The 43164-nt window shown below is 41.1% G+C and carries 43 protein-coding genes; 32 read left to right on the plus strand and 11 right to left on the minus strand.

All coding sequences use genetic code 11. The annotated features are described in order from the left end of the window. From KUG63_RS06325 to KUG63_RS06335, 3 genes are all read right to left on the minus strand, one after another. Positions 1–425, minus strand: a 425-nt coding sequence (locus KUG63_RS06325) for a KdsC family phosphatase (RefSeq protein ID WP_287554448.1), incomplete at its 3' end; no start/stop codon positions are given. After that, entirely contained in the window at positions 422–1402 is a 981-nt protein-coding gene (locus KUG63_RS06330; protein WP_020932199.1) for a KpsF/GutQ family sugar-phosphate isomerase, read from the minus strand. The genes KUG63_RS06330 and KUG63_RS06325, both read right to left, overlap by 4 nt. A 20-nt stretch (positions 1403–1422) precedes the next feature. Further along, entirely contained in the window at positions 1423–2400 is a 978-nt protein-coding gene (locus KUG63_RS06335; protein WP_020162496.1) for a calcium/sodium antiporter, read from the minus strand. 298 nt (positions 2401–2698) lie between these two features. On the opposite strand from KUG63_RS06335, the gene KUG63_RS06340 reads away from it, so the two are divergent. From KUG63_RS06340 to KUG63_RS06420, 17 genes are all read left to right on the plus strand, one after another. Next, entirely contained in the window at positions 2699–3427 is a 729-nt protein-coding gene (locus KUG63_RS06340) for an ABC transporter ATP-binding protein (RefSeq protein ID WP_015006443.1), read from the plus strand. 19 nt (positions 3428–3446) lie between these two features. Beyond that, positions 3447–4229, plus strand: a complete 783-nt coding sequence (mlaE, locus tag KUG63_RS06345; RefSeq protein ID WP_015006442.1) for a lipid asymmetry maintenance ABC transporter permease subunit MlaE — start codon at positions 3447–3449, stop codon at positions 4227–4229. A 2-nt stretch (positions 4230–4231) separates the two neighbouring features. Continuing rightward, positions 4232–4696: an outer membrane lipid asymmetry maintenance protein MlaD gene (mlaD, locus tag KUG63_RS06350; RefSeq protein ID WP_015006441.1), complete on the plus strand. Its 465-nt coding sequence runs from the start codon at positions 4232–4234 to the stop codon at positions 4694–4696. A 27-nt stretch (positions 4697–4723) separates the two neighbouring features. After that, entirely contained in the window at positions 4724–5023 is a 300-nt protein-coding gene (locus KUG63_RS06355) for a lipid asymmetry maintenance protein MlaB (protein ID WP_020932201.1), read from the plus strand. Positions 5024–5055: 32 nt separating this feature from the next. Then, positions 5056–6321, plus strand: coding sequence for a UDP-N-acetylglucosamine 1-carboxyvinyltransferase (gene murA, locus KUG63_RS06360; RefSeq protein WP_016389959.1), 1266 nt, complete (start codon positions 5056–5058; stop codon positions 6319–6321). Between the two features lie 4 nt (positions 6322–6325). Continuing rightward, on the plus strand, positions 6326–6955 hold the full coding sequence (gene hisG, locus KUG63_RS06365) for an ATP phosphoribosyltransferase (RefSeq protein WP_016389960.1): 630 nt from the start codon (positions 6326–6328) through the stop codon (positions 6953–6955). Positions 6956–6958: 3 nt separating this feature from the next. Beyond that, on the plus strand, positions 6959–8257 hold the full coding sequence (gene hisD / locus KUG63_RS06370; protein ID WP_020162495.1) for a histidinol dehydrogenase: 1299 nt from the start codon (positions 6959–6961) through the stop codon (positions 8255–8257). Positions 8258–8261: 4 nt separating this feature from the next. Beyond that, positions 8262–9347: a histidinol-phosphate transaminase gene (gene hisC / locus KUG63_RS06375; RefSeq protein WP_287554452.1), complete on the plus strand. Its 1086-nt coding sequence runs from the start codon at positions 8262–8264 to the stop codon at positions 9345–9347. A gap of 145 nt (positions 9348–9492) precedes the next feature. After that, on the plus strand, positions 9493–10086 hold the full coding sequence (petA, locus tag KUG63_RS06380; RefSeq protein ID WP_015006435.1) for a ubiquinol-cytochrome c reductase iron-sulfur subunit: 594 nt from the start codon (positions 9493–9495) through the stop codon (positions 10084–10086). An 8-nt stretch (positions 10087–10094) separates the two neighbouring features. Continuing rightward, positions 10095–11312, plus strand: a complete 1218-nt coding sequence (locus tag KUG63_RS06385) for a cytochrome b (RefSeq protein WP_016389963.1) — start codon at positions 10095–10097, stop codon at positions 11310–11312. Further along, on the plus strand, positions 11309–12046 hold the full coding sequence (locus KUG63_RS06390; RefSeq protein WP_016389964.1) for a cytochrome c1: 738 nt from the start codon (positions 11309–11311) through the stop codon (positions 12044–12046). The genes KUG63_RS06385 and KUG63_RS06390 overlap by 4 nt, the downstream gene beginning before the upstream one ends. Before the next feature lie 79 nt (positions 12047–12125). Beyond that, positions 12126–12773 carry a glutathione S-transferase N-terminal domain-containing protein gene (locus KUG63_RS06395; RefSeq protein WP_015006432.1) on the plus strand — a complete coding sequence of 216 codons (648 nt, stop codon included), beginning with the start codon at positions 12126–12128 and terminating at the stop codon, positions 12771–12773. A 6-nt stretch (positions 12774–12779) separates the two neighbouring features. After that, positions 12780–13169: a ClpXP protease specificity-enhancing factor gene (locus KUG63_RS06400; RefSeq protein WP_015006431.1), complete on the plus strand. Its 390-nt coding sequence runs from the start codon at positions 12780–12782 to the stop codon at positions 13167–13169. Between the two features lie 531 nt (positions 13170–13700). Further along, positions 13701–15242: a long-chain-fatty-acid--CoA ligase gene (locus KUG63_RS06405; protein WP_015006430.1), complete on the plus strand. Its 1542-nt coding sequence runs from the start codon at positions 13701–13703 to the stop codon at positions 15240–15242. A 163-nt stretch (positions 15243–15405) separates the two neighbouring features. Continuing rightward, positions 15406–15849 carry an acyl-CoA thioesterase gene (locus KUG63_RS06410; protein ID WP_015006429.1) on the plus strand — a complete coding sequence of 148 codons (444 nt, stop codon included), beginning with the start codon at positions 15406–15408 and terminating at the stop codon, positions 15847–15849. Continuing rightward, positions 15846–16526, plus strand: coding sequence for an ATPase (locus KUG63_RS06415; protein ID WP_015006428.1), 681 nt, complete (start codon positions 15846–15848; stop codon positions 16524–16526). Before KUG63_RS06410 ends, KUG63_RS06415 begins: the two co-directional genes overlap by 4 nt. Beyond that, positions 16523–18112: a protein adenylyltransferase SelO gene (locus tag KUG63_RS06420; RefSeq protein ID WP_287554456.1), complete on the plus strand. Its 1590-nt coding sequence runs from the start codon at positions 16523–16525 to the stop codon at positions 18110–18112. Before KUG63_RS06415 ends, KUG63_RS06420 begins: the two co-directional genes overlap by 4 nt. On the opposite strand, the gene KUG63_RS06425 is transcribed toward KUG63_RS06420, so the two are convergent. Continuing rightward, positions 18113–19426 carry an APC family permease gene (locus tag KUG63_RS06425; RefSeq protein WP_287554458.1) on the minus strand — a complete coding sequence of 438 codons (1314 nt, stop codon included), beginning with the start codon at positions 19424–19426 and terminating at the stop codon, positions 18113–18115. Between the two features lie 184 nt (positions 19427–19610). Between KUG63_RS06425 and KUG63_RS06430 the strand changes: the two genes are divergently transcribed. The 4 genes from KUG63_RS06430 to KUG63_RS06445 all read left to right on the plus strand — a co-directional run bounded on the left by KUG63_RS06430 (position 19611) and on the right by KUG63_RS06445 (position 24755). After that, on the plus strand, positions 19611–20135 hold the full coding sequence (locus KUG63_RS06430) for a YaeQ family protein (protein ID WP_287554459.1): 525 nt from the start codon (positions 19611–19613) through the stop codon (positions 20133–20135). 104 nt (positions 20136–20239) lie between these two features. Further along, on the plus strand, positions 20240–21235 hold the full coding sequence (locus KUG63_RS06435; RefSeq protein ID WP_015006424.1) for a rhodanese-related sulfurtransferase: 996 nt from the start codon (positions 20240–20242) through the stop codon (positions 21233–21235). A 23-nt stretch (positions 21236–21258) separates the two neighbouring features. Further along, positions 21259–21984: a class I SAM-dependent methyltransferase gene (locus KUG63_RS06440; protein ID WP_015006423.1), complete on the plus strand. Its 726-nt coding sequence runs from the start codon at positions 21259–21261 to the stop codon at positions 21982–21984. An 83-nt stretch (positions 21985–22067) separates the two neighbouring features. Further along, on the plus strand, positions 22068–24755 hold the full coding sequence (locus tag KUG63_RS06445) for a cation-translocating P-type ATPase (RefSeq protein WP_287554461.1): 2688 nt from the start codon (positions 22068–22070) through the stop codon (positions 24753–24755). 357 nt (positions 24756–25112) lie between these two features. On the opposite strand, the gene KUG63_RS06450 is transcribed toward KUG63_RS06445, so the two are convergent. Then, a complete protein-coding gene (locus KUG63_RS06450) occupies positions 25113–26219 on the minus strand; it encodes a hypothetical protein (RefSeq protein ID WP_287554463.1) in 1107 nt (368 codons plus the stop codon). A gap of 415 nt (positions 26220–26634) precedes the next feature. On the opposite strand from KUG63_RS06450, the gene KUG63_RS06455 reads away from it, so the two are divergent. The 4 genes from KUG63_RS06455 to KUG63_RS06470 all read left to right on the plus strand — a co-directional run bounded on the left by KUG63_RS06455 (position 26635) and on the right by KUG63_RS06470 (position 31923). Continuing rightward, a complete protein-coding gene (locus KUG63_RS06455; protein WP_016389977.1) occupies positions 26635–28077 on the plus strand; it encodes a pyridoxal phosphate-dependent decarboxylase family protein in 1443 nt (480 codons plus the stop codon). 36 nt (positions 28078–28113) lie between these two features. Next, a complete protein-coding gene (gene cysK, locus KUG63_RS06460; RefSeq protein WP_016389978.1) occupies positions 28114–29142 on the plus strand; it encodes a cysteine synthase A in 1029 nt (342 codons plus the stop codon). A 125-nt stretch (positions 29143–29267) separates the two neighbouring features. Further along, on the plus strand, positions 29268–31547 hold the full coding sequence (locus tag KUG63_RS06465; RefSeq protein WP_287554465.1) for a peptidase U32 family protein: 2280 nt from the start codon (positions 29268–29270) through the stop codon (positions 31545–31547). A gap of 181 nt (positions 31548–31728) precedes the next feature. Next, a complete protein-coding gene (locus KUG63_RS06470) occupies positions 31729–31923 on the plus strand; it encodes a hypothetical protein (RefSeq protein ID WP_020162487.1) in 195 nt (64 codons plus the stop codon). Between the two features lie 212 nt (positions 31924–32135). Here the strand turns inward: KUG63_RS06470 and KUG63_RS06475 are convergent, their stop codons facing one another. Both KUG63_RS06475 and KUG63_RS06480 read right to left on the minus strand, forming a co-directional pair. After that, positions 32136–32606: a VF530 family DNA-binding protein gene (locus KUG63_RS06475; RefSeq protein WP_020162486.1), complete on the minus strand. Its 471-nt coding sequence runs from the start codon at positions 32604–32606 to the stop codon at positions 32136–32138. A 235-nt stretch (positions 32607–32841) separates the two neighbouring features. Next, positions 32842–33120, minus strand: coding sequence for a hypothetical protein (locus KUG63_RS06480; protein ID WP_015006415.1), 279 nt, complete (start codon positions 33118–33120; stop codon positions 32842–32844). A gap of 218 nt (positions 33121–33338) precedes the next feature. Here KUG63_RS06480 and KUG63_RS06485 point away from each other — a divergent pair, with 218 nt between their 5' ends. The 5 genes from KUG63_RS06485 to KUG63_RS06505 are packed head-to-tail and all read left to right on the plus strand — an operon-like array spanning position 33339 to position 36395. Then, positions 33339–34193, plus strand: coding sequence for a DUF6662 family protein (locus KUG63_RS06485; protein ID WP_287554467.1), 855 nt, complete (start codon positions 33339–33341; stop codon positions 34191–34193). Next, positions 34193–34723, plus strand: coding sequence for an FMN-binding protein (locus KUG63_RS06490; protein ID WP_041932892.1), 531 nt, complete (start codon positions 34193–34195; stop codon positions 34721–34723). The genes KUG63_RS06485 and KUG63_RS06490 overlap by 1 nt, the downstream gene beginning before the upstream one ends. Before the next feature lie 51 nt (positions 34724–34774). After that, a complete protein-coding gene (locus tag KUG63_RS06495; RefSeq protein ID WP_020932214.1) occupies positions 34775–35245 on the plus strand; it encodes a hypothetical protein in 471 nt (156 codons plus the stop codon). Continuing rightward, positions 35220–35750, plus strand: coding sequence for a PepSY domain-containing protein (locus KUG63_RS06500; RefSeq protein ID WP_287554470.1), 531 nt, complete (start codon positions 35220–35222; stop codon positions 35748–35750). Before KUG63_RS06495 ends, KUG63_RS06500 begins: the two co-directional genes overlap by 26 nt. Before the next feature lie 45 nt (positions 35751–35795). After that, positions 35796–36395 (plus strand): DUF2490 domain-containing protein, encoded by a 600-nt coding sequence (locus tag KUG63_RS06505; protein WP_020932216.1) that lies wholly within the window; start codon positions 35796–35798, stop codon positions 36393–36395. A 9-nt stretch (positions 36396–36404) separates the two neighbouring features. Here the strand turns inward: KUG63_RS06505 and KUG63_RS06510 are convergent, their stop codons facing one another. From KUG63_RS06510 to ppk1, 4 genes are all read right to left on the minus strand, one after another. Next, on the minus strand, positions 36405–36833 hold the full coding sequence (locus tag KUG63_RS06510) for a ubiquinol-cytochrome c reductase iron-sulfur subunit (protein WP_020932217.1): 429 nt from the start codon (positions 36831–36833) through the stop codon (positions 36405–36407). A 55-nt stretch (positions 36834–36888) separates the two neighbouring features. Then, positions 36889–37761 carry a protease HtpX gene (gene htpX, locus KUG63_RS06515; protein WP_015006408.1) on the minus strand — a complete coding sequence of 291 codons (873 nt, stop codon included), beginning with the start codon at positions 37759–37761 and terminating at the stop codon, positions 36889–36891. Between the two features lie 316 nt (positions 37762–38077). After that, positions 38078–39586 (minus strand): Ppx/GppA family phosphatase, encoded by a 1509-nt coding sequence (locus tag KUG63_RS06520; protein WP_287554471.1) that lies wholly within the window; start codon positions 39584–39586, stop codon positions 38078–38080. Next, the gene (ppk1, locus tag KUG63_RS06525) at positions 39583–41652 is read right to left on the minus strand and encodes a polyphosphate kinase 1 (RefSeq protein WP_277642065.1); all 2070 of its coding nucleotides are present in this window, start codon (positions 41650–41652) and stop codon (positions 39583–39585) included. Before ppk1 ends, KUG63_RS06520 begins: the two co-directional genes overlap by 4 nt. A gap of 221 nt (positions 41653–41873) precedes the next feature. Between ppk1 and KUG63_RS06530 the strand changes: the two genes are divergently transcribed. Together KUG63_RS06530 and KUG63_RS06535 are read left to right on the plus strand one after the other, a co-directional pair. After that, a complete protein-coding gene (locus KUG63_RS06530) occupies positions 41874–42833 on the plus strand; it encodes an SdiA-regulated domain-containing protein (RefSeq protein ID WP_020932219.1) in 960 nt (319 codons plus the stop codon). A gap of 35 nt (positions 42834–42868) precedes the next feature. Further along, positions 42869–43162, plus strand: a complete 294-nt coding sequence (locus KUG63_RS06535; RefSeq protein ID WP_287554472.1) for a hypothetical protein — start codon at positions 42869–42871, stop codon at positions 43160–43162. Positions 43163–43164 lie beyond the last annotated feature (2 nt).

Genomic DNA, 43164 nt, shown 5'->3' on the forward strand with positions numbered 1-43164 from the left:
CAGTATCCAAGTATAGATGGGTTTGCGTCTTTAACGGCAATGGCTAAGCGAGTTCGTGTCATTAGCGCTAAGTCGGGTAAGTCGTCACCAACGTGCGCCACTTGATTTGGGGTAATGTTAAGTTTTTTTAGTAAATGGTTAAACGCGGCGGTTTTGTTTTCTTGGCCTTGGTAAATATTTGTCACGCCAAGGTTTTTCATTCTTTGCTCGACAAGGGGGGATGAGCGGCCAGAAATAACGGCAACATCGATACCATTTTGCTGGAGTAGTTTTAAGCCTTGTCCATCTTGTGCATGAAAAGATTTGTACTCATTGCCTTTTAGGTCAAAAAACAATTTTCCGTCTGTTAACACTCCATCGACATCAAAAATAACGCATCGGATATCTTGTGCCCGTTGCTGAAAATCATCAGTTAGCTCAATCATGATAGCCCTGCTTTTAGCATATCGTGCATATTAAGAGCACCAACCAGTTGGTTGTTATCGGTGACCAATAATGCGTTAATTTTTTTATCTTGCATCAGTTGTAAGGCCTCGACGGCCAGTTGTGTTGAGCTAATAGTCGCGCCTCCACGGGTCATCACTTGTTTGATTTCAGTGCCGTGGATGTCAATATTATTTTCAAGCATGCGTCGTAAATCGCCATCGGTGAAAATACCGGTTAAATCACCTTGTTGGTTTGTAATAGCCGTCATTCCTAATTTTTTTTCTGTCATTTCAAGCAAGGCGGCGCTTACCGGCGCTGTTTCTTCAGTGATTGGAATATCATCACCCTGATGCATAATGTCACTAACATGAAGTAATAGACGCCTTCCTAGGCTGCCGCCTGGGTGTGAAAGAGCGAAGTCCGCTTCGGTAAAGCCGCGTGCCTCAAGTAACGCAATGGCCAAGGCGTCGCCCATAACCAACGCAGCTGTGGTGCTGGAGGTAGGCGCAAGGCCCAATGGGCAAGCTTCTTTAGCAACACTGGCATTAATGGGTGCATCAGAAAGGCTTGCTAGGGTTGAACTTGGATTGCCTGTGATAGAAATGAGTGGAACGCCTAAACGTTTAAGAATGGGTAAAATGGTGAGCACTTCTCCGGTTTCGCCTGAATTTGAAAGCGCTAAAGCGACATCGTTTTTAGTGATCATGCCAAGATCGCCATGGCTGGCTTCCCCTGGGTGAATAAAAAAAGCTGGTGTTCCGGTGCTGGCTAGCGTGGCGGCAATTTTATTACCAATATGGCCTGATTTTCCCATACCGATGACGACAACTTTGCCGTCACATTTAAGCATCAGTTCACACGCATCGATAAATTGTTCGTCAATGTGTCCGGCGAGATTAGCAATAGCGTCTGCTTCGGTTTGTACAACGGCCAAGCCTAGTTGCTTAAGTTGAGTTCGATGATGGTTATCAGGCATTTGATCGGTGTTGAGTTAAGTTAAATTCCAAGAGTATCTAAGTATACTTTGCTTAGGTAGGCGACGAAAAATAGCATAAAAACCCCACCTTTAAAACGGTTGATCTTAGGTTGCCCATTAAAGCTATATGAAAAAATGAATAGGCATAAAGTAAAGCCAAGCATAATGGGGAGGTCGCGTGAAACGAGCTGTGGATCTACATTGCCAGGGTGAAGAAGCCCAGGTAAACATAAGACAGCTAATAAGTTGAAGGCATTCGACCCAATAATGTTTCCTACAGCAAGATCAGGCTCTTTTTTAATAACGCTCATAATAGAAGCTGCTAATTCTGGCAAGCTAGTTCCTATGGCGATAATGGTTAATCCAATGACTAAATCACTAACACCAAAGAGGATGGCAATATTGACGGCTGCCCAAACTAGTAGTTTTGAACTAATAATGAGGATAGTAAGACCGATGATGACATAAAAAGAGGCAGTCTTTGTACTTAGGTCGCTTGGGATTTCGTCATCAAACTCGGCTGCTAAGATGTCTTTTTTTTGCTGCTTGTTCTGTTGAGCGCTGCGTAATAACCAGTAAAGGAAAGCAATGAGCCCAGCAATTAAAATAAGTCCGTCAAATCTTGATAGGTGGCCATCAACGAGTAAAAGGTAACTGATTATAGAGATGACCAATAAAATAGGTAGTTCGCGTTTAAGTAAAGATGACTTTATCAAAATGGGGCTGATTAACGCGGTAACACCGAGTACTAGACCAATATTAGCGATATTTGAGCCAACGGCATTGCCTGTTGCAAGACCAGTGTTGCCTTGAACAGAGGCTATTCCAGCAACCAACATTTCAGGGGCCGAAGTGCCCAAGCCAATGATGGTGAGACCAATAATTAACGGCGATATTCCAATATTTCGCGCAATAGCGGAAGTGCCCTTAACAAAATAATCAGCAGAAAAAATTAAAAAGAAAAAGCCTGCAAGCAGCGCAACAGAAAATACAAGCATAAGATTAAGGTAAGGAGAATAGGTTAAGTTAACGCGAAATTTATTGTCGCATAAAAAGTGGATAGTTTAAGCGAAAAAAACAATTGGGTTTTAAAAGATTGCGCCATAAATAGTGAAAGTTCGGATTGACGTGCATTGATAAGGTAGGGACAATGCCTGATTTATTTTATCTTCAATAACGCTGATAATAGTGTTGAAAGAAACTAGGGAAACGTCATTGACGGAAACGACTTCATTAATAAAAGTTAGAGATGTCCATTTTTCTCGCGGATCAAAGCTTATCTTTGATGGCGTGGATATGGATATTCAGCGTGGAAAAGTCACGGCCATTATGGGGCCTAGTGGGACAGGAAAGACTACCTTGTTGAAGTTAATCGGTGGTCAGTTGAAACCTTCATCTGGTTCTATTGAAGTAGATGGGCAGAATGTTCATCAGCTAAAACATAAGCACCTTTATCAACTGCGTAAAAAAATGGGAATGCTCTTTCAAAGTGGTGCATTGCTAACGGATATTTCGGTGTTTGACAATGTGGCGTTTCCGCTACGTGAACACACTCAGCTTCCCGAGTCGTTAATTCGCCATTTAGTATTAATGAAGTTAAATGCGGTTGGTTTGCGCGGCGCAAGGGATATGATGCCGGCCGAGTTGTCCGGTGGTATGGCACGACGTGTTGCATTGGCTCGAGCTATTGCACTAGACCCAATGATGATTATGTACGATGAGCCATTTACTGGGCAAGACCCCATTTCGATGGGTGTGTTGGTGCAGTTAATTCGCTTGTTGAATAATGCATTAGGCCTATCGAGTATTGTGGTGTCACATGATGTGAAAGAAACCTGTGCCATTGCAGACTATGTTTATCTGGTATCAAAGGGCAAAGTGGTTGAGCACGGCTCGCCGGAGCAATTAGCACAATCAGACTCTGAATGGACGCAACAGTTTATGCAGGGAATGGCTGATGGGCCTGTTCCTTTTCATTATGCAGCCAAAGAGTATGCAAAAGATTTAATGGGAATAGAGACGTGAGAATGAAGGTGACTTTAGCATGCTAGATTATTTGCAACGCTTAGGGGCTGCATCATTGAGTATGCTTGAGCGTTTGGGTCGAGGATCTGTTTTTTTTGTTAACATTTTGCTGAGCATCCCAAGTGTTTTGATGCGGCCGCGATTGTTAATTGCACAGATGTATTCGGTTGGTGTGCTGAGTTTTTCTTTGATTATTATTTCAGGGGTTTTTGTCGGTATGGTGCTGGCATTACAAGGGTTTTATACGCTGTCAGACTTTGGCGCAGAAGGCATGCTGGGCGTCATGGTTGCCGCGTCACTGGTTAGAGAGTTAGGCCCAGTGGTAACGGCATTGTTATTTGCTGGTCGTGCGGGGTCAGCACTAACCGCAGAAATTGGTTTAATGAAAGCCACTGAGCAATTGTCTGGAATGGAGATGATGGCTGTTGACCCGGTCAAAAGGGTTATGGCGCCACGTTTCTTGGCAGGTTTGCTTTCAATGCCTATTTTAGCGACATTGTTTAGTGCGGTTGGTGTTTTAGGTGGATACTTTATCGGCGTTGGCTTGCTTGGCATTGACGAAGGTGGTTTTTGGTCTCAAATGCAGGCTAAGATTGATTTCAACGAAGACATTATTAATGGCTTAATTAAAAGTGTAGTGTTTGGTTGGGTAGTCACATGGATTGCTATTTTTGAAGGTTATGATGCGGTGCCTACTTCTGAAGGAGTGGGGAGAGCAACAACGAGAACGGTTGTTCACTCTGCATTTGCTATTTTATTGTTAGATTTTATTTTAACTGCATTGATGTTTGGAGATATCTAGGTATGCACATATCAAGATCGATTGAGATTTTAGTAGGTTTTTTTGTAGCCATTGGCTTTGTTGCGATGTTTTTCTTGTCTATGGAAGTGAGCAATTTAAGCAATGCAAATAGTGACGAAGGTTACGATGTTATTGCTAACTTTGAAAATATTGGTAGCCTAAAAGTGCGTGCGCCAGTATCAATGGCTGGCGTCAACATAGGCCGAGTAAAGGCGATTGATTTTGACCCAGACTCATTTGAGGCTGTTGTCACGATGAAGATCGATGCAAAGTACAATCAATTACCTTCTGACAGTAATGCGAGTATTTTAACAGCAGGCTTGTTGGGTGAGCAGTTTGTTGGGCTTGAGCCTGGTGGTGAAGAAGAAGTACTTGTTCACGGCAGTCAACTTGAGATGACGCAATCAGCGTTAGTGCTTGAACAGATTATTGGTCAATTTTTGTTTAGCAGTAGCTCCGAAGAATAATAAGTTTTCAGCAGGCTGGATTTATCAATGAGTAATGCAATACTAGAGCAAAATGATGAAGGTGTAATATGTGTTTCAGGTACCTTAGGGTTTGATCATGTTGCGGCGTTGTTATTAGCGTCTGAGCCGTTTTTTGCCGGTCAGGCTGACCTAGCGTTTAACTTAAACTCAGTTGAAAAAACAGACAGCGCAGGCTTGGCTTTATTGGTTGAGTGGATGGCCATGGCGCAGAGGTCTGGTCAGGGTATTTGTTTTCAAGAAATACCTGAGCAAATGTTAGAAATCGCCCGAGTTAGTGGTCTTGATGGAATTCTGCCAATCGTTTAGTGGCGTTAGTAAATATAATAGGTAGGTAGAAAATGGATAAGTTGATTATTCAAGGCAGTGGGCCGCTCTCAGGAGAAATACGTATTTCAGGTGCAAAAAATGCGGCCTTGCCAATTTTGGCAGGTGCGTTGCTTGCCGAAAACCCAGTTATTATTGGGAATGTTCCTCATCTGCATGATATTACAACCACAATGAGTCTGCTAGGACAGATGGGTGTTACCTTATCGGTCGATGAAAAAGTAAGAATTGAAGTAGATTCATCTACGATCTCCACCTTTAAAGCACCTTATGAGCTGGTAAAAACAATGCGGGCATCAATTATTGTTTTAGGCCCATTATTAGCACGTTTTGGTAAAGCAGAAGTTTCCTTGCCAGGTGGTTGCGCAATTGGTTCACGACCGGTGAATATTCACTTAAAGGGCTTGGAGGCAATGGGCGCTGATATTCGAGTTGAGAATGGGTATATTCATGCGTCATGCGATCGGCTTAAAGGTGCAAGGCTTGTGTTAGATATGGTGACAGTGACAGGGACTGAAAACTTGATGATGGCTGCGACGTTAGCAGAAGGAACAACCATTATAGAAAATGCTGCACGTGAACCTGAAGTGAGTGATTTAGCTAACTTTCTAAATAAATTAGGTGCAAAAATATCAGGTATTGGAACAGACACCTTGACCATCGAAGGTGTTGAATCGCTAGCAACTAAAAATTTAGTGTATGACATTCTTCCAGATAGGATTGAAGCGGGCACCTATTTGGTGGCGGCTGCAACAACCGGGGGGAAGATTAAAATCAAAGACGTTGACCCTGGTACCTTAGATATGGTGTTGTCAAAATTGCAAGAAGCCGGTGCAGAATTGACCATAGGCGACGATTGGATTGAGTTGGATATGAAGGGGCAACGTGCTAAAGCTGTGTCTTTTAAAACAGCGCCATACCCAGGTTTTCCAACAGATATGCAAGCACAATTTATGGTGCTTAATACACTGGCTGAAGGGACATCGGTTATTACAGAAACGATTTTTGAAAATCGCTTTATGCATGTTCATGAGTTACAGCGTTTAGGTGCTGATATTAAATTAGAAGGTAATACAGCTATTTGTGTCGGTAAAGAAATGCTGGAAGGCGCAACAGTGATGGCAACAGATTTAAGAGCATCTGCAAGTCTGGTTATTGCTGGTTTAGTCTCTAAAGGCGAAACAATTATTGAGCGGATTTACCATATCGACCGTGGTTATGAATGTATTGAAGAAAAAACCGCTTTATTAGGCGGTCAAATACGCCGAGTACCTAGCTAGTTCAATGTTAACAATAGCAATTTCAAAAGGCCGGATTTTAAAAGATACGCTCCCGTTGTTGGCTGAGGCGGGCATCGAGCCATCTGAGGATTTATCTAAAACACGGAAACTGATTGTGCCAAGTGTTTGTGGTAAGGTTAATTTAGTCATCATAAGGGCTACTGATGTGCCAACCTTCGTAGAGTATGGCGCAGCAGATGTCGGCGTGACGGGTAAGGATACGCTGGTTGAACATGGTAGCGATAACCTTTATGAGCCGTTAGACTTAAATATTGCAAAATGTCGTTTAATGACGGCGATTGTAACGGGTAAAAAACTACCAACCGGTAAAATTCGAGTAGCGTCTAAATACGTGTCGTTAACGGAACAATATTTTGCTAAAAAAGGCCAACAAGTAGAAATTATTAAGTTATATGGCTCTATGGAGTTGGCACCTATTGTAGGCTTGGCCGATTGTATTGTGGATTTAGTCGATACTGGTAATACATTAAAAGCTAATGGTATGGAGCCACTAGACTTTATTATGGACATTAGCTCTAGGCTGGTCATTAATAAAGCCTCAATGAAAATGAAGTATCAACAAATTAAGACGCTGATTAAGACATTAGAAGTGGCTGTTGATAACAGGCGTTAATAAATGAATATACAAACGTTGAACGCATCGAGTACTGATTTTGATCAATCACTTGCTGATTTGTTGGCTTGGGATGATGTAGAAGATAGCTCGGTTAATCAAACCGTCAGTGAAATAATACAGGCTGTCCGCCAGCATGGTGATGCAGCGCTATTGTCATATACACAAGAGTTTGATCAATGGGAAGCCAGCGCCGATAACCTTGTCGTTGATCAAGAGCAGCTCGCTAGTGCTTGGGATCAATTGCCGGATGAGCACTCAAAGGCACTTAAAGTCGCCGCTGATAGGATTCGTCACTATGCCGAACAGCAAAAAGCACAATCATGGGATTTTGTCGATGAGATGGGTAATACGCTCGGTCAGAAAGTAACCCCACTTGAGCGTGTTGGTGTATATGTGCCGGGCGGTAAAGCGGCATACCCATCTTCAGTGTTGATGAATATTATTCCTGCGAAAGTAGCGGGGGTATCACAGATTGTAATGGTTACCCCGACTCCTAAGGGCGAACTAAACGCATTAGTTCTTGCGGCTGCCTGGCTTGCGGGCGTAGATAAGGTGATTAAAGTGGGTGGGGCGCAAGCCGTGGCAGCGCTTGCTTATGGAACAGAAACCGTGCCGAGAGTTGATAAGATTGTTGGGCCGGGCAATATTTTTGTCGCGACAGCAAAAAAGATGGTTTTCGGCCAAGTAGGTATAGACATGATTGCTGGTCCGTCTGAAATTCTTATTGTTTGTGATGGAAAAACCAATCCAGATTGGATAGCGATGGATCTTTTTTCGCAAGCAGAACATGACGAAAAAGCGCAGTCGATACTCGTTTCACTAGATGAAGGGTTCATTGAAGCGGTTAAGGCGAGCATAAAAAAATTACTTCCTACGCTTGAGCGTTCACAAGTCATAAAAGCCTCATTAGAAGGTAGGGGTGGGTTTATTTATGCAGAAACAAAAGAACAAGCGATAAGCATTGCTAATAAAATAGCGCCAGAGCATCTTGAGTTATCAGTAGATAATGCTGAGCAGTGGGCTGAAGAGATTAAACACGCGGGTGCAATATTTATAGGTAGATATACGCCGGAAGCACTGGGCGATTATTGCGCTGGACCTAACCATGTCTTACCGACATCTGGCACAGCGAGATTCTCATCACCACTGGGCGTTTATGATTTTCAAAAGCGCACTAGCATGATTAATTGCAGTAAAGCTGGGGCCTCAGCACTCTCTGATACAGCGTCTATTTTGGCGCGCGGTGAGGCTTTAACAGCCCATGCAAAATCTGCAGAATACCGTAAAATAAACGGCTAGTAGGATGTCAAAAAAAAACAAAATAGTTGAAGACTTAATTCGCCCAGAAATACAGAAAATGGCGGCTTATCATGTGCCAGAAGCAACAGGGCTGATTAAGTTGGATGCGATGGAAAACCCATTTCCGTGGCCTAAGGTAATGAAAGACGAGTGGTTACAACTACTTTCAAATGTTGAGCCTAATAGATATCCAGATCCATCAGCTAGGGAATTGATAACTGGGTTGCGTGATTGCTTTGATGTGCCAGCAGAATTAGGGGTAGTGCTTGGTAATGGCTCTGATGAGCTGATACAACTTATTTTAATGGCGATGAAGGATCGAAGTGCTGTCATAGCGCCAACACCAAGTTTTGTTATGTACCAGCACATTGCAAATTCTCTCGGTTTGCCTTTCACCGGTGTGCCGCTTAACGAAGACTTTAGCTTGAATATGTCGGCTATGAAGACTGCAATTAAACAAGAAGACCCGGCTGTTATATTTTTATCATACCCAAATAACCCGACGGCAAACTTATTTGATGATGATGATTTAATTCAAATTTTAGAATTGGCTAATGGCATAGTCGTGATTGATGAGGCGTATCAGCCTTTCGCATGCAAAACGTTTATGAATCAAACGCCAGATTTTAAAAATTTATTAGTGATGCGGACAGTGTCTAAATTAGGTTTGGCAGGGTTGAGGCTTGGTTTTGTAGTGGGCCACCCATGTCTGACAGACGAGCTTGAAAAAATACGCCTGCCATACAATATTAATGTTTTTACACAATTAACGGCTACATTTGCATTTAAACACATTGATACTCTAAATCAGCAAGCCGCCGTTATTCGCGAACAACGCGAACGGTTACTGAGCGGCTTAACGTCATTTACTGGAGTGAAAGTTTTCCCGAGTGATGCCAACTTTATATTATTCTCATTGTTATCCGATTCTGCGGAGCGTGTTTTTGAGCAATTAAAGCAAGCCGGTGTGTTAATTAAAAAAATGGCTAGTAATCCCGGTTTGCCGGCGGAATGCCTTCGCGTCACAGTAGGCACACGTTCGGAAAATGATTTATTTATTGAAAAATTTGCTTCAATACTAAAGCAGTAAATCAAAAAAGAGTTGTATATGGGATACAATTTCTCTTCTAGGCTTTGTTAGCTGACCCTAAAAAAATAAAATATGCTAAAATCCTGCGAATAAGTGCCGTGCAAAATGTGCATGTGTAATTTACGATGATTTTATGGAGATTTAGATGAGCGAACAAGTAGTAGATAAGCGCAGGCGTCTTTTTTTAACCGCTGCAGCTACTGCGGTAACGGGAGTGGGTGCGGCTTATGTGGCGGTTCCATTTATAGCGTCAATGAACCCAAGTGACCGTGCAAAAGCGGCGGGTGCTCCAGTTGAGGCTGATATTGGTAAGTTAGAACCCGGGCAGCTGATTCGTGTTGAATGGCGTGGGAAACCGGTTTGGGTGTTGAAACGTAGTCAAGAAGCACTCGCTGAGATGGCTGAAATGACCGATATATTAAGGGATCCAGATTCAAATGAATCTGAGCAACCAGAGTCTTGTAAAAATGTATCGCGCTCTATTAAGCCAGAAGTTTTTATTGCAGTTGGTATTTGTACACATTTGGGTTGCTCTCCAACCTATAGACCCGAAGTGGCTCCAGAAGACTTAGGTCCTCAGTGGAAGGGTGGGTTTTTCTGCCCATGTCACGGTTCGTTGTTTGATTTGTCCGGTCGAGTTTACGCGGGCGTACCTGCACCATTAAATCTTGTGGTGCCGCCTCATGAATATATAACAGACACCAGAATATTAATTGGTTCATCAGGAGGGCAAGCATAATGAGTGGCATGTTAAAAAATGCGTTAGGGTGGGTGGATGAACGATTCCCACTAAGCAAAGTGTGGAATGAGCATCTTGCAGAATATTATGCACCTAAAAACTTCAACTGGATGTACTACTTTGGTTCGTTAGCGATATTGGTGCTAATTAATCAATTTATTACCGGTATTTTCTTAACAATTAACTACAAGCCAGATGCAAAGTTAGCGTTTGACTCTGTTGAGTACATCATGCGTGATGTCGAATGGGGTTGGTTGATTCGCTATATGCACTCAACAGGCGCATCTGCTTTTTTCATCGTTGTGTATTTACACATGTTCCGTGGTTTGATTTATGGCTCATTTAAAAAACCTCGTGAATTAGTCTGGGTATTCGGCATGATTATTTATGTCGCTCTTATGGCTGAAGCTTTTATGGGGTATTTATTACCATGGGGCCAAATGTCATATTGGGGAGCACAAGTGATTGTGTCTTTGTTTGGAGCGATTCCTTATGTTGGTGAAGATTTAGCACTATGGTTACGTGGTGACTATGTTATTTCTGATGCAACACTTAACCGCTTTTTTGCTTTTCATGTGATTGCGATTCCATTAGTACTGGTTATTTTGGTGTTTATGCACATTGTGGCATTGCATGCAGTGGGTTCTAACAACCCAGAAGGTATCGAGATTAAAAAGCACAAGGATGATAAAGGTGTACCGTTAGACGGAATACCATTCCACCCATACTATTCAGTCAAAGACTTAGTAGGTGTCGCGGTGTTCATGTTTGTCTTCGCATTAATTATTTTCTATATGCCGGAGATGGGAGGCTACTTCCTTGAGCACGCAAACTTTATACCAGCGGACCCATTGAAGACACCTGAGCATATTGCCCCGGTATGGTACTTCACACCGTTTTACGCAATCTTAAGAGCGGTGCCTGATAAGTTCCTAGGCGTTGTTGCAATGGGTGGTGCAATTTTTGTTTTATTCCTATTGCCTTGGTTAGATAGGGGTGTGAATAAATCAATACGTTATAGAGGCCCTATATTTAAAGCGGCGATAGTTGCATTTTGTGTTAGTTTCATTGGCTTAGGTTACTTTGGAATGCAGCCTGTAACAGAAATAGGCACCATAGCTTCTAGGCTCTTCTCGATTGTTTATTTTGCTTTTTTCTTATTAATGCCATTTTATTCAAACCTTGGCCAAGATAAATATGTTCCAGAGAGGGTAGAAGAGAAATGAAAAAACTAAGTTTGGCTTTATTAGTACTATTTTCATCACAATTGTTTGCTGCAGGTGGGGCAATTGAACTTGAGTCGGCGAGGATAGATTTAGATAACAAGGCGTCTTTACAACGGGGTGCTAAGTATTTTGTTAACTATTGTTTAAGTTGTCATTCAGCTAAGCAACTTAGATACTCAAGAATGGCGAAGGATTTAGAAATCCCGCCTGAATTAGTTGAGCTTAATCTAATGTTCACGGGTGAAAAAATATTTGATGGTATGACCATTTCAATGCGTCCAGAAGATGCAGTAAAGTGGTTTGGTGTTAACCCACCAGACTTATCATTGATTGCTAGGTCTCGTGGCTCTGACTGGTTATACACCTACCTAAAAAGCTTCTATGTAGATGCATCGCGCCCGTTTGGAGTGGACAATGCGTTGTTTCCAAAAGTAGGGATGCCACATGTATTGGCAGACTTACAAGGTATGCAGCAAGCAGTCTATAAAGATGTTGAGCTTGAAGATGGTTCTATTCGTAAAGTGATAGATCGATTAGAAATCGTTGAGCCTGGTCGAATGACTGAAAAAGAATTTGATAAGGCGATGAATGACCTTGTTAATTTTATGACCTACATGGGCGAGCCAGCAAAACTTGAACGTCAACGCCTTGGTTGGAAAGTCTTGATGTTTATCTTCTTGATGATTGTCGTGTTCTATTTCTTAAAGAAAGAATATTGGAAAGACGTTCACTAAAAATATAATAAGCGGTACTAGTTGAGGAGCTTTGTATTTAACACAAAGCTCTTTCACATATAATAAAACGGACAAAATAATGATAAATGCACTGAATAGAAAATCCATCATGACGCTTTTTGCAGACCCTGTGTGTCACTATAGTCACCGTGCTCGTTTTATATTGTGCGAAAAAAGTGCATCAGCTGAAGTTGAATTTGTAGATAGCAAGGAGTTTCCAGAAGACTTACAAGAGTTGAACCCGTATGGAACCTTACCTATTTTAATTGACAGGGATTTAGCCTTATTTAATTCAAGAATTATTATGGAATATTTGGATGAACGCTTTCCGCATCCACCGTTATATCCTATTGACCCTGTATCCCGTGCACGTTCTCGTCTGTTAATACATAGAATTGATCAAGACTGGTATACCCTACTTGATGATATTGTTAACGCAGGTGAGAAAAAAGCGGCAAAAGCAAAGAAACTACTTAGAGAAAACTTAATCGCTTCTATTCCATTGTTTGAATCAAATAAATACTTTTTAAGTGATGAGTTTACATTGGTAGATGGTGTATTGGCTCCTTTACTTTGGCGTCTACCACTATATGGTATTGAATTACCTAAAGAAGCAAAGGCCATTAAGGACTATATTGCTCGAGTCACAAAACGTGACACCTTCCAAGAAAGCATGAGCAAAGAAGAGCTTGATATGATGGAAAGTCATATATTAATGGCCTCTTAATTATCAATGACGCCACTCAAGCCTTATTTAGTACGCTCTTTACATGAGTGGATACTTGAAAACGGAATGACTCCCTATCTTTTAGTTGATGCAAGCTATGAGGGGGTCATTGTTCCGACTGCATATGTATCGGATGAGCGTATTATTTTAAATACTAACCCGAGCGCAGTACAAAATTGGTTTTTAGATAATGAGGCTATTTCTTTTTCTGCTCGGTTCTCTGGTCAGTCTGAAAACCTATATATCCCGATCAATGCTGTTTTAGCGACGTATGCAAAAGAAAATGGTAAAGGGATGATGTTTGATGAACGCTTTGAAGATGACGTGCCACCAGATCCTGATAAATCGCCGGCAAAAAAAGAAACTAAAAAACCGGTGTTAAAAATAGTTAAATAATGTCTATGCCGGCTACTTAAACGTAGTGGCATGAATTAGACATAAAACCATCTCAGTTCTCGACCTCAGTGGTAAGTAGCACTTATTGCTAATCTATTCGTGGTAATAACGGTATCAGTCAAAATGCTTTGCCTGCTGGTGTTTATTTTACGGTTGCTCATCAGTTGGGATTACGGGTTATTCACTAAAGTCCATTTAATAGACTACCCTGTTATCTCAGTGCTAATCTAGCTTTCTTATCATCTGGTTCGGCTAAGTCTTATCGGTAAGCTACCTTGTAATTACTTGCTGTTAAACAGAGCTGTTCGATCAAAAAGCTAACGACAATCATTAAACCTACTTAAACTATTTTTTTAGTCCATTAAAATGAAATGCTTGCTTTAGCGCTTCTAGGTTGCCATCAGTATATTGTCACGTTATGGTTGGCTGCTAATAATATGTGTGATAAATAACTAACATCGTAGAGTAAATAACTTACCGCTTACTCATTAATAAATATAAGCCATTAAATGGCAATAAAAGAGAGCATAAATGAGCCATAAAATATCTTTAATAGAAGCGTTTAACACCACTTCAAGCACCTATGCTAATAGTGTTGCGGTTATTGATAATGATACGTCATGTACTTTCATAGGGTTAAAAACTGCTTCAGATAAATTTGCTCACGGGCTGCTAAAACGGGGTATTAAAAAAGGCGACACAGTCGCCTTGTATTGCATAAACAGTATTGAGTTTGCGATAGCTTATATGGGTATCGTTAAGGCTGGAGCTGTTGTGGTTCCTATTAATTTACTTCAAAAAGCGGCTGAAATCATTTATGTGATGACAAATGCACAGGTTAAAGGTGTTATTTACCATGAAGCTTTTCAGGCGAATATGGATGACATTGCTGCAGAGATATCAGCACCGTTATTTAATATTTGTATCCGCGCTAATCGTGAAGAATCTGCCGATTGGAAGCAACTTTGTGATAATGATGGCTCATTACCAAATATAAAAATTGACCCAGTTAATGACTTAGCGGCTATTTTATACACGTCCGGTACTACGGGGAAACCAAAAGGTGCGATGCTGACACATCACAATTTAGTGAGCAACACATCTAGTGTCTTTCAGGCAATGAAATGGCAAGCAGGTAAAGAGGTGATTGTTCTTGTGTTACCAATGTTTCATGCGTTTGCAGCGACTGTGGGCATGCTGACCCCTCTGACCCATGGCTGTGCTTTTGTTCCCGTTGCCAAGTTTGAACCTGATAATTTGCTTACCATCATCGAAAAAACTAACAGTACCGTTTTTCTTGGTGTGCCTAGTATGTACAACGTGTTGCTGAATACTCGTGACGATAAGTGTGCACGCTTTCGTTCAATTAAGTTATGTGTGTCTGGTGGCGCGTCGATGCCGGTAGACATATTAAATCGTTTTGAACAAAAATTTGGCGTGCCCATTTATGAAGGCGATGGGCCAACAGAGTGTTCACCGGTAACTTGTGTAAATCCAGTAGGCGGCATTCGAAAAATAGGCACGGTTGGTCTGCCTGTACCCAATGTTGAAATGAAAATTCTTAATGAACAGGGTGTGGAGTTGCCGGTAGGTGAAATTGGTGAAATTGCCGTTCGTGGCGATAATGTGATGAAAGGCTATTGGCAATTGCCAGAGGCGACCAAAGAGTCTTTTTATGAAGATTGGTTCTTAACCGGTGACTTAGGTAACGTTGACGAAGAGGGTTACTTTAGTATTCTCGATCGGAAAAAAGATATGGTTATTGTTAACGGTATGAATGTTTATCCGCGGATTATTGAAGAGGTGCTGTATCGCTATGACGGAATATTAGAAGCAGCGGTAATTGGGCAAACAGATGAACTACATGGTGAAATCCCCGTTGCCTATGTCGTGTTAAAAGAGAGCGTTGAGGCGAGCTCAGCCGATATACGTCGTTGGTGTCGTCAACACTTAGGCAGTTATGAAGTGCCAAGAAAAGTCGTTTTTATGGATACACTTCCTAAAAATGGTGCTGGTAAGATCGTGAAGCGGGTTTTAAATAAGCGCGGTGAAATAGAAAGGGGTGTTCAATAGTTCGACTGTTATGGTTGTTTTCAATAGGGCACTTAAATGATGGGTATGTTTTCTATAGCTCTAAGCGTTAAGAATATTGAAATATATTGTCCTAAAGCGGCGGTGTCCAAGTCGTTATAATGACAAACGTAATGAATAATTTATAAGGTTCAAAGGGCTGTTGATGAGTAAACAAGAATTTAACCATGTCTTTCCATTATCTGTTCGCTGGGGTGACGCAGATGTTTATGGACATATTAATAATGTTGAATTTGTTCGTTATGTTGAATCCGGTCGAGTTGCTTACTGCGAAGAGGTGATGGGCTTAACCCTTAAAGCGGGTATAGAGTCGGGCTGGGTATTAGCGGATATGCAATGTAGGTATCTAAAACAAGTCCATTATCCAGCCTTACTTGAGGTTCATACGCGCATTAGTCAAATGGGTAATAAAAGCGCAACAATGTTAGTCGATATTTATCACAAAGGTGAGGATACTCCCGTACTAACGAGCCGAGGAGTGATAGTTTGGTTTGATATGAAACGTCAACAAACAGCCCCAATTCCCAACGATATTAAAGCAAAAGTTGCTTCTTTTGAACAATCGGTAGAAGGTGTAACGCTACCATGACAAAGAAAAAAACCTTATTATCGTGGAGTAGTGGTAAAGATAGCGCGTGGACACTTTATCAACTTCAGCAAGATGAGGATATTGAACTGCTTGGTTTAGTAACAACGGTCAATCAAACACACCAACGTGTTGCGATGCATGCAGTTCGTGTGGAACTGCTAAAGCAACAAGCGGCGGCGGCAGACCTCCCCTTATATATTATCCCCATTCCATCGCCATGTAGTAATAATGAATATAACCGAGCAATGAGTGCTTTTTTTGAATCCATCGAAAAGCTGGGTGCCACGCATATGGCCTTTGGCGACTTATTTTTAGAGGATATTCGCCAATACCGAATAGACAACTTAAAACCAACTGGGATAGAGCCTTTATTCCCACTCTGGTTGAAACCGACCGATCAACTAGCTCAACAGATGTTAGCAGCTGGCTTAAAAACGCACATTACTTGTATTGACCCTAAGCAGTTGCCAGCCAGTTTTGTAGGGCGTGATTTTAACCAACAGTTTTTAGATGACTTACCGATTGGTGTTGATCCATGCGGTGAAAATGGTGAGTTTCATAGTTTTGCGTATGCTGGCCCGATGTTTAAGTACTCCATTGGGGTGTTGCTGGGTGAAGTCGTGGAACGTGATGGCTTTGTATTTGCAGACTTAATGCCAACCGAAGAGGCAGTATGAATAATTTAACCTTTAGTAATAAATTTGTAAGCCAGTTACCTGCTGATAATGTTAGCGAGAATTACCCGCGGCAGGTTCAGGGAGCTTGTTTTTCATGGGTTAGTCCAAAACAGATGAAGGCGCCATCGCTGGTTTCTTACTCTCTAGAAGCGGCGGCATTATTAGACTTAGATGAAGACGATTGCTTATCAGAACAGTTTCTCAATACTTTTTCAGGGAATGAACAACTCGATGGCATGCAGCCATATGCTACTTGTTACGGCGGCCATCAGTTTGGAAATTGGGCAGGGCAACTGGGCGATGGGCGAGCAATTAATTTAGGAGAAATTGTTAATAAAAAGGGTGAACGTTGGGCTTTGCAGCTTAAAGGAGCCGGGCCAACACCGTACTCTAGAACGGCAGATGGGTTAGCTGTTTTACGCTCTTCGATTAGAGAATTTTTGTGCAGTGAAGCGATGTTTCATCTTGGCGTGCCAACCACGCGGGCACTTAGTCTAGCAAGTACTGGCGAGCATGTTATGCGTGATGTGATGTACAACGGTAACCCGGCGCCTGAACCGGGTGCTGTCGTTTGTAGGCTCGCACCATCCTTTACGCGTTTCGGGCATTTTCAATATTACGGGCAACAAAATAAAGATTTATTAAAACAGTTTGTTGATTACACGCTTGAAACCGATTTTCCGCACTTACTAGAAAAAGACTCAGTGCCGTCTAAGCAGATTTATCTGAAGTGGTTTGAAGAGGTCTGCAGATTAACTTGCGATATGGTCATAGAATGGATGCGAGTTGGTTTTGTTCACGGGGTCATGAATACCGACAATATGTCGATACTTGGTTTAACCATTGATTATGGTCCCTATGGTTGGCTTGAATCGTATGACCCTAACTGGACACCTAATACCACCGATGCAACACATCATCGTTATGCCTTTGCTCAACAAGCAAAAATAGCGCACTGGAATTTATATCAATTAGCAAATGCGATTTATCCGTTGATTGAGGAGGCAGAACCGTTGGAAAAAGCGCTTAACGAGTATGCTGAGCGTTACGGTCAACAATGGTTATTAATGATGTCTAAAAAGCTCGGTTTCTCGCAGCTTGAAGAAGAGACTGATAGTGAGTTGGTTAAACAATTGCTGTCATTTTTTAGTTTGCATGAAACAGATATGACGATTTTCTTTAGGCGATTAGCAGATATTCAGACAACTTCTGATGACTTTAACGTCGCAACAGCGATAGAGCATTTAAAGCCAGCGTTTTATATTGATGAGCTTGAGCTGCAGGCGAAAGAGGCGATCACCGAGTGGTTAGTTCGCTATGTGAAACGGTGCGAACAAGAGCCGCAAAATGCGGTGCAAAGAAGGGCCTTAATGAACAGCGTTAACCCTAAATATGTATTACGTAATTATTTGGCTCAACTGGCGATCGATAAATCAGAGAAAGGCGATCACAGCATGGTGAATGAGCTCTTAGAGGTTTTAAGGCACCCATATGATGAACAACCTGATAAAGAACACCTCAATCAAAAAAGGCCAGATTGGGCGAAGCATAAAGTAGGTTGTTCTATGCTGTCGTGTAGCTCTTAATTAAGGTTGGTTTTTTTTAGAATAAAGCCAAGCGCTTAAGGTCAGCAAAGCATATATTCCTACGATAAAAGCTAATTGCTGCGGTTGATGCGTAAACTCATAATAAATGATCAGTGCGGTGGCTAAAACAAGCCCGACGATGGAGCTTATTGTTATTAACGGGGAAGCCTTTGTTAGCTGCCGAATTTTAAAGTTTGCATAAGCCATCAATACAGAGACAAGCAAAAACGTAATGCTACCAAACTCAAGAATAATGCGCAGACTTCCAGCTAATATTAATAAAAATGCCATTATCGACATACCGATAATGGACGCAGTGGGTATTTGGCCAGAGCGTTTGGCGAGAATGGCAGGAAAGTAACCATCTTGAGCAATGACGGCCATTTGCCTTGAAGCACCGAATAAGGTGCCACTAATTGCACTACTGGTGGCTAACAGTGCACCAATAATAACAAGGTCTGTACCCCATTGGCCGAGTGTGTGATTTGCTCCAGCAGCGAGTGCATATTCTTGGTTCTCGATAATTTCTTCAAATGAGATAGCTAAAATGGCGCCAAGTGAAATCACAACATAAATCAAAATAGCTAAAAAAATAGCAGAATAAATTGATTTTGGAATATTGACCTCAGGCTGTTCCATTTCATTCACTGCATTGATGACTAGTTGAAACCCTTCGTAGGCGACAAAGGTCAGTGATGCCACAATAAGTATTGATAGAAGGCTAGTGTTTTGTTCGTTTTGCAGAAGCTCAGGCAGGGAGGTCTGGCTGTTGTTAATCAGCACAAAGGAGATCACGATTAGGATAATTAATTTGCTATAGACCATAATGTCTTCAATTTTACCCATACCTTTAACGCTCCATATATTGATTAGTGTGAAGCTTAAAATGATCAGTCCAGCAACGATTTTTCGTCCCCATTCATTGTTTGCAAAATCAACAGCACTAACGGCGTAAGAAGAAAAAGTATAGGCATATAAAGCAAGTGTACTGATATAACCAAAAATCACACACCAACCAATTAATGAGGCGGCAAACCGCGATTCGGGAAAGGTTCTTTTGTAAAACGAGTACGTAGCTCCTTCATCTTGGTAGTAAACGCCCAGCTTTATATATGAATAACAGGCTAATAAGGCAATTCCGCCGCCGATAAAGATAGCCACGGGTGTATACGCACCGACCATTGAAACAGAAATGCCCAAAATGGTAAAAATGCCTCCGCCAACCATCCCTCCCAATGCAATGGCAATTAATTCTGGCACGCCAAGAGTTTTTTCTCTTGATCTATGGATGGTTTTTTTTTCAGCTAGTGTCATGATGGCTATTGATTAGTTAATAACGCTATAGTTTTCGTTGGTAGGTTTTCTATTGTGTTTGGAGCTAATGATTGAAAGGTGTAATAACTATCAATCATTAGAGGGGAATGCGTCAATGAGCTGTGTCAAAAATGCTTTAATCTGTTAGCCTGTTTTTTTGTGATTAAAAAAATTATTAACGTAGATGGCTATCGGATCAACCATTAATAAAGTGTCTTTGAGTATCGCTAATATGGATAGCCATTATTATGCAACTCACGAGTTAACAGTAGCCCAACACCCATCAGAAAATGATTTCAGGTTGATGGTTCGATTAATTGCTTTTATAGCCAATGCTAATGAAAACCTGACATTTACCAAAGGCTTATCAACCGATGATGAGCCGGAATTATGGCAAAAATCATTAACAGGTGAGATTGAATTATGGGTTGAGCTTGGGCAGCCAGATGAAAAACGTATCCGTAAGGCTTGTGGACGAGCACAACAAGTGATTATTTATACCTATCACGAAGGTAAGGCGACTGTTTGGTGGCAACAACACGGCGAAAAGTTAGCACGGTTTAAAAATCTCAGTATCGTGCACATTACAGCCAGTGGGGTAGAAGCATTGGCGGGCCGAACGATGAATTTACAGTGTAATATCCAAGACGGTGAAATGTACTTAAGTGATAATGACTTAAATCAAATAGTTAACCTAAAAAGCTATTAAACAGAGTGGGTTCTTAAGAGTTTGCGCTAAGTTTTTGGCCGGTTTGATATAATAATCAACCAAGGCACTGGATTTACGTTCCAGCCAGCTCATTGAGGATACATATGAAAAATCAAGACTACGTTGTTTGTGCGCTCTATCACTTTGTTAGATTAGCTGACCACGCCGCATTAAAACAGCCTTTACTTAAGCTAATGCAACATCAGGGTATTAAGGGTACTTTACTGCTCGCCGCTGAAGGCATTAATGGCACCGTTGCAGGAAAACGCAATGGGATAGACCACCTATTAGGGTGGCTAAGAAATCAAGAAGCGTTTAAAAACCTTGTTCACAAAGAATCGTATGTCGATTCGCAACCGTTTAACCGCACTAAGGTGAAGCTTAAAAAAGAAATCGTCACGATGGGTGTCGAGGATATTGACCCTAACGATATAGTGGGTACGTACGTTAAACCAACACAGTGGAATGCACTGATTAACGACCCTGATGTGTTATTGGTGGATACCCGCAATGACTATGAAGTGGCGATTGGTACATTTAAAGGGGCGCTAAACCCTAAAACGCAAACATTTCGCGAATTTCCTGATTACGTAAAAGAAAATTTAGATGCAACGAAGCATAAAAAAGTAGCGATGTTTTGTACCGGCGGTATTCGTTGTGAAAAATCGACTGCTTATCTCAAACAACAGGGTTTTGATGAGGTGTATCACCTGGAAGGTGGGATACTAAAATACCTTGAGGAAGTGCCAGAGGAGCAAACGCAATGGGAAGGAGAATGTTTTGTCTTCGATAACCGCGTGTCGGTGGATCATCAATTAGAAAAAGGCAGTTTTGATCAGTGTTTTGGTTGCAGAATGCCCATTACCGAAGAAGATAAATTGCATCCGCACTATCAGCAGGGAATCAGTTGCCATCATTGTTTTGATAAAACGGATGAGGAGCAAAAAGCACGGTTTATTGAACGTCAACATCAAATTGAACTGGCAAAACAACGCGGCGAGGAACATATTGGTGGTGAAATGGCTGAATTGATTGAGCAGCATCGGCAAGATAAACTTAAAAAGAAACGCGAAGCCAACAGCGAAACACAGGACACTTAAATGAAAACACCCTTCTTAAAACTGTGTTGATAAATAAAAATGAGGACCCGATAGGGTCTGCGCTGATAAATTTTTATCAAACGCAAGATGATACGCCTATCTTCGTTGATATGGATATTGCAGAGCAAGATACGCTAGCGCCCAGCTATTTTTTCCGTTCCTATGAGCAGTGCCCCGCGTTAGAGCAAGCAGCCCTTCAGTTAGCCTATGGAAAAGTGTTAGATGTAGGCGCAGGTGCAGGCTCACATAGTTTGTATTTGCAGAATCAAGGACTCGATGTGACTGCTTTAGATATATCGCCTCATTCAGTGGCGTTGATGAAAAAGCGCGGTTTATCAACGGTTAAATTGTGTAACTTTTATGATTTACCTGAAGAACCGTTTGATACCTTATTATTATTAATGAATGGAATCGGCTTAGTTGAAACATTAGAGGGCTTTGATGCCTTTTTTTCAAAAGCAAAAAGTTTGTTGGCACCGAATGGACAAATATTGTTAGATAGCTCAGATCTTATCTACCTTTACGAACAAGACGATGGTTCTTACCTGATTGATTTAAATGATAAATATCATGGTGAGGTCGAGTTTAACTTGTCTTATAAAGATATTACTGGAAAGCCATTTAATTGGTTATATGTTGCTGAGGAATTATTACAAGATGCAGCTGACAGAAATGGCTTTAGTTGCGAGATAGTTCAGCAAGGGCCGCACTATGATTATTTAGCTAAGTTAACGTTTATTGATGGCTGAGTTGAACGATAAAACTGCCAAGATAATCATAATGGTTTGTTAGTTTCGCGGCTAATTGAGTGTAAATTGCTAAGAGTGTGATTATGGAAAAGCCTCATCAATGCCCGATTAGTGAGCTCTATCAATCACTTGATAGCCATGAAACAGGCTTGTCAGATGAAGAGGCTGAGCGGCGGCTTAAAATTGTTGGTACGAATGAACTACACGTTCGGCAGCAAACACCTGGCTATATAAAATTCCTCTTACAATTTAAAAATTTCTTTGCCATCTTGCTGATGGTTGGGGGCAGTTTAGCTTTCTTTGCTGATTATTTGGACCCAGGTCAAGGTAACTTTTATATTGGTTGTGCCCTGTATGGCGTGGTATTACTCAACGCTATTTTCACCTTTATACAGGCGTATCAAAGTGAAAAAATCATGCAAAGCTTTCAGAAAATGTTACCAACGATGGTTAATATTGAACGTGAAGGTGAGGTTAAGCAGATCGCCGCTAGCCAAGTGGTTCCTGGTGACATCATGTTGCTGTATGAGGGCGATAAAGTCTCGGCAGATGGGCGCTTAATTCGCGTTAATCAACTGCAAGTCGATATGAGTAGTTTAACGGGTGAAAGTACGCCCGAAACCTTACAGTTAGAGGCTGATAGCGAGAACCCATATCAAAGCCGAAATATGGTGTTTTCAGGTACCTTGGTACAAAGTGGCAATGCTAAGGTGCTGGTTTGTGAAACAGGTATGGCGACTCAAATTGGTAAAATAGTTGAGTTAACCAAGCAGACCTCAAACGTTGAAACTCCCATTGGTAAAGAGCTAAATTACTTCATAAAAATAATCAGCAGTATTGCGATAGTGCTTGGTATTAGCTTTTTTGCCGTGAGCGTGGCGATTGGGAAAGGGGAGATCAGTAGCCTTATTTTTGCGATTGGGATCATCGTCGCGAATGTACCCGAAGGCTTATTGCCAACGGTCACATTAGCACTCACCATGGCCAGTAAACGAATGGCGCGTAAAAATGCGCTGATTAAAAATTTAGAAAGCGTTGAAACACTGGGTAGCACCACCGTTATTTGCACCGATAAAACTGGCACCCTAACGCAGAATAAAATCAGTGTTAACAGCTTGATTACTAACCAACGTGAATACGATGTGGGGCTATCGTTGACTGCTGATGATGTGGAATTACACATAGCCCGTCGAGTGATGACCCTTTGTAATAACGCACACCTAGACAGTGAGCTGAAATACAGTGGTGATTCAACAGAAGTGGCGCTGCTGGCTTACGCAGAAAAGCTAACCTCAATTAAAGGCATTGTTCAGACTAAACGCCTAGCCGAAAAACCGTTTACCTCTGAAGATAAATATATGGTGACCGTTAATGAATCACCAGAGGGCGATCATTTTCATGCCTATTTAAAAGGGGCGCCTGAAGTGGTGATGGCGATGTGTGATCAGATTCATTTAAATGGTCAAAAGGTGGCGTTTACCGATGCTTACCGAAAGCAGGTTGTTGCGCAATATATGTCGCTGGCTGAACGAGGTGAGCGAGGCTTAGCATTAGCTTATAGGAATCTTGATAATGATGGCATTCCGGATGCGCATTACATATTTGTTGCGGTTGTTGGCATGATTGATCCGCCTCGGGTAGAAGTTCCTGAGGCGATCTTAAAATGTCGGCAGGCTGGCATACGTGTGTTTATGCTAACCGGTGACTTTGGCCCTACAGCTAAAGCGATAGGTAAACAAATTGGCCTATTTAGTGAGAACGGCAAGGTGCTAAATGGTGATGAATTATCAGCATTAGATGAGGCTGGCTTATCGAGCTTGCTGGATGAAAATGAATTGATATTTGCGCGTATTACACCAGCGCAAAAGTTGAAAATAGTCCAAGCCTTGCAAAAGAAAGATCAAATCGTCACGGTCACCGGTGATGGGGTGAACGACGCGCCTGCGCTTAAAAATGCAGATATGGGCGTAGCAATGGGCTTGATGGGGACAGATGTCGCGAAAGAAGCGAGTAATATGGTGTTAATGGACGATAACTTTGCCACCATTGTGACGGCTATTGAAGAAGGCCGGACTATTTTTGATAATATCAAAAAGTTTATCGCTTATATTTTAACCAGTAATATCCCTCAAATTCTGCCTTTTATCGCCTATGTTTTGTTGGATATCCCGCTGCCACTCACCGTGGTGTTAATACTGGCGATTGATTTAGGCACCGATATTATTCCAGCGCTGGGCTTAGGTTCAGAAAAGCCTGAAACCGATGTGATGAATAAACCGCCACGTGCCAGACATGAGCGGCTCTTAACGCGAAATTTATTGTTTATGAGCTATGGCATTGTCGGCATGATTCAAGCGGCTGCCGGCTTTTTTAGTTATTTTTATATCCTGCTGGATGGCGGCTGGCAATGGGGCGAGGCGTTGGCCGTATCCGATCCGCTGTATCGACAAGCGATTACTGCTTTTTTTGCGTCCATCATTATCTGCCAAATTGCCGATGTATTAATTTGTCGTACACGACGACAAAGTATCTTAACGGTAGGTATTTTTGCCAATAAACTCGTGTTACTGGGTGTTGTGTCAGAGTTGATCTTATTGGCTTTAATTGCCTATGTACCTTTGATGAATACGTTCTTTGGTACCGCGCCGCTGGAATTATGGCAGTTAAGTTTGAGCATTCCGTTTGCCATTACGATTATTATTGCAGATGAAATACGGCGAGTATTTGTAAGGCGCGAGAATCGGTTTGTATTGAAATGGCTGACATGGTGATACTACTATGCCAAGAATAATGGGTACAAAATCAAACAGAGTGATGAGTTAACATGCTCTAGGGTTGTTTTTGATTGATGACGTTTGTTCTGAGGTCAGTTGATGATTTTGATGTATCAACACTGATTTTGTTCGGCTGCTGGTGATGTTATTAAATAATGTTGAGATTTGAAATCTAGCTCGCTGGGCTGCCAGTACATAATATAGCCACTTAATAAGCCATAAACTAACTAAGCCATAAAATTAATTAAGCTTGAATCCAGATTGATGAGTTGTCGAGAAACAGTGCCTTCTTTATTTTTGAGGGAAGGCACTGTTTTTCCTTTGGTGATGGTGTGTTTTAGTTAAATACTGGTTTTATTTTGCTTTTTTCAGTAACCAAAAATCAAAAAAACCGGAGACGAGGAATACCATAGGAAAGGTTACACCTAACATGGCTGTGGCAATCCATAATTCAAGTTCCCAGCCACCTGCTGGGCCTGATATTAGCTCATGCCCTACGAATAAATATCCAGCATAACTGTAGACTCGGTACATGACTAAGCCTGCTATAACCGCACAAGCTAATAGCGCAAAACCACGGTAAGGCTGCTTTAGGTTAGGGAAGAGGCTAAATTGCATCATATTGTTAACCAAAAAGGCACCAAAAAGCATGCAGACCGGTACTTGAATCATATAGCTGACCTGTTCCATGCCGATAAAATCAGTAAAAAACCAGCGTACGATGAATGCAAAAAGTAAAACATAGATCGTTCCAATAAGGCCGCGAATAGGCTGCGGGCGGCCCATCGACAGCTTGTTAATAGGCCAAAAGTCAAATAAAGAATGAATAACGATCACCCCTGCCGTTGTGACGGCAAATGTCATAGCAACCCATGAGTCGAATAAGCCTTTCGGGTCAATTTCTGGGTGGTAAAGCGGGTGAACAATCTCGCCGTTGGGTGTAGGAATATGTGCTAATGCGGTGTAGTCAAAAAAGATAAACCAGACTATATAGGCTATGACATAGGTGGCCACTAAAGTAACAAGCCCAATGATGACAGGGTTTTTACTCAGTAAAGAAAAAGGCCAAGCATGCCATATCGGAATAAGCCACAAAACAGTCACAACCGTTAGTATCGTATACTGGATAAACATCGGGGTATCGCCATAATTTTGCCCAACCAAGGCAGACAATAACAAGGTGAAGAATGCACCTGCAGCAACAGTAATAAGGGTTAAGCAAATGCCTTTTAGTGGCTGTGGCATATCGCCGATTCGTTTGGGTAAGTTGTTATGCCAAAACAAATTTAAAATGACTTGTGTGGGTGTTGCGCACATAAATGCGATACCCACCCAACCGGTAAAAAAGTGTTGCTCAAAAGGTGCAATACAAAGAGCGGCTAGGGTTAATACAACAATGATACCCATGCTCCCTGATAGTAGGGTAGATGAAAGTGACTGGTTTGCTGCTTGAGTGCTCATGAGGCTCCTTTGATATTATTTTTATCACATAACCATAGACTATCTATAAGTCATATTAAAGTTGAATTTAACGATAAATAGGCTCGTGGGTATTAATTAGGGTTACGCCAATCAATACTAGTATTCCAATTCAGCAACGGGCTCAATATTGATGAATACTTCAATAATCAAGCGATAACACTTGTTCAAGTAACGATCCCATAAAGAGGTTTGTAAATAGTTTGCAGAGCAAGTATCGGTTTAAGTGGGGGCTAAAAGGACAGCTGTGTTGCCATCATTAGTGCGATAAAGGAGACGATAAAGGGTCATTTAAGGCTATAACATGTCTTGCGAAACTGATAATAAAAAACTATGTTGGCGATGAATGCTGCAATGGTAAAGTAGCCCTTTAAAACTCGGAACGTTTGATATTTTAATGTTTGAAGAAAAAGCAGAATGTAATCACCTGCCTGAGTTATTGCAACAGTTAAGCAGTGCCATCGAACAATGCCAGCGATTTGAACAGCCTGATGCCATGTCAACCGTGGACAGTTGGACTACAGCATTAAATCGTCCAGTACCTACGCAAGGTATTGGTGCAAAACAGGTGATTAGTGAATTGGGTTTACATGTGATGCCGAATGGGTCGCAACTGGCTAAACCCGGTTGTACATCCTATATAACAACAGCCGCGACGGATATGGGGTCTATTGCGACATTGGCTGGAATAGTGGCATCACCACAACGTGTTGGCATGACCGCTTTTAACCATTTAGAAGAGGTTGCGTTAAATTGGTTAACTGAAATGTTTGATTTGCCAAAGGGTATGCAAGGCGTTTTTAGCAGTGGCGGTTCTACGGCTAATTTAATAGGCTTAGGCGCGGCTAGGCAGTCTGCCTTTGAAAAAGTTGGTTTAGACCCAGCAAATGACGGTGTTCAGCGCGCTTGTAAAGTGTATGCCACTGAGCATAGTCACCACACCATACACCGTGCAGCTGCTGTGTTGGGTATGGGGCGAAAGGCGATGGTGCATGTGCCTGTTGATAATATGATGAGGCTTTCACCGAGAGAGCTTAAACGTTTATTAATAGAAGATAAAAAGTCCGATGCATTACCAGTGGCTATTGTGGCTAATGCAGGCAGCACGAACACAGGCTCGATTGACCCTTTGCAAGAAATTGGCGAAATTGCACGTGAACATAATATTTGGTTTCATGTTGATGGTGCTTATGGTTTACCCGGCACATTAGATCCACAAGTACATGAATTATATAAGGGGCTGGCATTAGCTGATTCTATTACTGTTGATGCTCATAAATGGTTAGGTGCACCGGTTGGTATTGGGGCGACTTTTGTGCGCGATGTTCAAGCGCAATATAAAACCTTTAACCAAGGCGAAGCAGCTTACCTAGAAACAACAACGGTAAAAAATGAACACATTGAGAACTCAATGGATACCATTGGTTTTCCGTATCATGATTTAGGTGTTGAGCTATCTGCACCTGCTCGAGGTGCTATTGTATGGGCTTTGATTCGTGAAATTGGTGTAGAGGGAATGAAGGCGCGTGTGTGTCGACACAATGCTATGGCGCGACGTGTTGCTGAACGTGTAGAAAAACACCCTCATTTAGAATTAGCATTAAAGCCGACGTTATCGGTATGTTGTTTCCGTTATGTTAATGAAAAAGTAGATGATTTAAATGGCTTAAATAAAAAAATTCACCGTCAACTAATGAAAAATGGTGTTAATATTCCGAGCACCACCATGGTGGATAATAAGCTGGTTATCCGGCCGTGCTTTTTGGGTGCTAGAACAGATTGGCATCATGCTGATGATTTGGTCAATGAAGTGCTTGAAATTGCTCAGGCACTCATTTAATACTAACTAAAGTAGTTCTTAAATAAGGAGATTGATATGGCTCAACGCTACGATAATATTTTACAAACAATAGGTCATACGCCGGTTGTACGGATCAATAAGCTTGGCCCAAAAGGGGTGAATGTTTTTGCCAAAATAGAAGCGTTTAACCCAATGGGGTCGGTTAAAGATCGGCTTGCTTTGGGTGTTATAGAAGATGCTGAGCGTAAAGGTGAGCTAACGCCAGGTCAAACGATTGTAGAAGCGACCAGTGGCAATACCGGTATTGGTTTAGCAATGGTATGTGCACAAAAAGGCTACCCATTGGTGATAACCATGGCCGAGAGTTTTAGCGTAGAACGCAGAAAACTGATGCGCTTTTTAGGCGCAAAAGTGGTGCTAACGCCGGCGCATGAAAAAGGCACGGGCATGGTTAAAAAGGCGGAAGAACTGGCGGCTAAAAATGGCTGGTGGCAATCAAAACAGTTTGAAAACCCAGCAAATGCGCAAATGCATATGAAAACGACGGCAGAAGAAATTCTAGAAGATTTCTCCGATGTAACGCTTGATTATTGGGTCACCGGTTATGGAACAGGCGGGACGTTAAACGGTGTATCAGCCGTATTAAAAGAAAAAAGCCCAGCAACCAAAGTTATTGTCTGTGAGCCGGTAAATGCAGCCTTATTAGGTGGTGGTATTGCGCAAGTTGAAAATGAAAGCCACCCAAGCTTTAACCCTCACCCGATACAAGGTTGGACGCCAGACTTTATTCCCGTGTTAACAAAAGAAGTGGTGGATGCTGGCTCACGTATTGATGAACTGCTATCTATCGATGGCAAAGAGGCCATTCAGTGTGCGAAAGATTTAGCGCAACAAGAAGGTATTTTTGTGGGTATTTCAGCAGGTGCTACCTTAGCTGGGGCTTTGAAAATAGCCGAAACAGCGAAGTCAGGTGCGAATATTTTATGTATGTTGCCAGACACTGGCGAGCGTTATTTAAGTACGCCTTTGTTTGATGATATTTCGATTGAGATGTCAGAGGATGAAATAGCTGTGTCTAAGTCAACACCGGGTTATCAGTTTTAATTCATTATTGGTCTCACGACTAGGGCTTTGCTTATCGAGCAATGAGTTGAAGTGTGACGACTAATAGCCGGTGCAAGTGTTGGATACAGTAGAATAAGCTTTTATAGTCAGACACGATGAATTGAATGAATAAGCAAATAGAGTTATTAGCACCCGGCGGCGATGTAGAAGCAATTAAAGGGGCCATTGTTGCCGGTGCAAATGCTGTTTATTGCGGTTTAGATGTTTTTAATGCACGTAATCGCGCAACCAACCTTTCTTTTGATGAGTTGTGTGGCGTATTACGTTTAGCGCATCAGCACGATTGCGAGGTATTTTTAACGCTCAATGTCGTTATATTGGAGCAAGAATTACCAAGCCTAATCAAACTGTTGAATAAATTAGTGAATAGCGGTCTGGATGGCATTATTGTGCAGGACCTTGGCACATTTAATTTAGTAAAGAAGTATTTTCCAAGTCTTGATTTACACGCCTCAACGCAGTTAACGACGCACAATGAAGGGCAAATACAGTTTTTAAGCAAAATTGGCGCTTCTCGGGTTAATTTATCGCGCGAACTAAACCTTGACGAGGTTAAAAGCCTGACCCGTTTTGCACATGATCATGATGTATTAACCGAAGTTTTTGTACACGGTTCGCTTTGTATAGCTTTTTCTGGTCAGTGTTATTCAAGCTCGGTAAGTGTCGGCAACTCTGGTAACCGTGGGCGGTGTAGCCAAGCGTGCCGAGATGAGTATGAAACCACTGCCACGGGCAATAATTTCCCACTTAATTTAAAAGACAATTCAGCCTATTTTGATTTACCTGAATTAGTGGACGCGGGCGTCGACTCGTTAAAAATAGAAGGACGTATTAAGGGTGCGCATTATGTTTATACGGTGGTGGATAGCTGGCGTAAACAAATGGATAAATTTGAACAAACAGGGCGCTTATTAGAAGACGATTCAAATTTACATAAGGTCTTTAATCGTGATTTCACCAATTCCTTTTTAAAGGGTGATCTGACCAAAGACATGTTTATTGATAATCCCAGAGATCACAGTGTTGAACACGCAGTGACGAAAAGCCAGGCTGTATCGATTGTCCATATTCATAAAGCAAAACAAGATTTGTATGAAGATAAAAATAAAATTGGTGATGAATTAGCCGACAAAATTAAAGGCTTAAATATCGATAAGCAGCAATTGAATTTGGTTTTTTCTGGGCAAGTGGGTGAGCCATTAGTGCTAACTATTCAGGTAAAGACTGCAAATGGGCAAGATGAGACAACACATGTGATCGAATCTGCAGAGCCACTGAAAAACCCAACACAGTCAACACTGGATACCAATGCGATCAAGAAGCGTTTTAAAGGCTTCAATAAGGCGAGATATACGATTGAAGCCATAGACTTTAGTCGTTTAGCAGACAATATTAGCCTGCCATTCAAAGAACTGGCACGGCTAAAAAATAAAGCCGCTTTCCTGCTGAATGATTCTGTTGAGATATTGCGGGATGTCGATGTGCCGCCACTGCTCAATCACCCAAAAGTAGAAGAAGGTTCATCGATAGATAAGAAGCCGTCTATGTCTATTTTAATAGCGGATGAGAAAGACCTGCATTTATGTGAGGTAACAGAGGCGGACATTTACTTTAAGTTGCCAGAAAGCTTTAAAAAAGGCTGTACGAAACACATTGATTTATTTCTTCAAAACCCACGTTTAATACCGTGGTTTCCCGCTGTTTTAATTGGTAAAGATTACCAAGAAGCCGTTAATGTCCTAAAACATGTGCGCCCTAAACGTATTGTTACTAATAATACGGGTATTGCCTATAAAGCGTTTGAAATGGGAATAGATTGGGTTGCCGGACCGTTTTTAAACACCACTAATTCATATGCTTTGTTAACCTTGCAAGAAACGCTTAACTGTTCGGGTGCGTTTATTTCTAATGAAATTAATCGTATGCAAATTAAAAATATTGCGCGACCCAAAAATTTCAAATTGCTCTACAGTATTTATCACCCCATTTTAATGATGACCAGTCGACAATGTTTCTTTCAACAAACTGTGGGGTGTAAAAAACCGAGCATTGAAGATGGCTGCATGCTTAAGTGTCAAAAGGCAACGACTATTACCAATGTAAAAGGTGTGTCGTTTGCCATTGATAAGCAAAAAGGTGGCTACCCCAGCATTTACAATGATGAGCAGTTTTTGAACCTAGATGTAGTGAATGATTTGGCTGATTTATTTGATGAATTTTTTATAGATTTAACCAATATCGGTGCAGGGTCAAAAGAAGAGCAGAACAAAACACAATTGATAGATTCTTTTGAGCAAATAATAAGCGGTCAAAAGGCAGCAAAACAACAGCTTAATCAAATGGTTCCTGTCTCGACGATGGCACAATATAGACAAGGCTTATAACAAGCAGCTGAGCTTGTAGTATTGGTTGCTTTGTGTATGCAGTAGTTTAAAAATACTGTGCGCTTAAGCAGTTGAACCACTCAAAAAGTATTTTTTTAAAATAGCCCTTCACGCTAAAATTTTAGTGGGAATAACGGTTATACTAATAGGTCATTAGGCTCATCAATAACTGTATTTAAGTATGAAAAAGATATTATTTATCATCGTAACAAGTTCCTTCTTGATCGGTTGTGATGGACAAGATGGTATGGGCTCAAACCCACTAAGGGCTAAGGCACGTGACATTGAGAACCAGCAAGAACAGGCTGCAGGCCGTGAACAAGAAACAGCGTACGGTTCAGCCATCTCCGATTCGTTTAAAAAAAATAGCGAATAGCCGATACCCAAACACACTGGCAGGCTGCGTGTTTGTTGCAAATAATGATACTGGTTTCCTTAGTCTAGGCGTGTAATTAGCATATTTCGCTTTTAGTAGTTGAGTAGTGCTGTTCAACGCCACATGGGTTTAGACATCGAGCTTTAAGGGTAATATAAAGCAGCCAGCCAGCCCATTTTATGTCACCTAAATAGACATAGCGTAGCTGGGTTTTATCGCCATTTTGCCCAAGGATCCTCAGTATTTTCAGGGCTATAGCTATCCTCGACGGGCGGGCGCTTATTCTCGTGCGTTGTGTGTTGGCCTTTATTATAGGTAGAGGCTTTATTAACACGTTTAGTCTGTAATTGTTCCGCGTCTTCCAAACTTAGCTCAGCTGGTTTCCCGGGCGTTTGATTTGCTGGAACAAGTCGGTCTCTAGGTGGTATTGAGAATTCTTTAGATGATACCTTGGGCAGGTTTTTAAATTCATATAGATAAAATGCCTCAACTTTTTCACGCGCCCAAGTTGTCTTTTTTAGAAACTTAAGGCTCGACGCAATACTCGGGTTAGTCTTAAAGCAATTAATATTCAAATAAGCAAAGAGAATCTCAAAGCCGTAATGCTCAACGATCTCAAGCAGCAGGTTCTTTAAACTAAGGCCATGCAGCGGGTTATTTGTGTAATCAATTGGGTCATTCATGATATTTGTCTTAATCAGGTGGGTTAGGCCTCCATTATACCTGTCAGCAACCGGCGACAGAGTGAAGCGATAAGACTTTTCGTTTAGCTGTACTAACACAGCCGGCACTACCGAGAAAATCGCTACATCATATGTTCAATGCTATTAAATACGGCCTGCTTAATAAATGCTTGGTCAGCTGGAGTCGCATGACATAGGCACCCAAATAAGCAAACCGTATTAGGGTAGAGCAGGGCTAATTAAGTGATGAAAAGCGTGAACTAGTATTACATGCGATTAACCGCCATTTCATAATTAAAGATTGGGCAAAGTATTTTAGTTCAGGGCTGGCATCGGTGTGATCATTAATCATACAGAGGTGTTGATAGGTTGCTTGAGCAAATTTTAACTCCCTAGTTTGTGCATATTTGGTTGTTAAAAACAAAACAGTCGTCTGTAGTTTTTCAATGCTTATGTTTGTCGCCATGTCTGCAATGTTTGATGAAGGGTCTAATGGTGTGCTATTGGATTTCATACAAATACCTTTTTTGTTAATGAGAATGATTATCATTAATATTTAAAACAAATGGATTGGCGCTGTCAAGAGAATACTTTTAATAATCTTATTGCTAATGAGAATGATTCGTATTACTATTAATTAAAATTATGGAGAGGGATTAATTTTATGAAAAAGTTGTATGCAGTCAGTCTATTGACGTTAGCCAGTGGTGCTTCAGTGGCAGGAGAAAACCAATGGCTATATCAAAAGGTACAGACACGAGGCCGCAAGGGAGTTATGAGTTCAAACTGAGTGACACAATTAAGGTTGGAAAAAACTCAGGTGATTATGTTACGCATGATATTAGGCCAGAAATTGAGTATGGAATAACGGATAAATTAACTGTAAGCGCTGAGCTGGTGTTTTTTGATCATAACTACTCACTGAATAATTCAGACAATGACCCTATGTTTAGTACACAGGGAGGGGCTGGCAAGCGCTTTGATAAATTTCAGTTTGCAGGGTATGAAGCGGCACTTAAATATAATATTTTGAGCCCTTATAAAGATGTCATGGGTTTATCTGTAGGCTTGGCTTTTGAGCATAGAGATGCGTACAGATTAGATGGCGCAGATATCGATCAAGATTCGTTAACAACGACATTCTATTTTCAAAAAGACTTTTTAGATGACACACTTATATTTGTTGTTAACCCTAAGGTAGAGCTTGAAAGAAGAAAGTCCCCCGATGTATTAGAGGAAGAAATTTCATTAGAGTTGATGGCGGCTGTTTCATATCGATTTATGCCTAAATGGACGGTCGGTCTTGAGTATCGCTCTCAATCTGATTATTTAAGTGTGCAAGAAAACGGAGAATTCGAAGAAGGTGTGCAGCGCTCTAGTTTTGATTTAACAGATTTTAGATTAGGCGATAGGTATCAAAGTGGCCAATACATAGGTCCAACGCTTCATTATGCGACTCAGCGATGGTGGGCAACAGGCGGTGTGTTGTTTCAGTTCCAAGGGGGCGGCGGCTTTAGTGAAGATGGTAAAAACTTTGATGAGCATGAGAAATACCATGCCGGCGTATCATTCGGTTATGAGTTTTAATGCAAGCGTTAAACGTAAAGTACATACTCGGCTTTATGCTGTTAAGCCTGATTTCAATAGGACACGCGGAAACTTTTTTAACGGTTGAGCAAGCAAAAGGTGAGTTGTTTGCTAACACACCGATGAAAAAAATGGATTTAACATTATCTAACGCTCAAGTTGAGGCAATAGAAGATGCGTCGGATATGCGTGTGCTGAGTAATAAATTGAATGCATGGAAAACACAAAGCAACGAGTGGTTTCTTGTAGATCAAGTTATTGGTAAGCATGAAATGATTGATATGGCTGTGGGTATCGATAGTTCAGGCAAGATAAAGGGGCTTAGGGTACTGCGTTATGTTGAAAGTTATGGCAGTGAAGTTCGATATATTAAATGGTTAGATCAGTTTAATGGTCGGGATAGTTCTGAGAAATTATTGTTAGATAAGCAGATTGACAATATTTCGGGTGCAACGCTGTCGTGCCGACATATTACCGATGGAGTAAACCGTTGGACGCATACTTGGCAACAAGTCTTACAGCACTTGTAATGCCTACTCGTTTAACAATTAATTTAGTAATAAATATGAGTTATTTACGTCATGGTAACTGTCTATTTCCCTAAACCATATCGTTACGGCCTTTATAGTTTGTTTTTCTTAAGTTGGTTCTCGGGCAGTGGGTTTTTTATTCTTAAAACCTGGTTTCTTCAAGAAGGCAAATATGGACTGGTAAAACATGCTTGGCAATACCCTGCATTGCAAGTTCACGGTGCAATGGCATTTTTAATGATGATTGGCGTGGGCTTTGTTATAGGAGCCCACCTACCCAAAAGTTGGAAAACAAAACAGAAAAGAAAGACAGGTATTTTGCTGCTTACCATGCCCTGCCTTTTGATAATTAGTGGCTATTTATTGTATTACGTAGCAGAAGATACGTTTCGACAATGGCTTGAGTACACCCACTTAGCGATAGGTCTCGTGTTGCCTGTCAGTTTATCTCTTCATGTGTTGTTGAAAGTTAAACAGAAAAATGAAAAGCGAAAAAATGAAAGTAAATTGGAAAAAATTTAATCGGAAAACGCATTATTGGGGATCAATTTTATGTGCCTTACCTATTTTGCTTGTTATAGGCTCAGGCGTCTTGTTGCTGCTCAAAAAAGATGTAGATTGGATCCAGCCGCCCAGCACTCGCGGAGTGAGTTCTGTTCCTTCAATTACTTTTGATGAAATTCTAGCAACTTCAAAAACAGTAAAACAAGCAAAGGTTAACGGTTGGTCGGATATTGACCGACTGGATGTAAGGCCCAATAAAGGCATTGTTAAAGTTCGAGCGAAGAGCGATTGGGAAATTCAAATAGACACTCAATCTAATGAAATATTGCAAGTGGCCCATCGCCGGTCAGATTTCATTGAGTCAATTCATGATGGTACGTTCTTTCATGATGCTGTAAAGCTATGGGTTTTTTTACCTAGCTCATTGATTTTATTTGTTTTGTGGGTAACGGGGCTATATTTGTTTTTAACGATGCATTTTAAAAAAAGAAGCAGAAAGCGGATAACACACACTGCAGGATAAAAGATTGGTGTTTATATGTTCGTTAACTTAAATCGATTCATATTAATGAGCCTTGTTGTTTGGTGCTTTTCTTTTAGCTGCTTAGCAACTGAAAGCCAGTTAAAGGTGAATAAAAAAGCCGTCATAAAAGGAGTGGCTTTTAAAGGTGATATAGAAGCCCGAAGAGATAAAGGCATATTGCATAGAAAGCATGCAGATATTGGCGTAAGACTTCCTTTGGCGATAAAAGACTTAACACTAGGTGTTCATTATCGAAGGGTTTATAGCTTAGAAGAAGATGGTTGGGCGCTAGAAAATAGGCCCTATGTTCAATTAGAGCAAAAATTCAAAGGGAACAATAAGCTTGATTGGAGATTGAGAGTTCGCCAAGAATTTAGAGATCGAGAAGGAAAAGGACACTCTAAACGCAGCCGAGTGAGAGCTAAGGTTGTATTACCCAAGCGAATTTTTAATGCTAAACCGTTTGTGAGCCATGAATATTATTATGATTTAACGGCGCATCAATTATCGCAAACACGGGTAGACATGGGTGTTACCTTCGATAAATTCAAAACAGTGGTGCCGCAACTATCTTTTAAAATAGTGGCAAAGCAAAAGGATAAATGGCAAACCTCATCGGCAATCGTGTTGAGTCTGGCCTTTTAAAAGCAGTTATTAAGGAAGTGAGATAACAATTTCATTGCCTTGTTCAGAAAGTTCAAGCGCAAGAAGGTTTTTATCAGCGGGCCCTTGAAGAACCGTCCCCTGTTTATCAAATTTAGCACCATGACAGGGGCAAACCAGCTTGTCTGGCGTCACAGAAACGGTGCACTTTTGGTGTGTACAGCTTAAGAGCAAGGCAACATATTTTCCATTTTTTTGTTGATGTAGAAAGATCGGTGCCTTGACAGTCGTGGCCTGCAAAATAGCAAAGTCATCGTTTTCTAATACAGTTTTATGAGCAATTATTTTATTGTTTTGCTGCGTTTTTAAAAGAGTGGTTTTGATATTGGGTGATGTTTGGCAGCCCACTAATAAGGAGGCGCCGCAGCTACTTGCTAAGGCGAAGCTGCTGGATTTTTTAATAAAAGATCGCCTATCCATTTAAGGTGCTCCCTAGTTTAATAATGTGTACAGTTTGCCTTATCTATTTGATAGCTTAGTTTCTTTGTAGCGCAGCGATGCGTTCTTCAAGCGGTGGGTGAGACATAAAGAGTTTTTTGACTTGTCCACCATTAATACCAAAAGCGGCTAATTCTTCTGGCATATCAGTTGGCTCATGACTACGCTGTAGGGCTTTTAATGCGTTAATCATTTTTTGTTTACCGGCTAAATTGGCGCCGCCTTTATCGGCATGAAACTCACGATAGCGCGAGAACCACATAACAAGCATGGAGGCTAAAAAGGATAACACGACCTGAGCTAACATTTGGGTCACAAAATAACCAATGCCATGCCCACGTTCATTTTTAAGAATGACCCTATCCACAATATGGCCAATGACAGAGGCAAAGAAATATACAAAAGTATTCACCACACCTTGCATCAATGCCATCGTGATCATATCACCATTGGCAACATGGCTGACTTCATGCCCAAGCACGGCTTCTACTTCATCTCTGTTCATTGCATTAAGTAAACCAGTACTCACGGCCACTAAAGCATCATTCTTATTCATCCCAGTTGCAAAGGCATTGGGTGTAGGGTTATTAAAAATGCCGACTTCTGGCATACCAATGCCTGCTTTTTCCGCCTGTTTTGAGACCACAGAAACAAGCCATTGCTCTGTTGAATTTTTAGGCTGATCAATAACCTGAACACCCATGGAACGTTTTGCCATGGATTTTGACATGGCTAAGGAAATGACCGAACCGGTCATGCCAACGATCAGAGAGATAATTAATAAAGCATTCAGGTCTAAATCGACCCCATTTGCCTGCAAAGTACCTGATAAACCAAATAGGCTAAATACCAAGCTGATAACGACCATAATGGCTACATTAGTGGCTAAAAATAAAGCAATTCGAGTCATGTTGAAAATGTCCTTAAACAATATAAGAAGTATTTGGGGGTGAATTTTGTAAATTCAAGTTTAGGTATTTTAAGCTAAATATCTTACTCGACGTTTGCTTGTCTCAATAATCTAAATACCCTATTTTTGATACCTAATGCTTAAACGGTTAAGCGTTTTTGTTTAAGGACAGAGAAGGTTAGTTTGATTACTTGAACGTTCGATTCTAGTTAGGAAAAAGACAGCGTTGCAAAAAAATATAAAACATTAAAGTGAAAGAGGGTGAATAGGCCAGCTAAGTAACGTGCAGAATAAATTTTGCTATTAAACTAGTCAGTTAAACAATTTGGCAAGACAGGGTGTAGCCTAGGTTTGCCATAACACTGGACTCTTTGTTTAAGTCAGCCATGGTCACGTCTTGTTCAAGAAAGAACTGTTTATCAATGCTTAGCATCATTTCGCGCCCATCAACCTGAAGCGATAATAAATCGATAACTAAGGGCTGGCGGCTATTATTTAAAATAACAGCTAAGCGAAATAGGCGAATTAACCGCGTTAACATTTTATGGCTGATAATTCGAATGTCGGGAAGCCGTCTTCGTCTAAACCGTTTTCTAGCCCCAATGACGATGGTTGAAAGCAGAAGCTGTTCGTCTTGGTTATAGCCCGCAAGGTCACTGTTAGCCAAAATATAAGCTGAATGTTGCTGAAAGTCAGTCACATTAATTTGCTGGCCAACCTCATATAAATAAGCGGCCTCAAGTAATAGAGTCTTAAGTTTCGTTGAGGTTAGACTCCAGCTTTTTGAAGTTTGGTGCCAAAATAGCTCGCAAGTTTCTGCTATTTGTTGGGCCTGCCTACGGTCAACGTTGTAAAGACGTTGTAAATGTTGGCGAGTACGCAGCCGTGTATCTCCTTGTTTATTTTGTTGCTCCATTTCAAACAAGACGCCCTCGCGCAAGGCAGCAGAGCAGAATGTCAAAGCAGTTAGGTTTAGGCTCTTCATAAGGGCAATCATAATGGCTAAGCCAGCAGGTAAAACCATGGCTCTAGCTTCGTCAATACCAACTAATGAGAGCTTAGAGACACCGTCTATTTGGCATAATAAATGTTGTAATTTGAGTAAGGTATTTAATTCTAGACGGTCGGTTGTTTCGCTGATTAAACCAATCGCCTTAAAAAGGGCTTTGGCGGTGCCTGATGTTGCAAAGACCTTATTTGGGTGACTTGTCCTAAAATGATGGGAACACTGCTCAAGCTTTTGCAGTGCGGATACCTCGGCCCGTTTAAATGATTTTTGATTCACGCCTTTACTGAAGTAACGTTCTGTAAAGCTGATGCAGCCCATGTTTTTGCTGTCTCTATATTGAGTATCAGTGCCTTCACCCAGCACTATTTCAGTACTGCCACCACCTATATCAACCACCAAACATGAGTCTTTGATTTCTTCGCTACGAACGACCCCTTGGTAGATTAATCTGGCCTCTTCAGAGCCTGAAATTATTTCAATAGGAAAGCCCAATGAGTACTCAGCCAGTGAGAGAAAAGCATTACGGTTAACAGCTTCTCGCAAGGTATGAGTGGCCACGACACGACATTTTTTAATTTGATGTGTTTTTATTGTAGCGCTCATTTCTTTAAGACTGCTTGCTGCTCTTAGCATCGCCTCGTAACTTAATTCATTAGCCTTATTTAACCCCGCTCGTAAGCGTACTCGATGTTTTACCTTATGCAGAGGTTCAAGCTTACCGGCATTTAAGCGAGCAATAATTAAGTGAAAACTATTAGAGCCTAAATCTAAGGCAGCAATTAATTCTGATTGGGTATCGGCGTTAAGGCTAGTCATTTCTTGTTAGACTCAAGGTCTTTTAGATAGTTATACACCGATATTTGAGAGCGAATTTTTCGCTTATTGCCTCGTGGCAAATATTTGTTATGTTGTTTCTTATCTATAATTCTGGCCTTTGTCTTATCAGACCATTGGAGGTTAAAGATATGGATAATTTGTTGCTGAATGGCAGGGTCATAAATAGGGCAGCCAACCTCTACACGCCGCTCTATATTACGCGTCATCCAGTCTGCCGAACTAATGATAACGCGAGGGTTTCCATTATTATGAAAAATCGTAAATCGTGTATGTTCTAAAAATCGGTCGACAATAGAAATAACTTCAATATTGTCACTAAGCCCTACAACCCCTGGAACTAAACTGCACATCCCCCTCAATACAATTTTAATTTTTACGCCAGCACCACTTGCCTCATACAGCTTATCAATAACTTGATTATCATCAATGTTGTTCATTTTAATAAGAATTTCAGCTTTATAACCCTTTTTGGCCATCTTTATTTCATTTTCAATCGATTTATTAATCCATTCACGCGTGCCGATAGGGGAAACAATTAAATGTTTAAACGTGGTTTTTTTATAACTGTGAGCAATAAAGTCAAAAACAAGCGCAACTTCCTTGGTAATCGCTTGTTTGTTGGTAAATAAACTAAAGTCGGTGTAAACCTTAGCTGTTTTTTCGTGAAAGTTACCGGTGCCAACGTGAGCGTAATAGGTTTGTTTTTTATGTTCATGTCGGCCAATTAAACATAATTTAGTGTGGCACTTTAGTGAGGGTAAGCCAAAGTGAACCTTAACACCCGACTCGGTTAAGATACGCGCCCATTCCATGTTGGCTTGTTCATCAAAACGTGCGTGTAACTCAATAACAGCAAAAACTTCTTTGCCATTTCTAACCGCATTGATCAGTGACTTGATAAGCCTACTGTTGTTGGCTACACGGTAGAGGCAGATTTTTATTTCAAATACATTTGGATCAAAAGCTGCCTGACGTATCAATTCGGTAAAGTGATCAAACTTGTGATAAGGGTAACAAAGCAAAATGTCTTGCTGCTTTATTGCATCAAAAGGGCAGGCATGACGGGAAAATTGCCTAGAAACCAAAGGTGTTAACGGAGGGTTTTCAAGGTGTTTACGCCCCACATTAGGGAAGTCAATAAAGTCTCGGAAATTATGATAACGGCCACCTGGCACCACACTATCATGACGTGTAATGCCAAGTTTAGATTTCAGCATGTCGATAGCATGATCGGGCATGGCTCGTTCGTACACAAATCGCACAGGCTTAGCATGTAGGCGCTGCTTTAAACCGATAGATAATTTTTCTAAAACCGATAAATCAATATCATCGGTTAGACCGAAATCAGCATCTCCCGTTACCTTCATAGCGTAAACATTGCAGACCTTGTAATTAAAATAGGCGGAAAAAATATTGTTTATGCAATAGCGAATAATATTGTCGGACATAATAATATCTCGTCGTCGTTTACCTTTTTCACGTGGTAATTCAATAAAACGAGGAGAGTCTGTGGTTGGTATCGCAATGGCTGCATACTGTATGTTTTTACCACCCAGCATTTCACAAATTAAATAGCTGAGGTCATCTTTTAATAAGGCCGCTAAATTAGTATTTTTATTGATAATAATAGGCTCAATAAAACCTTGTAGATGATTGGTAAAGTATTTTTGTAGCCAGCTTCCTTGCTCGGGGCTCAGTTGATCTTCATTAATTAAGAAAATGTTTTTATGCGCGAGCCCTTTCAATACCTCATGGTAAGTGACATCAAATTCTTCTTGTAGCTTTAAGACCTTTTTTTGTATATCACGTAACAAGTTTTTGGTCGGTGTTTGTTCATCAAGGTCTTTCTCAATAAGAACCCGACGCTTAACATTGGCAACGCGCACCCTAAAAAACTCATCTAGGTTGTTTGAAAAAATGCCTAAAAACCGGACTCTTTCTATAATAGGTGTGGATTTATCTGCCGCTTCTTGTAGCACGCGCTCGTTAAAGGACAGCCAGCTGAGTTCTTTCGCAATATATTTCGCCTCTAATTTTTTGATCACCTAACCCACCTAAGCTGTTTACTAAAACTTTATTATGTAGAGGCAAGATGACAGGTTCGTGACAGTGTCTAATCCTTTGATTTTATGCGGCGAAATTTTCCTGTTCCACGGAAAGGGCTGAGATAGGTATTTGTGCCTCGCGTCTGCATATTGTCATCGTTCTGACACTTCGTTGTCATCATCATTGGTTACATTCACTGCAAATTCTAAGGATGAATGCCATGCTGAATACCACACGAATATCTCGTTTAGATTATTGCTTCAAAATTGTTTTGGAGCAGTCTCGTATTGGTGATTTAGAAGTTTGTAATAAGCAAAACCTGATCTATCTCTTGTTAATGTTAGTCGTTTCATTAGGCCTCTTCAGCGGTGAAGAAGCCCCCATAGTTGCTGGACAGCAAATTGGCTTAAGTGGCTATGAAATTCACGCAACGCCCAAGATGATAGCGGGTGTTAAAGATAATGCATCTGGCCTAACCTATAACAGTAATACGAATACATTATTTGCTGTTGTTAATAACCCAGAAACGCTACTTGAGCTGACAAAAGACGGTGAGCTAATTCGTCGTATTGATTTAATTGGCTTCGAAGACACTGAAGGGGTGATGTATCTCGGCGGCGAACGATATGCCGTGGTTGAAGAGCGAAAAAGAACCTTAGTAATGTTCGATATTAATTCGCAAACAAAGGTTGTTAATAGGGCGGGCTTAAAGAGCCTTCAGTTGGCCATAACATCAGGTAAAAACAAAGGATTTGAAGGGTTAACTTATAACCAAGACAGTGGGGATTTATTTATCATTAACGAGAAAACACCTCGACAATTGATAAAGCTGTCGGGTTTTGTTGAATCATCTGATATTGCTATTTCAACGCCGTTTTCTTTAGAAAAAACCTCTTTTGGCGGTGATGATTACTCAGGGGTGCATTATGACGATCAAACAGGCCACCTAATACTCTTGAGTGACGAATCTCGTCAAATGGTTGAAGTCAATAAAGAAGGGATTGAAATCAGCCGATTGGGCTTGAGTAGAGGGAATGCTGGTTTGCATGATGATGTACCGCAGGCTGAAGGTATAACAATGGACAAAGACGGTGATATTTATGTCATCAGCGAGCCTAACTTCTTTTATCGTCTCAAGAGTAAAAATCGCTTGTTAAAAGTCGCGTCAAAAAATGACTAATTGCGTTAAATCAAACTGGCTACCCCATCTATACCATGGCTTCGGTATTTAACTGGGCAAGGTTTACCGGCAACCGTTATATGCTGGTTGGCCTTGGTGTTCTTGTTATCTTTCAACTGTTTTTTAACTATCAAGAACCGATACAAGCCTTGTTGGGTGTAGCTGCAAGCGATTTTGCTAAAACTTGTGTTAGGCATAACAATCACGAACTTAAACTAGCGCCTTCTTTAAGTTGTAGGTCAGAAGTGGTTCCACTAATTAGGACAACCTGCTTAGGAGTTATTTTCCCAGTTAATCATGCCGCGATTAACGGCATGATGGTTTCATAATA

This window comes from Cycloclasticus sp., from assembly GCF_019090545.1.
Taxonomy (GTDB): Bacteria; Pseudomonadota; Gammaproteobacteria; order Methylococcales; family Cycloclasticaceae; genus Cycloclasticus; species Cycloclasticus pugetii.

Bases quoted from the DNA above. Each gene is read 5' to 3' on its own strand.
- KUG63_RS06330 (WP_020932199.1), bottom strand. From the start codon at position 1,402: ATGCCTGATAACCATCATCGAACTCAACTTAAGCAACTAGGCTTGGCC.
- KUG63_RS06335 (WP_020162496.1), bottom strand. From the start codon at position 2,400: ATGCTTGTATTTTCTGTTGCGCTGCTTGCAGGCTTTTTCTTTTTAATT.
- KUG63_RS06340 (WP_015006443.1), top strand. From the start codon at position 2,699: ATGGATATTCAGCGTGGAAAAGTCACGGCCATTATGGGGCCTAGTGGG.
- mlaE (WP_015006442.1), top strand. From the start codon at position 3,447: ATGCTAGATTATTTGCAACGCTTAGGGGCTGCATCATTGAGTATGCTT.
- mlaD (WP_015006441.1), top strand. From the start codon at position 4,232: ATGCACATATCAAGATCGATTGAGATTTTAGTAGGTTTTTTTGTAGCC.
- KUG63_RS06355 (WP_020932201.1), top strand. From the start codon at position 4,724: ATGAGTAATGCAATACTAGAGCAAAATGATGAAGGTGTAATATGTGTT.
- murA (WP_016389959.1), top strand. From the start codon at position 5,056: ATGGATAAGTTGATTATTCAAGGCAGTGGGCCGCTCTCAGGAGAAATA.
- hisG (WP_016389960.1), top strand. From the start codon at position 6,326: ATGTTAACAATAGCAATTTCAAAAGGCCGGATTTTAAAAGATACGCTC.
- hisD (WP_020162495.1), top strand. From the start codon at position 6,959: ATGAATATACAAACGTTGAACGCATCGAGTACTGATTTTGATCAATCA.
- hisC (WP_287554452.1), top strand. From the start codon at position 8,262: ATGTCAAAAAAAAACAAAATAGTTGAAGACTTAATTCGCCCAGAAATA.
- petA (WP_015006435.1), top strand. From the start codon at position 9,493: ATGAGCGAACAAGTAGTAGATAAGCGCAGGCGTCTTTTTTTAACCGCT.
- KUG63_RS06385 (WP_016389963.1), top strand. From the start codon at position 10,095: ATGTTAAAAAATGCGTTAGGGTGGGTGGATGAACGATTCCCACTAAGC.
- KUG63_RS06390 (WP_016389964.1), top strand. From the start codon at position 11,309: ATGAAAAAACTAAGTTTGGCTTTATTAGTACTATTTTCATCACAATTG.
- KUG63_RS06395 (WP_015006432.1), top strand. From the start codon at position 12,126: ATGATAAATGCACTGAATAGAAAATCCATCATGACGCTTTTTGCAGAC.
- KUG63_RS06400 (WP_015006431.1), top strand. From the start codon at position 12,780: ATGACGCCACTCAAGCCTTATTTAGTACGCTCTTTACATGAGTGGATA.
- KUG63_RS06405 (WP_015006430.1), top strand. From the start codon at position 13,701: ATGAGCCATAAAATATCTTTAATAGAAGCGTTTAACACCACTTCAAGC.
- KUG63_RS06410 (WP_015006429.1), top strand. From the start codon at position 15,406: ATGAGTAAACAAGAATTTAACCATGTCTTTCCATTATCTGTTCGCTGG.
- KUG63_RS06415 (WP_015006428.1), top strand. From the start codon at position 15,846: ATGACAAAGAAAAAAACCTTATTATCGTGGAGTAGTGGTAAAGATAGC.
- KUG63_RS06420 (WP_287554456.1), top strand. From the start codon at position 16,523: ATGAATAATTTAACCTTTAGTAATAAATTTGTAAGCCAGTTACCTGCT.
- KUG63_RS06425 (WP_287554458.1), bottom strand. From the start codon at position 19,426: ATGACACTAGCTGAAAAAAAAACCATCCATAGATCAAGAGAAAAAACT.
- KUG63_RS06430 (WP_287554459.1), top strand. From the start codon at position 19,611: ATGGCTATCGGATCAACCATTAATAAAGTGTCTTTGAGTATCGCTAAT.
- KUG63_RS06435 (WP_015006424.1), top strand. From the start codon at position 20,240: ATGAAAAATCAAGACTACGTTGTTTGTGCGCTCTATCACTTTGTTAGA.
- KUG63_RS06445 (WP_287554461.1), top strand. From the start codon at position 22,068: ATGGAAAAGCCTCATCAATGCCCGATTAGTGAGCTCTATCAATCACTT.
- KUG63_RS06450 (WP_287554463.1), bottom strand. From the start codon at position 26,219: ATGAGCACTCAAGCAGCAAACCAGTCACTTTCATCTACCCTACTATCA.
- KUG63_RS06455 (WP_016389977.1), top strand. From the start codon at position 26,635: ATGTTTGAAGAAAAAGCAGAATGTAATCACCTGCCTGAGTTATTGCAA.
- cysK (WP_016389978.1), top strand. From the start codon at position 28,114: ATGGCTCAACGCTACGATAATATTTTACAAACAATAGGTCATACGCCG.
- KUG63_RS06465 (WP_287554465.1), top strand. From the start codon at position 29,268: ATGAATAAGCAAATAGAGTTATTAGCACCCGGCGGCGATGTAGAAGCA.
- KUG63_RS06470 (WP_020162487.1), top strand. From the start codon at position 31,729: ATGAAAAAGATATTATTTATCATCGTAACAAGTTCCTTCTTGATCGGT.
- KUG63_RS06475 (WP_020162486.1), bottom strand. From the start codon at position 32,606: ATGAATGACCCAATTGATTACACAAATAACCCGCTGCATGGCCTTAGT.
- KUG63_RS06480 (WP_015006415.1), bottom strand. From the start codon at position 33,120: ATGAAATCCAATAGCACACCATTAGACCCTTCATCAAACATTGCAGAC.
- KUG63_RS06485 (WP_287554467.1), top strand. From the start codon at position 33,339: ATGGCTATATCAAAAGGTACAGACACGAGGCCGCAAGGGAGTTATGAG.
- KUG63_RS06490 (WP_041932892.1), top strand. From the start codon at position 34,193: ATGCAAGCGTTAAACGTAAAGTACATACTCGGCTTTATGCTGTTAAGC.
- KUG63_RS06495 (WP_020932214.1), top strand. From the start codon at position 34,775: ATGGTAACTGTCTATTTCCCTAAACCATATCGTTACGGCCTTTATAGT.
- KUG63_RS06500 (WP_287554470.1), top strand. From the start codon at position 35,220: ATGAAAGTAAATTGGAAAAAATTTAATCGGAAAACGCATTATTGGGGA.
- KUG63_RS06505 (WP_020932216.1), top strand. From the start codon at position 35,796: ATGAGCCTTGTTGTTTGGTGCTTTTCTTTTAGCTGCTTAGCAACTGAA.
- KUG63_RS06510 (WP_020932217.1), bottom strand. From the start codon at position 36,833: ATGGATAGGCGATCTTTTATTAAAAAATCCAGCAGCTTCGCCTTAGCA.
- htpX (WP_015006408.1), bottom strand. From the start codon at position 37,761: ATGACTCGAATTGCTTTATTTTTAGCCACTAATGTAGCCATTATGGTC.
- KUG63_RS06520 (WP_287554471.1), bottom strand. From the start codon at position 39,586: ATGACTAGCCTTAACGCCGATACCCAATCAGAATTAATTGCTGCCTTA.
- KUG63_RS06530 (WP_020932219.1), top strand. From the start codon at position 41,874: ATGCTGAATACCACACGAATATCTCGTTTAGATTATTGCTTCAAAATT.
- KUG63_RS06535 (WP_287554472.1), top strand. From the start codon at position 42,869: ATGGCTTCGGTATTTAACTGGGCAAGGTTTACCGGCAACCGTTATATG.